59 protein-coding genes and 1 tRNA gene (1 of these 60 running past the window's edge) are annotated in these 57671 nt (G+C 41.5%); 11 read left to right on the top strand and 49 right to left on the bottom strand.

Translation table 11 applies throughout. The features are described 5' to 3' along the window. From VB118_00300 to ruvC, 13 genes are all read right to left on the bottom strand, one after another. Positions 1-1241, bottom strand: partial view of a cation transporting ATPase C-terminal domain-containing protein gene (locus tag VB118_00300; GenBank protein ID MEA4831038.1) — the 5' portion only. The gene continues 1447 nt to the left of window position 1, outside the view; the window shows 1241 of its 2688 coding nt (coding positions 1-1241); its start codon is at positions 1239-1241; the stop codon falls past the left edge of the window. 12 nt (positions 1242-1253) lie between these two features. After that, a complete protein-coding gene (locus VB118_00295) occupies positions 1254-3617 on the bottom strand; it encodes an ATP-dependent Clp protease ATP-binding subunit (GenBank protein ID MEA4831037.1) in 2364 nt (787 codons plus the stop codon). A 228-nt stretch (positions 3618-3845) separates the two neighbouring features. After that, positions 3846-4427: a CDP-alcohol phosphatidyltransferase family protein gene (locus VB118_00290; GenBank protein ID MEA4831036.1), complete on the bottom strand. Its 582-nt coding sequence runs from the start codon at positions 4425-4427 to the stop codon at positions 3846-3848. 60 nt (positions 4428-4487) lie between these two features. Further along, complete coding sequence (locus VB118_00285; GenBank protein ID MEA4831035.1) at positions 4488-5222, bottom strand: CvpA family protein; 735 nt, start codon at positions 5220-5222, stop codon at positions 4488-4490. Positions 5223-5238: 16 nt separating this feature from the next. After that, positions 5239-6435, bottom strand: coding sequence for a DUF5711 family protein (locus tag VB118_00280; protein MEA4831034.1), 1197 nt, complete (start codon positions 6433-6435; stop codon positions 5239-5241). Continuing rightward, entirely contained in the window at positions 6413-7186 is a 774-nt protein-coding gene (truA, locus tag VB118_00275) for a tRNA pseudouridine(38-40) synthase TruA (protein ID MEA4831033.1), read from the bottom strand. The genes VB118_00280 and truA overlap by 23 nt, the downstream gene beginning before the upstream one ends. A 274-nt stretch (positions 7187-7460) precedes the next feature. Beyond that, a complete protein-coding gene (locus VB118_00270; GenBank protein ID MEA4831032.1) occupies positions 7461-8264 on the bottom strand; it encodes an energy-coupling factor transporter transmembrane component T in 804 nt (267 codons plus the stop codon). A gap of 12 nt (positions 8265-8276) precedes the next feature. After that, complete coding sequence (locus tag VB118_00265) at positions 8277-9158, bottom strand: energy-coupling factor transporter ATPase (GenBank protein MEA4831031.1); 882 nt, start codon at positions 9156-9158, stop codon at positions 8277-8279. Between the two features lie 102 nt (positions 9159-9260). Further along, positions 9261-10136 (bottom strand): energy-coupling factor transporter ATPase, encoded by an 876-nt coding sequence (locus VB118_00260; protein MEA4831030.1) that lies wholly within the window; start codon positions 10134-10136, stop codon positions 9261-9263. A gap of 13 nt (positions 10137-10149) precedes the next feature. Beyond that, the gene (locus VB118_00255; GenBank protein MEA4831029.1) at positions 10150-11043 is read right to left on the bottom strand and encodes a class I SAM-dependent methyltransferase; all 894 of its coding nucleotides are present in this window, start codon (positions 11041-11043) and stop codon (positions 10150-10152) included. 15 nt (positions 11044-11058) lie between these two features. Beyond that, on the bottom strand, positions 11059-12189 hold the full coding sequence (gene ruvB / locus VB118_00250) for a Holliday junction branch migration DNA helicase RuvB (GenBank protein ID MEA4831028.1): 1131 nt from the start codon (positions 12187-12189) through the stop codon (positions 11059-11061). Positions 12190-12247: 58 nt separating this feature from the next. Then, positions 12248-12859 (bottom strand): Holliday junction branch migration protein RuvA, encoded by a 612-nt coding sequence (gene ruvA, locus VB118_00245; protein ID MEA4831027.1) that lies wholly within the window; start codon positions 12857-12859, stop codon positions 12248-12250. Positions 12860-12870: 11 nt separating this feature from the next. Next, on the bottom strand, positions 12871-13395 hold the full coding sequence (ruvC, locus tag VB118_00240; protein ID MEA4831026.1) for a crossover junction endodeoxyribonuclease RuvC: 525 nt from the start codon (positions 13393-13395) through the stop codon (positions 12871-12873). Positions 13396-13842: 447 nt separating this feature from the next. On the opposite strand from ruvC, the gene VB118_00235 reads away from it, so the two are divergent. Next, a tRNA-Pro gene (locus VB118_00235) sits at positions 13843-13919 on the top strand. Positions 13920-14047: 128 nt separating this feature from the next. Here the strand turns inward: VB118_00235 and VB118_00230 are convergent. Continuing rightward, the gene (locus tag VB118_00230) at positions 14048-15256 is read right to left on the bottom strand and encodes a site-specific integrase (protein ID MEA4831025.1); all 1209 of its coding nucleotides are present in this window, start codon (positions 15254-15256) and stop codon (positions 14048-14050) included. 330 nt (positions 15257-15586) lie between these two features. Here VB118_00230 and VB118_00225 point away from each other — a divergent pair, with 330 nt between their 5' ends. Continuing rightward, positions 15587-15838: a DNA-binding protein gene (locus VB118_00225; protein MEA4831024.1), complete on the top strand. Its 252-nt coding sequence runs from the start codon at positions 15587-15589 to the stop codon at positions 15836-15838. An 81-nt stretch (positions 15839-15919) separates the two neighbouring features. On the opposite strand, the gene VB118_00220 is transcribed toward VB118_00225, so the two are convergent. Further along, positions 15920-16858, bottom strand: coding sequence for a DUF932 domain-containing protein (locus VB118_00220; protein ID MEA4831023.1), 939 nt, complete (start codon positions 16856-16858; stop codon positions 15920-15922). Between the two features lie 493 nt (positions 16859-17351). Between VB118_00220 and VB118_00215 the strand changes: the two genes are divergently transcribed. The 7 genes from VB118_00215 to VB118_00185 are packed head-to-tail and all read left to right on the top strand — an operon-like array spanning position 17352 to position 30543. Beyond that, positions 17352-19058, top strand: coding sequence for a hypothetical protein (locus tag VB118_00215; GenBank protein MEA4831022.1), 1707 nt, complete (start codon positions 17352-17354; stop codon positions 19056-19058). Beyond that, positions 19059-21431: a phosphoadenosine phosphosulfate reductase family protein gene (locus tag VB118_00210; GenBank protein ID MEA4831021.1), complete on the top strand. Its 2373-nt coding sequence runs from the start codon at positions 19059-19061 to the stop codon at positions 21429-21431. Between the two features lie 3 nt (positions 21432-21434). Beyond that, the gene (locus tag VB118_00205) at positions 21435-25643 is read left to right on the top strand and encodes a hypothetical protein (protein MEA4831020.1); all 4209 of its coding nucleotides are present in this window, start codon (positions 21435-21437) and stop codon (positions 25641-25643) included. Next, positions 25627-27696 (top strand): BREX-4 system phosphatase PglZ, encoded by a 2070-nt coding sequence (gene pglZ, locus VB118_00200; protein MEA4831019.1) that lies wholly within the window; start codon positions 25627-25629, stop codon positions 27694-27696. Before VB118_00205 ends, pglZ begins: the two co-directional genes overlap by 17 nt. A gap of 12 nt (positions 27697-27708) precedes the next feature. Next, positions 27709-29208, top strand: coding sequence for a BREX system Lon protease-like protein BrxL (locus tag VB118_00195; protein ID MEA4831018.1), 1500 nt, complete (start codon positions 27709-27711; stop codon positions 29206-29208). After that, complete coding sequence (locus VB118_00190) at positions 29208-29411, top strand: hypothetical protein (GenBank protein MEA4831017.1); 204 nt, start codon at positions 29208-29210, stop codon at positions 29409-29411. Before VB118_00195 ends, VB118_00190 begins: the two co-directional genes overlap by 1 nt. A 10-nt stretch (positions 29412-29421) precedes the next feature. Continuing rightward, complete coding sequence (locus VB118_00185; GenBank protein ID MEA4831016.1) at positions 29422-30543, top strand: cysteine desulfurase family protein; 1122 nt, start codon at positions 29422-29424, stop codon at positions 30541-30543. 88 nt (positions 30544-30631) lie between these two features. Here the strand turns inward: VB118_00185 and VB118_00180 are convergent, their stop codons facing one another. From VB118_00180 to VB118_00015, 34 genes are all read right to left on the bottom strand, one after another. Continuing rightward, complete coding sequence (locus VB118_00180) at positions 30632-30904, bottom strand: hypothetical protein (GenBank protein MEA4831015.1); 273 nt, start codon at positions 30902-30904, stop codon at positions 30632-30634. Between the two features lie 334 nt (positions 30905-31238). Beyond that, on the bottom strand, positions 31239-31571 hold the full coding sequence (locus VB118_00175) for a hypothetical protein (protein ID MEA4831014.1): 333 nt from the start codon (positions 31569-31571) through the stop codon (positions 31239-31241). Then, complete coding sequence (locus VB118_00170) at positions 31555-31830, bottom strand: hypothetical protein (GenBank protein MEA4831013.1); 276 nt, start codon at positions 31828-31830, stop codon at positions 31555-31557. Before VB118_00170 ends, VB118_00175 begins: the two co-directional genes overlap by 17 nt. Next, entirely contained in the window at positions 31827-32522 is a 696-nt protein-coding gene (locus tag VB118_00165) for an NlpC/P60 family protein (GenBank protein ID MEA4831012.1), read from the bottom strand. Before VB118_00165 ends, VB118_00170 begins: the two co-directional genes overlap by 4 nt. Before the next feature lie 4 nt (positions 32523-32526). After that, on the bottom strand, positions 32527-32901 hold the full coding sequence (locus tag VB118_00160) for a serine/threonine protein kinase (GenBank protein MEA4831011.1): 375 nt from the start codon (positions 32899-32901) through the stop codon (positions 32527-32529). 11 nt (positions 32902-32912) lie between these two features. Next, a complete protein-coding gene (locus VB118_00155; protein ID MEA4831010.1) occupies positions 32913-33065 on the bottom strand; it encodes a CD1375 family protein in 153 nt (50 codons plus the stop codon). Then, the gene (locus VB118_00150; GenBank protein ID MEA4831009.1) at positions 33065-33391 is read right to left on the bottom strand and encodes a hypothetical protein; all 327 of its coding nucleotides are present in this window, start codon (positions 33389-33391) and stop codon (positions 33065-33067) included. Before VB118_00150 ends, VB118_00155 begins: the two co-directional genes overlap by 1 nt. Positions 33392-33400: 9 nt before the next feature. Next, positions 33401-34600, bottom strand: coding sequence for a hypothetical protein (locus VB118_00145; GenBank protein ID MEA4831008.1), 1200 nt, complete (start codon positions 34598-34600; stop codon positions 33401-33403). Between the two features lie 33 nt (positions 34601-34633). Next, positions 34634-35677, bottom strand: coding sequence for a siphovirus ReqiPepy6 Gp37-like family protein (locus VB118_00140; protein ID MEA4831007.1), 1044 nt, complete (start codon positions 35675-35677; stop codon positions 34634-34636). A 1-nt stretch (position 35678) separates the two neighbouring features. Then, positions 35679-36509, bottom strand: coding sequence for a phage tail family protein (locus VB118_00135; GenBank protein MEA4831006.1), 831 nt, complete (start codon positions 36507-36509; stop codon positions 35679-35681). After that, on the bottom strand, positions 36506-39523 hold the full coding sequence (locus VB118_00130) for a phage tail tape measure protein (protein ID MEA4831005.1): 3018 nt from the start codon (positions 39521-39523) through the stop codon (positions 36506-36508). The genes VB118_00135 and VB118_00130 overlap by 4 nt, the downstream gene beginning before the upstream one ends. A gap of 223 nt (positions 39524-39746) precedes the next feature. Next, the gene (locus VB118_00125) at positions 39747-40340 is read right to left on the bottom strand and encodes a Gp15 family bacteriophage protein (protein MEA4831004.1); all 594 of its coding nucleotides are present in this window, start codon (positions 40338-40340) and stop codon (positions 39747-39749) included. Then, a complete protein-coding gene (locus tag VB118_00120; protein MEA4831003.1) occupies positions 40337-40666 on the bottom strand; it encodes a DUF6673 family protein in 330 nt (109 codons plus the stop codon). The genes VB118_00125 and VB118_00120 overlap by 4 nt, the downstream gene beginning before the upstream one ends. Before the next feature lie 17 nt (positions 40667-40683). Continuing rightward, positions 40684-41172 carry a hypothetical protein gene (locus VB118_00115; protein MEA4831002.1) on the bottom strand — a complete coding sequence of 163 codons (489 nt, stop codon included), beginning with the start codon at positions 41170-41172 and terminating at the stop codon, positions 40684-40686. A gap of 4 nt (positions 41173-41176) precedes the next feature. After that, entirely contained in the window at positions 41177-41611 is a 435-nt protein-coding gene (locus VB118_00110) for a hypothetical protein (protein MEA4831001.1), read from the bottom strand. After that, a complete protein-coding gene (locus VB118_00105) occupies positions 41608-41958 on the bottom strand; it encodes a minor capsid protein (protein MEA4831000.1) in 351 nt (116 codons plus the stop codon). Before VB118_00105 ends, VB118_00110 begins: the two co-directional genes overlap by 4 nt. Before the next feature lie 3 nt (positions 41959-41961). Beyond that, a complete protein-coding gene (locus VB118_00100) occupies positions 41962-42393 on the bottom strand; it encodes a hypothetical protein (GenBank protein ID MEA4830999.1) in 432 nt (143 codons plus the stop codon). Continuing rightward, positions 42383-42769, bottom strand: coding sequence for a hypothetical protein (locus VB118_00095; protein ID MEA4830998.1), 387 nt, complete (start codon positions 42767-42769; stop codon positions 42383-42385). The genes VB118_00100 and VB118_00095 overlap by 11 nt, the downstream gene beginning before the upstream one ends. A 17-nt stretch (positions 42770-42786) precedes the next feature. Next, complete coding sequence (locus VB118_00090; GenBank protein MEA4830997.1) at positions 42787-43899, bottom strand: hypothetical protein; 1113 nt, start codon at positions 43897-43899, stop codon at positions 42787-42789. Between the two features lie 14 nt (positions 43900-43913). Beyond that, positions 43914-44540 (bottom strand): phage scaffolding protein, encoded by a 627-nt coding sequence (locus VB118_00085; GenBank protein ID MEA4830996.1) that lies wholly within the window; start codon positions 44538-44540, stop codon positions 43914-43916. Between the two features lie 203 nt (positions 44541-44743). Further along, positions 44744-44980, bottom strand: a complete 237-nt coding sequence (locus VB118_00080; protein MEA4830995.1) for a hypothetical protein — start codon at positions 44978-44980, stop codon at positions 44744-44746. Further along, the gene (locus VB118_00075; GenBank protein MEA4830994.1) at positions 44949-46517 is read right to left on the bottom strand and encodes a phage minor capsid protein; all 1569 of its coding nucleotides are present in this window, start codon (positions 46515-46517) and stop codon (positions 44949-44951) included. The genes VB118_00080 and VB118_00075 overlap by 32 nt, the downstream gene beginning before the upstream one ends. Positions 46518-46541: 24 nt before the next feature. After that, positions 46542-47951, bottom strand: a complete 1410-nt coding sequence (locus tag VB118_00070; protein MEA4830993.1) for a phage portal protein — start codon at positions 47949-47951, stop codon at positions 46542-46544. A 4-nt stretch (positions 47952-47955) separates the two neighbouring features. Further along, the gene (locus VB118_00065; GenBank protein ID MEA4830992.1) at positions 47956-49134 is read right to left on the bottom strand and encodes a PBSX family phage terminase large subunit; all 1179 of its coding nucleotides are present in this window, start codon (positions 49132-49134) and stop codon (positions 47956-47958) included. A gap of 22 nt (positions 49135-49156) precedes the next feature. Further along, positions 49157-49654, bottom strand: coding sequence for a phage terminase small subunit-related protein (locus tag VB118_00060; GenBank protein ID MEA4830991.1), 498 nt, complete (start codon positions 49652-49654; stop codon positions 49157-49159). A 67-nt stretch (positions 49655-49721) separates the two neighbouring features. Continuing rightward, complete coding sequence (locus VB118_00055; protein ID MEA4830990.1) at positions 49722-50744, bottom strand: radical SAM protein; 1023 nt, start codon at positions 50742-50744, stop codon at positions 49722-49724. 1 nt (position 50745) lies between these two features. Then, the gene (locus VB118_00050; protein MEA4830989.1) at positions 50746-51312 is read right to left on the bottom strand and encodes a ParB N-terminal domain-containing protein; all 567 of its coding nucleotides are present in this window, start codon (positions 51310-51312) and stop codon (positions 50746-50748) included. Continuing rightward, a complete protein-coding gene (locus VB118_00045; GenBank protein MEA4830988.1) occupies positions 51312-51902 on the bottom strand; it encodes a ParB N-terminal domain-containing protein in 591 nt (196 codons plus the stop codon). The genes VB118_00050 and VB118_00045 overlap by 1 nt, the downstream gene beginning before the upstream one ends. 74 nt (positions 51903-51976) lie before the next feature. Then, positions 51977-52369 carry a hypothetical protein gene (locus tag VB118_00040; GenBank protein MEA4830987.1) on the bottom strand — a complete coding sequence of 131 codons (393 nt, stop codon included), beginning with the start codon at positions 52367-52369 and terminating at the stop codon, positions 51977-51979. 249 nt (positions 52370-52618) lie between these two features. Then, positions 52619-53341, bottom strand: coding sequence for a BRO family protein (locus VB118_00035; GenBank protein MEA4830986.1), 723 nt, complete (start codon positions 53339-53341; stop codon positions 52619-52621). Continuing rightward, positions 53342-53704: a hypothetical protein gene (locus VB118_00030; protein MEA4830985.1), complete on the bottom strand. Its 363-nt coding sequence runs from the start codon at positions 53702-53704 to the stop codon at positions 53342-53344. Between the two features lie 145 nt (positions 53705-53849). Then, positions 53850-54032 (bottom strand): hypothetical protein, encoded by a 183-nt coding sequence (locus VB118_00025; GenBank protein MEA4830984.1) that lies wholly within the window; start codon positions 54030-54032, stop codon positions 53850-53852. Between the two features lie 584 nt (positions 54033-54616). Continuing rightward, positions 54617-54790 carry a hypothetical protein gene (locus VB118_00020; protein ID MEA4830983.1) on the bottom strand — a complete coding sequence of 58 codons (174 nt, stop codon included), beginning with the start codon at positions 54788-54790 and terminating at the stop codon, positions 54617-54619. 166 nt (positions 54791-54956) lie between these two features. Further along, a complete protein-coding gene (locus VB118_00015; protein MEA4830982.1) occupies positions 54957-55229 on the bottom strand; it encodes a hypothetical protein in 273 nt (90 codons plus the stop codon). A gap of 361 nt (positions 55230-55590) precedes the next feature. On the opposite strand from VB118_00015, the gene VB118_00010 reads away from it, so the two are divergent. Together VB118_00010 and VB118_00005 are read left to right on the top strand one after the other, a co-directional pair. After that, complete coding sequence (locus tag VB118_00010; GenBank protein ID MEA4830981.1) at positions 55591-56430, top strand: NgoPII family restriction endonuclease; 840 nt, start codon at positions 55591-55593, stop codon at positions 56428-56430. An 11-nt stretch (positions 56431-56441) separates the two neighbouring features. After that, entirely contained in the window at positions 56442-57446 is a 1005-nt protein-coding gene (locus VB118_00005; GenBank protein ID MEA4830980.1) for a DNA cytosine methyltransferase, read from the top strand. Positions 57447-57671: the final 225 nt, after the last annotated feature.

Here is a 57671-nt window from a genome sequence, read left to right as displayed (position 1 = left end):
GATATTCCGAGGCGTGCGGCAACAACCGATAAAGCTCTGTCCACGCTTTTTCCGTTTACAAACAGGCTGTTTTCCGGACGTTTTGAAAGTGTAAGAGCCGCGCCGAGAATAAGCTCATATGAAAGGTGAGCATTGTCCTTAAACGAATACGGGCAGTCGTTAACGAAAAAAGAACGAACATAAAAATCTTTCTTAAGGAAAAACTTGGGAGAATTTACTATTATACAGTTGACATCACACATCAGGTCCAGCGCCGCAAAATTCTTGATTACGCAATGCTTATTATATAAACTAAGTATTCGTACAGCCGTAACAGCTTCGGAAATCTGCGTTATATAATCGGATCCGGCGGCCACGGCAACAGCGCACGCGTACCAAAATATATTAAAAAGCTCGATTTTCACAAAAACGCCGAGAGCGCAAATAAGTAATGATATTAAAATCCAGATCAATGAAAGCTGGCTTCCGATAAAAGCAGCCCGAGAGTGAATTGTGGAAGTATTCTTATCGGATATCATATCGACGGAATTTTCACTGTCATTCGCTTTTGATACCAACTCAGAACCGTAATATATATCAATCCCGGTATTGCAGACAAAAATCTCCGCTTCACCGCTTGTAATGAGAGTGTCGGCAAATAAAAGGCAGTCATTATAAGGTCTTCCTAATTCTGTCTCTATAGGAGAGGTTACTATATTGTATGAATATTTAAGCTTTTCAACTGTCGCTCCTCCGGCTCCAAATTCTGTAACACGCAGACCATCTGTATTCGTATCCGCTATTATTCCGTCACATGGCAGTATTTCACCGTATCCTACTATAAGCATATCTCCGGGAACAAGCTCATCAATTCCTATGACGATTGCCTTTCCATTTCGACGGACTCTGCATTTATCGCCGCGGTATTTTGATGTCTTTTTGTCACAAACGCGTAAAACCGCTGAAGTCACTGTCTGAAACACGATAAGTCCTACGGTAAATATCGCGAGAACTGTGAGCGCGGCGGAGTTATTATCCGCAAAATATGAAATAAATGAAAGCACGATGAAGAGAGCGCGCATAACATCGTCAAAAAGATGCCCCAGCGGCAGACTGCGCGAATGCTTTCTTTTTTTTTCTTCTGTCGATTCCGTACAGAATTCGTGGCGGTTGATCTCGACCTGCTTTGAATTCAGACCGTTTTCAAGATTCGCATTCAGAATCCTGACAAGCTTTTTAAAATCATAATCAAGCAGATTCATTTGTAACTGCGTTTATATTGCGGTCACAGAGATTGCACTGTCCTGAATTGTGACGGCAACTCTTGTGATCTTGTGTCCGTAGGAGGATATTATCGCTTCGGCTATTTTGTCTTCAATGTCTGTCTGTATAAAGCGTTTCAGATTACGGGCACCATACAGCTCACTGAATGAATGATCTGCAATATAGCTGTAAAGCTCTTCATTGATATCGAGAGTTATGCCTTTTTCTCCAAGAGCTTTTTCAAGCTCGCTTATCCTGAGCCGAGCTATTTCGCGGAAGTTTTCTTTCGTGAGCCGGTTGAAAGTGATTATTTCGTCAACCCGGTTTATGAATTCCGGACGCAGAAATTCGTTAAGTCCCTTTTTCGTCTTTTCCTCATCGTCTGAAGCAGCACTCCTGGTGAATCCCGATACATTTGCTTTAATATTCGTACCCGCGTTCGTCGTCATCACTATTACTGTATTTTCAAAATTAACTTCTTTGCCATGGGCATCGGATATCCTGCCGTCGTCAAGAATCTGAAGCAGAATATTCATAACGTCGGGATGTGCCTTTTCAATTTCGTCAAACAGAACAACTGAATATGGTTTCCGGCGTATTTTTTCCGTGAGCTGTCCGGCTTCGTCATATCCCACATATCCGGGAGGCGACCCTATAATTCTGGAAATGGCATGCTTTTCCATAAATTCGGACATGTCAAGACGTATGAGCGATTCAACAGAATCAAAAAGCGCATCCGCAAGACATTTTACAAGCTCTGTTTTTCCTACGCCGGTCGGCCCGGCAAATATGAACGACACGGGTTTTCTCTTATACGAGACACCGCTGCGAGCGCGCTTTATGGCACGGCACACAGCATCTATGGCTTTATCCTGACCTATTATTCTTTTATAAAGCGTTTCGGAAAGGTGGACTATCTTTTCGAATTCGTGTTCGGTTATATTTGCGGCGGGAATACTCGTCCATGCCTCTATAACCTCGGCAAGGTTATTTTCAGTCAGCACGATCGAATCGCGTTCCTTTGAAAGGCGGCTGAATTCGTCCGTAAGCCTTAATTCCTTTGTTTTCAGCGTTGCTATAAGCTCGTATGTCGCATTGTCGGGATTCGTGCGCGCTTCGGCCTCACTCCTACTTTTTATACAAGCCGATATTTCATCCTTTAATTCGTCGATGCGGTTAATAACCGGATTGGAAACGGCAAGCTTGCTGCATGCCTCATCCAGCAGGTCGATAGCTTTGTCGGGAAGATATCTGTCCGTTATATAACGCTCCGATAATTCTACGGCACGCCGTAATATGTCTTCCGGAACCTTTACTCCGTGATAAGTTTCATAATATTTTTTTATTCCGCGCAGAATTTCCAAAGTTTGTTCTATGGTAGGCTCTTTTACAATTACTGATTGGAATCTTCTTTCAAGCGCCTGGTCTTTTTCTATATATTTACGGTATTCATCAAGTGTCGTTGCGCCGATTACCTGTATTTCGCCGCGGGAAAGCGCAGGCTTTAATATATTCGCGGCATTCATGCCGCCTTCTGCATTTCCGGCTGATACAAGAGTGTGAATCTCATCGATCATAAGAATGATGTTTCCTGCCCGTTTGACCTCATCCACAAGACCTTTTACGCGTGTTTCAAACTGTCCGCGGAATTGTGTACCTGCCACAAGAGCGGTAAGATCAAGAATAAATACCTCTTTACAGCGTAGACGGTATGGAACGCTTCCTTCGACGATTTTTTGCGCAAGCGCTTCGGCGACAGCTGTCTTGCCAACGCCGGGTTCGCCTATCAGGCAAGGGTTGTTTTTGGTCCTTCGGCTTAAAATCTGAATTACTCTGTCAAGTTCTTTTTCTCGCCCGATTATGCGGTCGAGCTTTCCGTCCCGCGCTTTTTGAGTCAGATCGATGCAATATGCGTTAAGCATTCTTCTGTCACGTTTTTGAGTTGTTTGCTTATCAGATGAAGACTGCTGTGTGTTTTCTTTGGGCTTTTCCGCAGTATCAGGAGCCTGTGACTGATTGTCCGAATTGCGGGGCTGCATCGCTTCTCCGATAGGCACTATTCCCGCTTTTCCGGTCAAAAATTTTTTAAAGTCAAAGGCCGGCGTATTAGTTTCATTTTCTTCTCCGACAGTATCATCGTTATCGTTATCGATATTGTCAGAATTCTGATTCAATAATTCCTGAGCCTGATCTTCAAGTTGTTCTATATCCTCATCGGTCATTCCCAGCTGACGTATATAATCGTCTATAGGTTTGATTCCGAGTTCTCTGGCGCATTTAATGCAATAGCCTTCGGTAGTCATTTTGCTTCCGTCGACGCGGTTTACGAAAATAATAGCGGGACGTACTTTACATTTAATACAGATTTTTAGCATTTGGTTACCATTTTCCGGAAAGCATGAATTTAACCTGCTCCGGCGGCTTTCCGACGGCGGGCGGTTTTATTATTTTACGAATCCCGAATTTTATAATAATGCAATACTTGATTTTTATTTATTAGTTTGACTGTCTCGCAAATAGTAAAATTTAAGAAAAATTAGCTTCGGATTTACTGAGCTGCCGATTCAAGCGGCTATGTCAACAATCGATATTATTTTTATCCGTTATTTTTTACAGATTTTTGCTCGCAGCCTGTCTTCTTTGATAAAATCGGTAAGATATATAGTAAAAGCAAGAAGCATTAGCCCGATAACTATTCCGCTGAATATATCTATGATTCTTTGAGGTGTTGATGTAAAAAACATTGTCATTATGACAAGTAAAAAAAGCGAAAATGTTGCGGCTTTTCCAAAAGCATTGCTTTTAACATAAATCTTTCTTTTTTTCAATATCAGAGCAGAACCCAGAATCATGACAATTTCTTTTATTATAACTATGATAACGATCATGGAATAAATCTTTTCTTTTATAGCAAGACACGCAAGCGCCGTCATGGACATCAGTTTGTCCGCAAGCGGATCAATCAGCTTGCCCACATCAGTTATCCATCCGTTTTTTCTCGCAAGAAAGCCGTCGACTACATCGGTCGCTCCCGCAAGTACGAACACCACTCCTGCATGGGTAATATATTTCGGATAATCGGTCAGGAAAAGCGCCGCAAACAACGGAACGAGAAATATCCTGAATACGGACAGAATATTGGGTATGTTTTTTTTCTGGAAAATTGACCGGACTGAATATCGCATATGTATTTTTACTTTCCCCGGCGCGGCGCACCGGATTTTAACTATTCTATATTACAATATTTAAGATGTGTGTACAACAGATATCATTCTTTCTATCGGATTGTTTTGGCTAAATATTTTAAAAATGAGCGTTTTATCTTCATTGAACGCGGCAAAAAACGGATTGTCGATACCGATTATATACGGCATAATTGCGTTGACAAGTATACAAAACACATAAACTCCGATAAGACCTATTAAAACTCCCGTTATCATACCAAGCAATGTATCTGCGGCATGAAGCACAGGCAGCTTTACGATCAAATCGCAGAACCATATGATAAGCTTCAACAACAGAAGCGAGACAATTATTATCGCAATAAAGGCAATTACATACGCTACTGCTTTTGAACAGGGATCAGCTATGTTTCCCGTGACAAAATCCGTCGCACTCTTTCCAGCGGTTTCCTTGTATGCGGCAAGCTTTGAATTCAGCTCATCAAAGTTTATGTTGAAAGTCTTGAGCAGATTCATGAATTCCGTGGGCTTGTCGGTAAACAATTTATTCACATCAATATTTGACGCGGCCGTATTCAGAATCTGCGCAAGCCTGTCGGAAATTTTATTCCGGAAAAAATCGCCGATAAACTGAACGCGAATAAATTCGCCCAAAACCGGAGCATAAACGAAAGCAAGTACAATACAGGCTATGTTGCCGAAAAAGCGCAGTATCGTTTTTACAAATCCGTTATGATACCCCTCAAAAACGGCGATCGCCAGTATTGCCGCCGTTAAAATATCGAGTACAATGTTCATTTGCTCCGTCACCTTTCTATTGAATCATTATTAATTTAACTGAACTTTCGCCTTGCAGAGCGAGGCGGCTTCCGCCTGGTAAAAGAAGTTTTCTGAAGCTCTGAGATACGGTCATATCATCAAATCTTTTGGCTTCGGGATATACCGTATACAGATGCTCTGAAGCGAGAATATATATCTTCCCTCCATCAGAGTCTATCGCTATGTCATACAGCTGACTTTTTATATCAAATTCATACAGTAAAGTGCCCGCGGCGTCGTATATAAGAGCGGTTCGCTCCTGACCGATGGAGGATTTGCCGACAGCAATGCAGGTATATTTTCCCTTAGTACGGTAAATATCTATCGTATTAGATGTGAGATCATACTCATTGACTGTTCCCGCGTTGTTATCATATACTCTGAAATGCGACGACGTTAAAACACGGTATGAACCGTCGCCTGAAAATGAAATTTGAAGAGGGAGCTCGCCTTCAATAGCAGTCGAGGATTTAACGGTATCATTCTTTGTTGAAAGCTCGATTAGCTCTCCCGAAAAATCACCGCCTGATGCGCGTGCGCATGAGACCAGTATGCGGCTGTCATCGCTTTCACATATTGCCGCGTCTATTGCGAACTTTTCGGCGGTAAGCCACCTGTATAAAATCCGGAATTCCGAATCATATACATAAATGGCGGCGTGATAGCCCTTTTCGCTCGTTACCACGCAATATGTACCGTTATCACTTATATCGGCACTGATAATCGGATATGAATATGTTTCCGTATGAATCAGAGAAAAAGAATTATATATTTTAAGCGTCTTTCCGCCTATATCATAACACAAGACATATCTGCCGCTGGTTTTCATCGCGGGATTTGTCATTGAAACGGTATCGGAAAATATAAGCTCGCCGTTAAAGCCGTAAAGTTTATATGTGCCTTTTTTTAAAACGGCAAAATCGCCGCGGAATATTCCGGTTACTGTCGTCCCTTCTCCCTCGAACGAAACAGAAGCATCTCCGTCGGTAAGCTCAGGAGCCGACGAATTCATATATTTAAATAAATACCGGATATCTTCCGAAAGCTCATCGCCTCCTACAACCGATAATCCGCCGAGAACAAACGCCACAAAAACGACGATCGTTAAGTATTTATAAAGTCTGAACAACTTTGCTGTTTCATAATACGGATTTGAACGTGCATAATCATCAGTTTTTTGTCTGAACATCATCGTAATACACCTTGTAAAGATATAGACCATATGGCGGTGCGGTTATTCCGGCAGCCGCGCGATTCTTCGCCGTGATTATCTCCGAAACATCCGGACTCAGCTTTCCTTCGGATATATATACGAGAGTACCGGCTATTATGCGTACCATATTATATAAAAATCCGTCGGCATTTATATAAAAAGATATTTTTTGTATTTCACCTGAATTTGTCTCTACTATGCTTGCGGAATTAACGGTGCGGACAGTACTTGAGACTTCGGAGCCGGAAGCCATGAATGATTTGAAATCATGTATACCGGTAAATCCTCCCGCGGCCTTGTTCATTTTTCCGGCGTCAAGACGAAAATTCAGCTGCCACGCGCGGTTGACATAAAACGGGCTCGGAACATGCGCTGTCACAAAATCGTATCTGTATGTTTTGGATCTGCAGCAAAAACGGGAGTTGAACTGTTCCGGCATACAGCTTGATTCATATGCTCTTATGGTTTCAGGCAGAAACGGATTTAGCGCACAGAAAAGCCGTTCGGCGGGAAACGACGCGGGAATATCGAAATGAGTCGCGAAATACTCGGCATGTACTCCGGCATCGGTGCGGGAGCATCCTCCGACACAGATTTCATAACCGAAGAGCGAACGAAGCGCATTTTCGAGCGTTTCCTGAACAGTAACCGCGTTTTCCTGCCGCTGAAAGCCGTGAAAAGGCGTTCCGTCATATGATATTATAAGTTTAACTCTTTGATATTCAATCATTATTTTGTTAATATTTATTATTTATGCGGCAACAAAGCCCATATGCTGCTAAAAGACAATAACTCGCAATGTGACTCATAACAAAGCCTTTTATATAATAAAACGTGCGATTTACTCGACGCGTTAATAATTGTTTAATGTGTGGAATGGGATATTTATTTACTGATTTATTAACCGGTAATTAAGTAATTATTATTTTGCGAGAGAGAAAAGTCCATCTACCATACTTTTTCTCTCTTTAAGCGGTAAATATTTAATGCCGAGTTAATAATAATTATAGCTTATTCAGAATTAATAATCCGGCGGAAAAAGTGATCATCATTGCCAGAGCGGTAAAATCACGTCCTGATAATTTTAACACCTTCATGCGTGTCCTTCCCTCTCCGCCGTGATAAAGCCTGCATTCCATTGCGACTGCCAGCTCGTCGGCGCGTCTGAATGCCGACACAAAAAGCGGTATCAAAATCGGTATCATTGCCTTTGCGCGATCAATCAGCTTGCCGGATTCAAAATCAGCTCCGCGAGCTTTTTGAGCATTCGTTATTTTTTCAGTCTCCTCAATCAACGTCGGTATAAATCTAAGGGCAATAGTCATCATCATAGCAAATTCATGCACCGGAACATGCAGCTTTTTCAGCGGAGACAACAGCCTTTCTATGGCGTCGGTTAGCGCCATAGGACTCGTCGTATAAGTAAGCAAAACTCCCGTCCCCAATATAAGGGTTATAATGCGAAGGACCATGAAAAGAGCCATTTTAAGGCCATCATCATAGATTCGAATAATCCAGAATTCAAAAATTAGGTTTTCACCCTTTGTCCAGAATATGTTTATGACGGCAGTAAATACGGCAATGAAAATTATCGGCTTCAACCCTTTTAACAGCATCATTACCGACAGCTGCGAAACGGCGGCTATAATCAACGCGCCCGCAACAAGCAATGCAAATGAATAGTAATTATTTGCGAAAAAAACAGAGGTTATGAACAATAGCATCAGTATTATCTTCATTCGCGGATCAATTTTATGCAGTACAGAATCGCCGGGGAAAAATTGACCGAGTGTTATATCATTAAGCATTATTTCGACCTATCATTGAATTTTATCCTTAAAACGCGCTTCAGGAGCGGTGAGCGCAGTCCGTATTGCTTTATACGCATCGGCAACGGTATATATTCCGGAGCTGACCGGCAGCCCGGACTGATTCAATACGTTCATGAGCTTTGCTATCTGAGGCAGCGACAGCCCGGAAGCTTCTATTTTATCAGAATTTTTAAAAACCTCGGCTACAGAACCGTTAAGCATAATGCTGCCTTTGTTCATTACAACCAGCTCATCGGCATAGCGCGCCATATCCTCCATGCTGTGAGAAATCAGAATGACCGTCTTTTTATTTTCATCGCAATAATGCCTGATGCCCCCGAGAATATCTTCTCTTCCAACAGGATCAAGCCCCGCGGCAGGCTCGTCAAGAACAATGACTTCCGGATCCATCGCCAGAACTCCTGCGATAGCAACACGGCGTTTTTGTCCTCCCGAAAGTTCAAACGGGCTTTTTCCAAGCATTTCTGACGTAATGCCAGTAAATAAAGCTGCTTTTTTTACCAAACCGGTAATTTCGGCTTCGCTTTTTTTCATATTATGAGGTCCGAAAGCAATATCTTTTTCAACAGTCTCCTCAAAAAGCTGATATTCGGGGTATTGGAAAACAAGCCCTACGCGGAAACGAATTTTTGAGATCTTCTTCGGATCTGACCATATATCCTCTCCGTCTATCAGCACACGTCCTGCTGAAGGCCTCAGCAGTCCGTTTAAAAGCTGGGCAAGCGTAGATTTTCCGCTTCCGGTATGACCCATCAGCCCGGTTATTATACCGGGTGTGAACTGCAGGTTTATATTATCAAGCGCTTTCTTTTCGAAAGGCGTATTTTCTCCGTAAACATACGATACATTTTCAAGCCTTATTGTTGCCACTTTGTCGTTCCTTATTGTTTTATTACTTATATTTAGGCAGTGATAGGATATACCTTGCGTAATATTTAAAACATTTTTTCGGACTTCAATCTATATGCATTTCTATTTCCGTTTATTAAACATTCCCTCTATTACTTCGGAGGCTTCTTTTACATCAATAACGCCCTTCGGGATATCGTAAAGCTTTGATATCTCCCTGTTGGTCGCGAGCAGATCCATCAGCTCTGTGACCTGAGGAACATCGAGTCCTATACGCGACAGCCCCCTCGGATCTGAAAAGACATTTTTGGGCGTGTCATCCTTTTCGATTTTCCCGTCATTCATCACTATCACTCTGTCTGCTGATGTAGCCTCATCCATATAGTGTGTGATTAAAATCACGGTAAGTCCGCTTGCGTTAAGCTTTTTTATCGTGTCTGTAATTTCTTTTCTGCCATATGGGTCGAGCATTGCCGTAGATTCGTCAAAAATAATACACTGCGGCATCATCGCTAGAATTCCCGCGATCGCAACACGCTGTTTTTGTCCTCCGGACAGCTTGTGAGGAGCGTTCTGCGCATATTCGCTCATCCCTACTGTTTTCAACGCTTCGTCAACGCGGCGTCTTATTTCCTCGGGAGGCAGCCCGAGGTTTTCCGGAGCGAATGCGACATCCTCCTCGACAACCGTTGCGACAAGCTGATTATCGGGATTCTGAAAAACCATTCCGACATCTTTTCTGATATCGAACAGCTTTTCCTCATCTGCGGTGTCATGACCGTTTACCGTCACCTTTCCCGAGGTGGGAATCAATATTCCGTTGAACAGCTTCGCAAGCGTAGATTTTCCGCTGCCGTTATGACCGAGGATGACGACAAAGCTGCCTTTTTCAATCGACAGTGTCACATCATTCACCGCGGCGTTTCGCGGTTCGCCGCTCTCAGTGGGATATTCGAAAAATACGTTCTCTGCTTTTATAATATAATCCATTTTATTCATTTCAATATTTATTTTAAGGGTTTAGCACGCGTAACGCACTTGATCCGCACGGCAAACTGAGACCGCTCCGAGACACGTGAAGACCAAGCTCGTATGCCTCTGTCTGTCCCGGGAAAGCTTTCAGCGCAGTAGATATCATATACGCCATTGTTCCCGCCGAAAGCCCCGTAGTATACGAATTTAATAAAAAGAAAAGCGGATTGTCAGATAAAAGCGACGCGGCGAGCTGTATAAACGGAAATATGCTTTCCTCGAGCTTCCAAAGCTCTCCTCCCGGTCCGCGTCCGTACGACGGAGGATCCATTATTATCGCGTCATATTTGTGTCCGCGTCTTATCTCTCGTTCGCAAAATTTAATGCAGTCGTCAACAATATACCTGATCGGAGCGCCGGAAAGATTGCATAAAGCGGCGTTTTCCTTTGCCTGCGCAACCATTCCCTTCGATGCGTCGACATGGCATACATCTGCGCCCGCGGCGGCGCACGCCATTGTCGCGCAGCCTGTATAAGCGAAAAGATTCAATACGCTCACATGACGTCCTGACGCGGATATAAGCCCGGAGCATCTGTCCCAGTTGTATGCCTGCTCAGGAAAGATCCCGGTATGCTTGAAGCCCATGGGCTTTACCATTAATTTTAAAGCTCCGTAAGCTATTGTCCATTTCTCTTTCATCCCGTGATCATCCCAATGACCGCCGCCGGTATCGGAACGTATATACCTTCCGTTATAGCTTTCCCACTTTGGGCTGTTCCTTATCCCGCTCCAAATTACCTGAGGATCCGGACGGACAAGAATAGCATCGCCCCATCTTTCAAGCCGCTCGCCGTCGGACACATCTATTAATTCATAATCGCGCCATTTATCTGATACATTCAATTCTTTATAATCCTTTTTAGCTGATTTCATGCTCCGTTATATAATTTAACTGTTTTCCGTGTCTTTAATATCACCATCTGACAGTGACATCTGCCCTGAGCTTTTAATGCGCGGTACTTTCAACCCGAGATGTTCATACGCAAGCCTGGTCACGCATCTTCCGCGCGGCGTGCGGTTTAAAAATCCGATCTGCATAAGATACGGCTCGTATACGTCTTCAATCGTTACGGTTTCTTCTCCGACTGTCGCGGACAATGTGTCGAGTCCGACAGGACCGCCGTCGAAGCTCTTGATTATCATTGTAAGCATTCTTCTGTCGAGGTTGTCAAGACCAAGCTCGTCGATTTCGAGCTTCCCGAGAGCCATATCCGCAATTCCCTGCGTGATCCTTCCGTCTCCTATTACCTGCGCGAAGTCGCGTACACGTTTTAACAGACGGTTGGCAATTCTCGGCGTGCCTCTCGAACGCTTCGCAATTTCAGCGGCGCCCTCTGGAGTTATCGGTATTTCTAATATTCCGGCGCTGCGGGTAACTATCTGTATCAGCTCTTCAGGGGTATATAGCTCAAGCCGCATCAAAACACCGAATCTGTCACGCAAAGGAGCGGAAAGCTGTCCGGCGCGGGTAGTGGCGCCGATGAGCGTAAAATGTTCAAGCGGTATGCGTATGCTTCGCGCGGAAGGTCCTGTGCCTATTATTATGTCAAGCGCATAATCCTCCATAGCGGGATATAAAATCTCCTCTACGGCGCGGTTAAGTCTGTGAATCTCATCGATAAACAGCACATCACGTGACGAGAGATTGGACAGCAATGCGGCAAGATCGCCCTGCTTCTCTATAGCGGGCCCGGAAGTGATCCTTATGTTTACTCCCATTTCTGAGGCAATAATATTAGACAGTGTCGTTTTTCCGAGACCGGGAGGACCGTAAAGCAGGATGTGATCCAACGGTTCGCCGCGCATTTTTGCGGCTTCGATGAATACACGCAGATTTTCCTTTGACTTTGTCTGTCCCACATATTCGTCGAGTGTTTTCGGTCTTAAGGTTATTTCGCTTTCTGAATCCTCTGCGTCGGCATTGTTGAGTTCGGCGTCGACTATTCTGTTTTCATAATCGGTTTCCCCTGAAGAATCCGTTTCGAACGATTTCGTTTCGAACGACTTTTTTATCGGCATACCGCACGCATCCTTTCACTATCAACATAAACCTTTTAAGTTTTTGACTAAATATACTTCACTGTGCAATAAGCTTCAGCGCATATTTTATTATTTCTTCGACGGATCTTCCGGCGCAGTCTGTTTTTGATATGGCATTAAGCGCCTGTGTCCGCGAATAACCGAGAACCACAAGGGCGTCGGCAGCTTCAGCCGCCGCTCCGCTGTCCGGAATCGACATTGTCGGAGCAAAATCACACGCGGTGATCTGTTTATATGTCTTGTCCTTTGATATTTTATCTTTAATTTCAAGTATTATTTTTTGCGCTGTTTTAAGCCCGACTCCCTGCGCTTCGGATATACCTTTCGCGTCTTCGGAAAGCACGCAAAGCGCCAGCCTCTCGGGAGTCATAACGGATAAAATCGCAAGCGCCGCCTTCGGTCCCACGCCGGAAACAGATATTAAAAGGCGAAAGCTCCGCTGTTCTTCCTCGGAGTAAAAGCCGTACAGCTCGAGCGCATCTTCTTTAACATTGAGATAAGTGAAAAGCTTTGCATCGCCGCTTGTGTCGGCATTGAGCCGGCCGGCTGTCCGGTCGCTGATAAAAAGTCTGTATCCGACGCCTCCGCAGTCAATGACGGCGAAACCTCCACCCACCAAAGCTTTTTTCCCCGAAATATAATAATACATACTATCTCCCGTTATTTTCCGCCCGTTCTCCTGGCCGTATTTATCGATTCATATTCGCTCAGCTTACTCATTCCGCAATGCGCGTGACATATCGCTATCGCAAGAGCGTCAGCCGCGTCATCCGGCTTGGGTATTTCCGGTAATGAAAGGATAAGCTTTGTCATCTCCATGACCTGATGCTTTTCCGCTCTGCCATATCCAACCACCGCTGTTTTTACCTGAAGCGGGGTATATTCGAAAAGCGGCACACCATGCTTTTCTGAAGCAAGCAGTATGACGCCGCGCGCCTGAGCCACATTTACAGCCGTTTTTTGGTTCGAATTAAAGAAAAGCTCTTCGACGGCAACAGCATTGGGATGATATTGCTCAATGAGCTCGCATATGCCGTCATATACCTGGTTCAGCCTGCTTTCGACACGCTCTCCGGCAGCCGTTTCGACTATGCCGCAATCATAAAAGCGGAATTTCGTATTGCAGTAATCTATTACTCCGAAGCCGACAGTCGCAATGCCGGGATCGATTCCTAAAATTATCATTCGATGACCTCCCGTTTCCGCGGGAGCCCCGCAAATTCAATAATACAAATAAATATTCAAAATATTTTATCATATATCCTCTTATAAGTCAACATTTCTTTCGCGGTTCTCACTCTTTTGTTTGTGAGTATTCACAAATCAAGTACCACAACGGAATTTTTGTGCAAGTAAAGCATAAAAGAAAAATGACATAATTAAATCCGAGAAACTCAGGCAGATATTAACTCGGTAAAGAGACAATATTATTTCATAAGAGAAAAGCTCATATATCAAAATCCTTTCTCTCTTTTAGCAATAATTATCTATATTAACGAGCTAATAATATATTTTCTAAGGTTTTTTAATGACAAGAAAAAATCCGTATAAACGAAAATAAAAATCATAATTTTAAATTTTATGGTTGACACCGTTTGTGTTGTATGCTATAATACGCCTTGCGCAGTAAATCTGGGTGTGGCGCAGTTTGGTAGCGCGCTACCTTGGGGTGGTAGAGGCCGGAAGTTCAAATCTTCTCACTCAGACCATTAAAAAGCATTGATTAGCAAGGGTTTTCTTGTGATTAATGCTTTTTTTGTTTTATCTGTATTTTGGATTTGGTCTTTATTTAGTCTTTATTTTCGATTTTGAATCAAAAAAATGGTCAAAAATCAGATCAAGCTTTTTCCTTCTCATTCCCTTGTTCCGGCTCAACTATGAGTTTTTCAAATATCATAGCAGCGTTTTCGTCTGCGTCTTTGAGAGCATGTACATAACGGTTCGTTGTTGATAGTTGCGTATGGCCAAGCCTTGACGCAACGTTTTTTATATTGGTTCCGGAAGATAAAAGGAGCGTCGCCGATGTATGTCTGAGCGCGTGAAACTTTCGATGAGGAATGTCATGACGTTTAAGAAACTCTGAAAACCATTTGGTCGGAGTCTGCGGGTTCATTGGCTTTCCGTCATCCTGAATGAATATCCATCCTTCGCCAGCCCACCGGTCGCCAAGACTCATTTGCCATACAGTCTGTTCTGTTCGATATTGTTTGAGAAGGCCAATCAAGTACGGCGGTATTGCGATCTCGCGTATGCTTTTCTTCGTTTTAGGCTTTTTTGAGCTGATCGGCTTTCCGGTCAATTTGTAATTACTGATCTTTACATATATATTATCTGTTGTGAAATCAATGCTGTTCCATTTAAGCGCAACAAGCTCACCGCGCCGGCAGCCCGTAACTATCGCCATATGTATGAGTATTTGAAACATGAGCGGTTCTGTGGAAAGACATGAGAGCATATGCTCAGCTTCCTCTCGTGTAAAGATTTGAATTTCAGGTTCCTCAATCTGTGGCAGTTCAAGTTTTTTAGTGCTTGCCGGGTTTTGCTCTATAAGATCGAGTTTATACGCTTTTGTCATTATAGATTGATATACAGTAAAATATCTGCGAACAGTTGCCGGTGAAAGCCGGTCGCCTTTTCCGTCGCTTCGCACCCCGATGCCGGAAAGCTGTTGGATAAGCTGCTGTGAATGTATCGGTCTGATATCCCTTATTTTCATATGTCCGAGCGCCGGTTTTATAATCGTTTTGATGATACTTTCATAAAATTGTTTTGTTGTTGGTGCAAGCTCAGTAATTTGCAAATACTGATCACAAAAATCACTGAATTTTGTGTTATCTGCAACGGAATATTCACCTTTGGTTACCTTTGTTTCAAATTCCGTAGCAATTCTATTTAATTCTTTTTCAGTTTGCTTTTGCGTCATTCCAATATCAGGCTTCCATGTCTTTGACTTAACGATCTGTTTTCCTTTTATATCATATCCGCAAGATACTTTTATACGGTATGAAATACCGTTTTTCCCTTCTCTACTCGATATTGTCGCCATATGAGACTGATACCTCCTTAATTTCACTTAATTGTTAACATATTATTAATTTTTGCCATATGTATTGCCCCGTTTTGGGTCTTGCGCTATAATAATAACAACAACAACAAGTTTATAGCAATTTCAAGGCTGAATAAAGGGGGAGTTAAACACGAAAAACGCTGACATAAGGTGCGAAATAAGCACTGCCGGGCTGCATTTATGGGAAATCGCTTATGCCTTAGGCAAAACAGACAGTAGTTTTTCACGAATGCTGCGAAAAGAATTATCCGAAGAAGAAAAAGGCAAGATAAGAAAAATAATAATTGAGTACAAAGGAGGAATTTCTTAATGCCGTTACCTAAAATGCGCGGGCCTGCTGAAGCCATTCATGAGCTTCATAATATTGATCCTAGTTCTGGTTTGACATTACATGCACTTAGACAGTTGGTAAATACCGGTGAGGTGCCATGTATTCGCTGCGGCCACAAAATCCTTATTAACATGGATAATCTCTATAACTATTTATATGGAGATAATACCAAACAGGAAGAAGAAATCGGCAAACGCAATATTACTCCGATAGCTATAAAACAAGCATAAAAGTAAAAGAGGTACATAAGTTATCAATATTTTCATATTGAGGCGCGAATGCGCCTCTTTTCTTTTTGAACGCATTACCGATTAAATAATTGCAAGTTTTGAAGCCATAGCATCTACAAGATAATGGCCGTCAATTATTCGTGCCCAGTTGTTTTCCTGATACTTTTCTGTCATTCGTTGCGGCGCGTTATGATCTACCATATCGCACATAGCGTTAAGTGCGCCCCATGAAGTTCCGCGAAATTTATTTAAATCCGGCATAAATAAGCAGACCATATATTCATCCTTAATTTTTCTCGTGGTTGCTTTCACGCGGTCGCTATCATCTTCCTTCGTGGGAAAAAGCTCATTGAGAATGTCACGGACTTTATCATCAGAGATTGTTGTATTGGCCATTTGATCAGCGTATTTATCGAGCGCGTACATATATTCACCGGCAAGTTCAAGCGCCATTTTCGCTTCCTGGAGTTTTATTTGCATATCGCCTATATGCTTTGTTGACCAAGCTCTTTTTGCCGTGTTAAGCGCTATGTTAAGTGTGTTATTACAAACTACACGGACCGGGGTCATACAGACACGGACAGCACCGCTGCCGTCGTGAGTATTTGTAAAACAAAGATATGGTTCCATATCATCACCTGCGACCGTTATATTCGGCATCTTTGCAAGCAGCCATATCCGCTTCCCTGCTGATAGGCTTCCTGCGGTCTCATAGTGAACATCACCGCCGACGATTGCATCTGTAAATTCAAATGCTTCGGTGTTTTGAACAACCTTATATCTATCAGTTACAATGCCAAGAACAGAGTTATCGGAGTCACGCGTGTTTGCCTTGTAGTTCGGTATCTCAACGCCCTCTGCAGTAAATACAGGCTTCCCTTCTACTCGCCAGTCAAGCCCGGCAAGATGAAGTGCTTCTGCGCTTGTAGGAGCTTCCTGCACCATAATGCCGAGGCCGTGCCACGGCTTCTCACGAGTGTAAAATAACGATTCGATATTATGCGACATCATATTCTCCATTTCTGCGGGAGTTATCCGCTCCCGCTCGGTTGTATTTTACATATTGTTTCTTTCTGGGTCTGTATAACTTGATCTTGAGTGAATTATAGCTCCGTTACGGGGCTTTGTCAAGTGATTTTAAGAAATATTTCAAATATTTTAATATATTTGGCTCCGCATTGAAGCTTTTATATAAAAATACCCCCGCTGTGATCATTCTATCAAAGCGGGGGGTAAGGCTAAAAATAAATAAAATCGACAAATTATAATTTAATATAGTTGATTTTAGGGACATTATGATATAAAATAAACATAATAGAGATTTTTGAAGCAAAGAAGTTTTACAAGATGTTTAATAACGAAAATTTATGATAAACTGTGGAAGTTTCTAATTGACAAAAAACTATATAGAACTGATAAAAGCAGTAAAAGAGCAGCTTTGCTTGCTAAGCTTGGTAGCACCATTTACGAACTACTATTCGCTTTTAACTACTGTAATATGGAGGTATAGAGTATGAATATAAATACAACTAATTTTTATACCGATGATAGAAACGCAGACGCATTTTCAGCATGGCTAAAAAAGAAGAAGTTTTCTGATGCACAAATTAATAGCTATTTAGTCGCTCTTTCGTTCATATCGGATTACTGCATTGACAGATACCAAAGTGTAAGTATTTTCGAGATAGATAGCGGAGATTTATTGGCTATACTAAAAAAACACATGGTAAAAGATGATAGTGCCCGAGCGCTAAATAAAGAACATAAAAATGAGTTGTTCATGGCATTTGACCAATACCACAGCTATATTTGTAAAAGCGTAAAAGAAAGCGCAAAACATGCGGTAAAACTGAGAAATAAAAGCTTAGAATTTGTAATCTCAGAAGAGCCATTTTGCCAGAGCAAAGGTGCTAATTTCCCAGAACATAGGAAAGATATTGTGGCCGAGGATATCGGCCAAATACTTGACTTTGCGCATCCTGAACGTTACATGGGGTGTGACCTTGTACAGTGTGTTGTTGAAGGTGAAATAATTGAGGGACGCACATGGCGCGATATTCTCATCAATTTGTTAGAAAAATTTTTAACAGACGAGCGTAGCAATATTCGTGAGCTCTATAAGTACAATCTCCAGCCAGGGAGCAAGCGCCCAACGTTATTGAAAGAAAAGCCGGAAGGAAGCTGCCGTCAGCTCTCGAACGGGTACTGGGTATATGTGAATTTCTCCATACCCGTGCTTGTTGAGCTTATTGGACGACTCTGTAAAAGATGTGGAGTTGCATTTTCCGATGTCCACATTACATATCAGTATAAAGCCGGAGAAAGATCTCCTATGGTAATTAAAGCAAGCGATAATATTCAAACATACAATGAAATCATGAAAGTAATAAAAAATGATTACGCAAACGGATTTGTTTTCAGCACTACATCACTTCGCCTATTATCAGAAAAAGCTAGGTGTGAAGTGACCGAAAAGATTCAGGAGCAAATGAAGCGACTTCTGTTTAAACGTAATGACGAGGTTTACTATATTATCGATGTAATTGCTACAAAAAGCGAACGCGATGCTCTTGTGAGTCGGGCGCAGTTTGCGCTTGAAAAAATCGGATACTTTGAGATAAACGAACTATATGAGGCAAACAGGGATAGTTTCAACAATGGTATTATCATAGACTTGGCAGACTTTGAAAACTTCTACTCTTTTCTTGACGGTGAGAATGTTCGTTGTGTTGGTAAACATGGTTTTCGTATTGCTCGGCTGCGGGACAAGAGCATCGATGAGTTATTCGGAGCCGCTGCAGACAAAGCATACGAAATTGCGCACAACAAATACGGAGGAGTAATAACAATAGATGATTTACTTGATGCGTTCCCGCTGTGTTCTACACAGTTAATTAATTACATACTAAAAACATACTCGGAGATGCTCATAAGGACTGAAATAAACGATGTAATGTGTTATCAGACAATTGACGCACTGGGTCTAACGGAGGAATTTTCGCAGCAATTGGCTGAAACACTCGACAATATGGGTACCCTAGAAATACCAGCATCTGATTCTATCTTACACGCTATATTGAGCACAAAAATGAACGTGAACTTTGAAAAAGAATATGGGATACCCGATGATAAAGTATTTAGGCGCTTAATCAGCCTTTACTACAAGGCGAGTCCCCCACGCGAATGGAAAGCTGGATTATTTACGGAGGTGACTGATTAAGTGTATTCCTATGAATGGGATTCCGTGACAGGTGGATATTTACTAACAACGCATACTGGTAGATATGTGGCAAATGAAATTCGGCCTGTGTTTGTTGAGGAACTCAACATCACAGGGTTAAGCTCTTATTTTGATTATGAGCCGAGCGAAAAGCGCCCTCTCCTTTGGGCAAGAAAAAACACATACCTTGTTGACGGCAAAAAAGTCGCACAGCTGAACAATACGCAATACGGCAAGGAACCTGACATTGAAGTTTCCTTTTCGAATAAACTCAAGTTACACCCTGTTGATATAGAATTAATGGTAGAAAAGAACTCTGAAATCATGAGTCTCGTTGTTGCAGACGCAAAGCGCAGGATGAAGGAGCTTTTCGATAAAGATATAGGCCGCTGTGACATTGCTTATATTGCCTTCTCCGGAGGAAAAGACTCTGTCGTTCTTCTTGATTTGTGCAGTAGCGTACTTCCGCTTTCTGTGCCGGTAATTTTCAGCGATACAGATATGGAGTTACCTGACACATATCAAATGTGGGAAGAAGTGCAAAAACGGTATTCTGAGCGAGAGTTTATTAAGGCAGATGCCGACACCACTGCACTGGAAAACTGGAGGAGGTTTGGACCGCCGTCTCGAACTATACGGTGGTGTTGCTCCGTGAATAAAAGCACTCCAGCTCTTATGGTACTTAAGCAGAAGCTCAAGAAACCAGCGATCAAAGTGATGGCTTTTGTGGGCGTTCGCGGAGATGAAAGCATCAGCCGGTCATTTTATGAGGACAGTAGCGATGGGGTAAAAAACGCCTCACAGCTCAATCGTATGCCAATATTGGAATGGGGTTCTCATGAGCTGTGGCTATATACTTTCGCGAACAACCTACCAATAAACAAAGCCTATCGTTATGGCCTGCCCAGAGTGGGCTGCATTATGTGCCCTGAATCATCAGACAAATATGAATGGTACATAGAGAAAGTATACCCGAATCTAATAGGTCCTTACATCGACATTATCATTAAGTCAAGTGCAAAAGAGTTTAGAAACAAGGGCGACAAAACTGACTTTATTGGTAGCTCCGGCTGGCAGGCGCGGAAAAGTGGTGTTGTACTACGGAAAACTATTAGTAGCCCTACGGAACGAAGTGATGGGTTAATTTCAAGTTTTCAAAGCACATATTTTACGAAAACACTGTTTTTTGAATGGATAAAAACATTGGGCAATGTAGTTGTTGAACGTGATTCCGGACAAACTGCGCTGGAGTTGCCTAAGAAGCCGGGTGACGGAATACCATTTGTTTATTCGGAAACTGTCAATGGTGGGGCACGCGTAACGTTTCACTTTAGAAGTAGAGATGAGCAATTGGCAATGCTATCGCTGATTAGAGCTATGCTCCGTAAAGTTAGCGCTTGCATTAACTGCCATGCTTGTGAAGCAGAATGCAATACAGGTGCGATTTCTTCGGAAGACGGTCATATAAAGATTGATGGAGTAAAATGTGTTAAGTGCCATAAATGCTATCATATTGATGTTTCGTGTTGGAGGTACAAATCAATGTATAAATCAGATAGCGAATCCGGAAAAATGAGCGGGATCAATCGATATAACAACTTTGGTCTGCGGGAAAGAGACCGTTATTTATGGATTTCCGCCTTGGTTGAAAAGCGTGATGAATTTTTCCCTTGGAATAGTGAGCATCCACTCGGAAAAAAGATGGTAGAATCAGCGAGTGCTTGGTTCCAGCAAGCGAGACTGGTTGAACCTAAAAGTAAAAAGTCAACAGTACTGGTTGATCTTTTTGAAAAACATGGTGGTAGCTGTGCCATCGGATGGGAGTTCATCTGGATAGCCCTTGTAAATAATGCAATTTTGTTGAAATGGTTTGTCTCTGCTACAAACATTGATATTTCATATACGACCGATGACCTTGCAAACAAGCTGGCAGAGACGTATCCCAATCTTGGTAAATCGATTGACGGTGGACTTGCAGCATTAAAAGATATGCTCACGAAATCTCCGCTCGGCGGAGATAATGCAGTAACATATATTGATTATAAGGGAAAAAATGTAAATGCCATCACTCGCAAATCAAAGAATGTGGATTCGTTAACCATTCTTTACAGTCTCTACTTAATCGCAGAGATGACCGGACGCAGCGGATTTTCAATCCGAGAGATGTTTGATGCGGATGTAAATTCTTCCTACGTTTCACCTCTTGTGGCCTTTGGTATTCCGATTGAAACTTTTAAGCGACAGTGCAATGGGCTTTATACCAAATATCCTGACTACATTTCCACGACCTTTGCACACGGGAACGATGGATTTAGCGTGTTTCCAGACAAGCACAGTGCGGACGACATCATTTCATTAGCTTTGGAGGGATAAACCATGGAACTGAAGCATTACGCCGATTATATCAGCATACCTGAAGGATACCGGGCCAATATGACACGGGAAGCTATAAATGAGACTCCCGATACATGGCTGGATTTCTATCCCCACAAACGTTATATTGAGTTTCTTCAGACATTGCTTGATGGCATTAAAACCGGCGGAAAATCCGTATGGCTTACGGGTAATTATGGCACCGGAAAAAGCAATGCGTCTCTTGTTACGCAAAAACTGTTTATGGATGAAGAAGAGCGCGTAAGACGCTGGTTTGAAGAAAAGAAAAAGTCGATGTCAGACCGCGACTCATTGGAGGCGGCGGTTTTTGCTTGTCGTAAGGAAGGAACGCTCGTTATCTATGATTACAACGCTTCTGGCGTCGGGCCCAACGAAGAGTTTCTGGTCAGGTTGGAAAAAGGGATTATCGCTACGCTCAAAGAGCGTGGAATGGTTGTTCCCTCAAAGGGAAACCTTGATATTGTAATTTCGCGACTAGAACGCGAGGGTCAGCATTTCTTTGATACTCGTGATAGGATTCAGAGTAGCCTTGCTTATCTGCATTCCGGCATAACGATTACTGACCAGCTCATTGCTACATTGAAGCAGGCGGATTCTGCTTCAGATGCGCAGACACATTTACTTGATGACGTGCAGACAGTGCTTCATGAGGACAATATCTTTCTAAACATGGATGTCAACACATTCAGGCAATGGATTACAGCCATACGAAAAGAAAACCACATAGAGCGTGTTATCTATATCTTCGACGAATTTTCTGAGTTCGTCGAAGAAAACATTGCGCATTTGAAGACCTTCGAGGAAGTAACAGAAGCGCCCGGCATTAACCGCTTCTATTTAGTGCCAGTAACGCATTTGAAACTTGATGCCTTTTGGTCGGAAACTTCGGCTACCGCAGGCAGAGCAGAAGAACGCTTTTATACAAGAAATCTGCAGATGCCAAACGATACTGCGTTCAGGCTTGCGCACAATGCTATTCATGAGAATCCTGACCCAAAGGCGGCGGACAAGTGGAAAGAGGAAAAGGATATTCTTTGGCAGAGCGTATCTGCCGTCGCTGGGCAGTTCTCCAATGAGGTTGTGAGTAACCAGTCATTTTACGATATTCTGCCGATTCACCCAATGGCTGCCTTTTTATTGAAACATCTTTCTGAGTCTGCACGTTCTAACCAGCGCAGCATATTTGAATATCTAAAAGGTAGCGCAGACGGAAGAGAATTTCAGGATTTTATTCGTAGTGGTGGCCCAGGAATCCCGAACAAACAGTTCTTAACCGTAGACTATCTTTGGAAATACTTTATCGAGCGCGATGACCTAAGTATTAACAAAGAGATTGTAAGTATTCGCTCTGAATATGAACGTATCAAGATGCGCGATTTTCAAAATCGTAGTGATGATGATGAAGAAATCCGCGTTCTAAAAGCTGTGCTTCTTTTCTGCCTTCTTTCAAGGCTCAATCCTGATGGCGATGAGAAACTGAGACCTACAGTACGAAATGTTGAGCTGTCATTTCAAGGTGATGGCGCAATGATTAATATCCGAGGTATTATTTACTTTCTTAGAGACAAACATTGTTTTTCTGTCGTTAACGATAACATAGAGCTCTATGCCTCTTCTGTACAGGGCGTCGACTTGCAAAATAAAATAAAAGAATTAGAGCCAAAGTTTGACGAGTTGATTTCTACAAAGGTGAACGAGGCTCTTACTAAGCATACCCAAAGCGCAAGGATAAAGCATTCCGCTAACCGTTTTGATATTCGAGTCAGCGATGTCAACCATACCACGCTGACATATATTCAAGCGTCAACACGAGCAAAATACAGCGAAGGTCAAACTCAGAACAGAGATAACGGGTCTATTTGCCTCTGGTATGTTATTGCAAAGAACAAGGCAGAGCAACTCCTGATACCAGAAAAAATCGAAACAATACTAAAACAACTGCGCGACCACAGAATCATGTTCTTCACCTTCCCTGAAAGCACATTCTGCGGAAAAAATTCAGAGATGTGGAGCGAATATGTGACCCAATATGCACAATATCTTCTTGAAAATAATGATCAGGCAAAAAGACAAATAAAGACAGCATATGAGCGCATCGAATGTGAATGGTGCGCAGAACTAAAAAACGCAGCAAGAAAATTACGATGCTATACCGTTGTGAACGGCGCTGTTATTTCACAAGACCTCTCATGGTCGGAATTTTCTACTTTGATCTCCGATTATGAAAAGTGTAAACTCCCCGGCTGTGTTGATTGCCTTACCGTCTGGGTAAGCGCATACTCGGAAAAAGGCTTAAAGAGCTGGGCGAACGCAGGAATACAATACAATGCTGCGTCCGATCAGTTTAAACAACTTGTAGATGTATTTAAAAAGCAAGGCATCACACTGGAAGATACTTGGTATACGCAAAATCCGAACCATCCATTAGCTCGTATCAAAGCACTGTTTGACAAGAAAATCGCTAATACTCTGAGCAAAGGAAGTTCCTTGTCTGTTCGGAAAGTATATATTGAACTTCAATGTGCTCCTTTTGGCATGAAAAACAATGTACTATCAGCTTTCGTCCTTGGCTGCGTTCTAAGAGGGTTACTCGATAAAAACTATCAGTGGGAAAATGGACAGATGAATCACCCACTGGATGCCGATACGCTTTCAGAGATTATAGAAACCGTAGTTAAAGATGATGGGCAGGATAATATCAAACTTGAAAAATTGATTTGCCGCTTGTCAAAAGAACAACGAGCGTTTATTGAGTATGCACCAAAAATGTTTGGATGCATACCAATTCAGGATACAACATTATCCAACACCTTATTGCAGATTCAGAGTAAAGTAGAAGAGGTTTCACATCGTGTTCCTCTATGGATTCTTCCTGCATACATACGTAGCAATGGTGCAGATAACGCAGACAAAATAGACAGCATTCTGAGATCTGTATGTGACGCTTGTGTTATCAGTTCGAAAGGGAAAGCCGAAGAAAAAACTGCAGCAATTGAAAGCATTGGACAAGCAATCCTTGCAAATACTGAAATAGTTTATGAGATTTCGCAATACATTCAAGAGCACTATTTTGTGCTTGCCTTCCAACAATATGTCGATCAGAATGCGCCCTCTTTAAAGGCTTTAGCTGAATCGCTTGGTGATAATTCTCATGCTTATTGCGATTCTATCCTTGATAAGGCCAGAATAAGCGCGGGGATACTTTGGAATCAGACGGATATTGGTCGTGAGATTGATGAAACTGCATCAGAGTATCACGTGATTCAGATGGCACAATTGCTGTATGATATGAATGGCTTTTCAACTTATAAAGAAGTACGTAATGTGCTAAGCAATGCGGTGCAGGTCATTAACAAAGTTCCTGCGACTATGTTGCAGTCGGCATTCCCTTCTATAGGCGCCTTTATTAAGGTGTTTCAAAAGGGAGAACCTGCTGCGGAACTGGCTGCGGCTATGGAAAACATCATAGATACAATTAAAGCCTTGTTCTTTGACACTAAAAAAACTGCCAGCATTAAGATTATCAGAGATTGCCTCAGTGTGCCGGGCGTTGAAGATAGGGTCGTAATGGAAATACTTAACAATACCAACGATGGCTTCTCCTCAAGCGAAGGGGCTTTTATCACAAGTGCCATGCAGAAGCTGACGGCTCTGCAGAAGGCTTCTGTGGAGCACAATCTCATAGAAGAATGGAAAAGGCTGTCACAGGTTAGTTCACCTGATATATGGGCTCAAAACAACAATGTACCAGCATATTACCTTCTTGGTCACACAGTTGATGCCACTTCAATAATCAGTGCTGTTCAAAACCCAGGGACTTTCTCAACTGATAAACTGAGCGAGTATCTAGACTTTTTACATACCTGTCAACCACTGAGCATAGCAGATTGCCAAATTGCATTTAAAAAGGAAGCGGTACCGAGCCGTTATGCGAAATTTGAAATAGGCCTCGCTTCTCTACTTGCTTTTATGCATAGCCGGTATGGTGACCAGCCTAACAGATGGCCCAGAAAGCCAGATCTAAACGACTTTATTAGTGACCAATATAAGTGTGCTATTGCTCCACAGATAGTTGAAAAAATACAAGGTAAATCTCCGGAATCACTTAAGGATATATTGCTAAAAATGGCAAGAAACAATCCCGAAGTTGGTCTTCTGTTCTGGGAGGATGATGATGGAATACACCGTTAATTCGTATCAAAAACTGGATGAGAAGCCGCAAGCGAGAATCGAACTATACCCGAATAATAATGAGGCGGCAAAACTGCTTGCTATGCATATTACATCCGGTTGCAAGCAGATTTACATTTGGGAATTGCTTGATGAGAACTCATCAACGCTCCCATTGCCTACGAAAATCATAAAGCTCATAGGAGAAAAAGCCATTGGTGTTCCAGCAGCCTCAGTGGTACTGGGTGTTGATGCTTATTTATCTCTATTAGATGAGCAAAACAAGCAGCAATTTCATCTTGCCATACGGCAAATACTGGATGAGCAGAAACTGAACGTTGTTTTCCTAATGAGTAGCTCTATGTTTAGTGCACACTCATTTTTAAATCCGAAATACGAAAACTCACTGCAACTGATTCGTATTTCAGGAACAATTTCTGAACAGCCTGCGCCACAGATTTTCGTTTACCCAGAACGATTTGTACCGCAAGATACAAATTTCTGTAACTACAAGGATTTGATGAAGCATTTGGGGCAGGATGTAGATTCCAGCAAATATATCGTTGTTCTTCCTTCTGTTGCAATCATGCAAGCAGGACTAAGCAGCGATGTGCATTTTGTTTTTGAAGCACACGAAATCGCATTCTCTTATTATTCAGTTGAGCTTCCTTTTAACGATAAGACAATCGACGATTTATTGATCGAATGTAGAACGCAAAATCTCTCGCCAGAGGAGACTGCTGAGAGTTTGTTTGGTTCAATACATATTTCAACAAATCGCGCGCTCAAAAGATTGCTTCAGCTTAAGACGGATAAATTCTGGGTTGCGTTTATATGGCTTCTCAAACAGCGCATCGATAATACTTCATACCTATCAAAGGTTTTGTGTGATTCAATTAAGCCTGATGACTTGCTCCGCAAATATATTGTGGATACGGCAGTCAATTGTGTAATAAATGATGATAGCAAAATCAAGCAATATGCTGCTGAACGTGCTGAAGCACTCAGTTCGCTTGGTATTCCCTTTGAACCATTGATTGTTGACTTTATTAACAAAGTCAAAATATATAAAAGTGCTTTACCTTTTTTAAATTGTGGTACAGTCACAGAACGCTGTGAACTGATACGCCGTGCGGGAGAATTAGACTTGGTGGCCAGGCTTCCTGCAGAATTTAATACGCTTTGCCCAGTATTAGGAGATTACCTATCTTCAGTTTCATGCGGAAATAGCACACTCGACACCTATTTCAAAGAGTATAGAAGGAACAGCATTAAGAACGAAGTATCAAGTAGCTTTGTTGATTTAGCATTTAAAAACAGTGCGCCTATTGCATCAATAAAAATGCGCGATTCAATCTTAACAGATTTGTCCACTCAAAATGATACTGCATTACTAATTGTAGATGGCATGGGCGTGGAATATTTGCCATTCCTTATTTCTACTGCAGCACGACAAGGCTTAACTGTTTCCTATTATGAGGTTGCAGCAGCGCGTCTCCCTTCATCCACGACATATAATAAAATACAATGGAATCCGGAACTTGTTCTTGATGGTGTTAACAGTGTTGACAATATCGCTCACTATGGAGCCTCAAAGCACGAAAAATGTACATCAGAGAGAAATCTTCTTGCGGCTTTAGACGAATTGGGAATTGAAGTGTTTAAACGTGTTGTGGCTGGATTGTCGGCGCACGCTCAGGTAATAGTTACATCAGACCATGGAACATCGAAGCTTGCTGTAACTGCTCATAATTTTGGTTTTAGCGAAACTCTACCGTGGAGTGGCGACCCAGACGATTGGCGATTTTCTGTCGCACCAGAAAACTCTCCGGTGCCTGATGGTATGGAATCTTTTTATAATCCATCCAGCGGTAAAACCTACTGGATGGTTCGAGGATATAACAGGTTGCCCAAAAAAGGGCCAAAACTATATGCGCTGCATGGAGGCGCTACTCTTGAGGAACGTTTAGTACCAATTATAATTTTCACAGCATCAAAAGACGGAACTTCTATGCCGATTCAAAAGAAGAAGATAGATGAGCAACTAATCGAAAAAAAAGATTTCGATATTTAGGGAGACAAATAGATGTACGACGTAGATAAATTGAGGGAGCATTTCCCTGCTACTACGGTTTATAAAGACCAGTCTGTAATGGCCATGTTTAAATCAGCGAAAATTGAAGCATTTTTACGTGACTGGATTTTTAAACGTAAAGCTGGTCCTAATGGGAAAATTGAAAACGTTGACCAGTTAAGCCAATACATTGCGGAAATCATCCCCCACAGAAGTGATAAAGAACGATTAGAGGACGAGGCTCGCTCCATTGGGGAAACACGCCCTTTTCTTGCAAAGGTAAACATATCATTCAACGCCAGCGCCAATTACTATAGCTTTGAAATACCCGATTTGGGCTTCTCATATGCTCATACAATTATTGAAGACTATGTCTGGGATAGAATAAAGGATGAGTTGATTGGTGAAGCCGGCGGTTGGGGGTTAGTTAAGCTCGGTTATATGCCACCAGAGGGGAACAAGAAAAACGGACGTTTTACTCTCCTGGATTATAAAAACTTCTGCCCTTATGAAGTAAGTGTTGATGCTTATAGAGAAGCGCGGTCACATTATGAGGATACGGAAGAATGGATGGACATCCTTTTGGGTGCCATCGATTATAATGCTGACGGTTTTAGCAAAAAAGGATGGATAGAGCAGGACGTGTGGTTGGCTAAGCACACAATGCTAACTCGATTGTTACCGTTTATTCAGCCACGTATTAATCTTATTGAACTTGCGCCACAGCAAACTGGTAAGTCTTATATTTTTGGGAAAACTGGTAAGTATGGATGGCTATCAGGCGGTGGTAGTTTAAGCCGCGCTAAACTATTTCTAGATATGCGTCCTGGTTCACACTCTAAAGGGCTTGTAACATTTAGTGATTTCGTTGCCATAGATGAAATAAAATCAATTAAATTTACAAACGACAAAGAGATGGCTGGTATTCTTAAAGGATATATGGAGGATGGATTTGTTAACGTAGGCGGCACCAGAGTTGAGGGAGAAGCGGGAATTATTTTTCTCGGAAATATTGATGTTAATAACATGGATGGAACAAAGGATATGTTTAGCGAGTTACCAGATATTTTTCGAGATAGTGCACTTCTTCAGCGTGTTCATGGTTTTATTCCCGGATACCACATCCCTTCTTTATCGCCGAATATGTATGTCAGCGGATGGGCACTCAACACAGAATATTTTACTGAAATTATACATAAACTGCGCAGTCCAGCAGAAACCATGCGCTATAGAAGTCTTGTTGAATCATTGGTCGAAGTAAGCAACAAATCGGGAGACACATCAGGACGTGAACAGGAAGCTATTATGCGTCTTTGCACTGCGTATATGAAATTGTTCTTTCCTCATGCTGACTCTGTTCTTATTGAGGACGAAAAATTCAAACATGATTTTAACAAGTATTGTTTACAACCGGCTAAACGAATGCAGGAAACAGTGCTTCAGCAGATGAAAATAATAAATCCTAATGAGTTTGTTAGCAAAGGCTTTTCTACATACAGTGTGAGGTATTAATGGCAAAGATAATAATTCGGTGTTGTTGTTGCGAAGAATCCCCTGATAAAACATCAATAGCTCTATGTAAAAAATTTTTAGGAAAAAATACAAAACGGTTTTACTGTATTTCGTGTTTAGCAATCTACCTTGATACATCAATAGATGAACTACTTGTAAAAGCACAGGAGTTTAAAGAAGAAGGCTGTACACTGTTCATGTGAGGTGATACCTATGATCTACGCCGACAATGCGGCAACAACAAAACTTGATATTAATGTGTTTGAAGCGATGAAACCATATCTGCTTGAAGAGTACGGAAATGCTTCTCAGCCATATTCATTCTCGCGATCTGCTAAGGCAGCAATTAAAAATGCCAGACAGACGGTAGCTTTGTGTATAAATGCCAAACCAGACGAAATTTATTTTACATCAGGTGGTACCGAAAGCGATAACTGGGCGATTAAAGGATCGGCTTTTTCAGATGCTGATTACAAAACAACGATTACTTCTCAAATCGAACACCATGCTGTGCTCAATGCTTGCGTTACTATTAAACGGTTGCGTTATCCTGTAGTATATCTTCGAGCAATAAAAGACGGTGTGATCACACCAACTGAGCTGGAAAGTGTAATAAATAATAGAACTCGATTAGTGTCCGTTATGCTCGTTAATAACGAAATCGGTACCATCCAGCCCGTGAAAGAGCTTTGTTCTATTGCCCATGCTCACGGCGCGGTATTCCACACTGACGCAGTACAAGCATTAGGTCATATACCGGTTGATGTGCACGAGCTCGGAGTAGATATGTTATCTGCGTCTGCGCACAAATTTAACGGTCCTAAGGGCATTGGTTTCTTGTATATTCGTAAAGGAACCATAATTGTTCCATATGCTGATGGTGGTGCTCAGGAGTTTGGGTTCCGGGCTGGAACCGAAAATGTCGCGTCCATCGTTGGAATGGCGACAGCCTTGAAAGCGAATTGCGAAAAGCTTGACAAGAACACAGCACAGATAAAAGGCCTTGAGCGACTTCTCATAGAAAAGTTGAATGATGCTAGCATTCAGTTTGTGCGTAATGGAGGCAACAATACGCTGCCAGGTTTGTTGAGCCTGTCTTTTACTGGCGCTGAAGGAGAAGCGATTCTCCATCGTATGGACCTGCTAGGGATAAGCATATCTACAGGGTCTGCTTGCGACAGCATGCATACAGAAATTTCCCACGTGCTGCAAGCTATCCGACTAGATAAAACACTTGCTAATAGAACCATACGGATTTCACTTGGAAAGAACAATACGGTTGAGGATGTCGAGGCAATTGCTACGGCACTGAAGAAAATTGAATGTGATAGATAGTATGGAAGCTATATGTATCGTGAGAGTCTTCGCTTACTTCATGATTCTACAATAAGAAACGGCAGCTGAGTTTTTCAGCTGCCGTTTCTTATTTTTCATAGCTTTGAAGCAATTTTGGCAGCTTTACTGCATGCAGCGCTTCATCTTTCGCATATTCGCAAAAATCTCCGACAATAAGCTTAGTCCATTTAGCGGCAATGCCCAAAGTGCGAAGATAGAGTATTTTCAGAATTGCAGCTTCATATGGAAACGCCCCCGGTATTATTTTTGACGCTTGATCAGGTCCGCGAGGATAAATATAGGCAAGAGCAAAATACCCAAAATGTAAATCATATGGTACCTTTCTGCCCGTGCCGGGCATTAAAAATTTATTTTGGTTTCCCGTGACGCTTCACAGCGTTTCGGCAGTTAACCACGCCGCCATCATCAAACGGGATAGTTTATTATATCATGTTTAGCGAGGAAGTGTCAATCAGCGGATTCGGATTTTCGTATATCTTTTCCATCACCTGCTATACAACTTGAGATATCTGCAAGTATTCCTTGGATGCTTAATAAAGAAAATACTTACTCGAGATGACATAATGAGTAAACTCTACATTCGAAAATATAAGTAATTTTCGAAGTTTGTTTATTAATAAGCAATTAAAAAACCGGGTAAGCGTTTCGCCTACCCGGTTTTTCATCCATAACTTTTATTTAATCTCCACTGCTGCCGGAGAGGGTTCTTTCCCTAAATCCTTACACAGAGCAACATACCCCGCTTGAATTGACTCCATTATTTTTGCTTCATCGAAGTATTTACCATAACGATCAACAAGAATTCCATAAACATAGTTAAATTTTTGTTTGCCTTGATTCGTTTCGAAAGTAGTAAGCGCAACTGCGCAAAGAGATTTAGCTGTATCGAAAAGTCGCCGGTCTTTAAGCCACGGAACCGCGACCTTTGCAACCCAGGTCGATACCAGCGTAACGATAATACCCATAATCGCAAGGATTATTTGGGTAATATCAATCGTATAAGTCATTGTTTTGTTCTTCTCCCTTTTCCTTTTTGGAATTTTTGTTATGGTCAGCATATCCTTTCAGATATGGTTCTTTGTTATTGTATTTTCGCTTGTTGCCGTGAAGGTATCCGAGTATGCTAAGCTCTCCGACGCAAGCTCCAAAGACACATGAAATGAGCGTTGACGGTTCGCTTCCGACAATGATGAATATAATCAGGCATACTATCGTAAACACGGCTAAAAACGAGAATATGCTATATACAACTTTATCGACATTCATATCTTTTTCAAATACTGGAGCGCGATCCGGCTGAAGAGCTGAAGGATAAGAGCGTTTGCTCCGTCCTTTGACACGCTCATTACATTCATTGTTTTACCGATGAACCTCTCCGGAATGCTTTTGCCGTTTGTGTACTTCGCTCCGGGAAGAATCGCCACGCGGTCGCCGGCTTTGAGTTGAGAGCTATTTGCTGCCGATGAAACGCTGTAATCAATCCACGGGCATTTACCCCACCACTTCCACGGACGATTAGCGAGCTGAGTTTTTACAACGCCGTACTGGAAGCCGCGAGCTTCGATTACTTCGCCGTTACCTATGTACACGCCGACATGGCCGGACATGAATACAAGCGTACCAGGTATTTCAGGAATTGTGCTTATGTCGCCTTTTTCTGTGCATTTTGTGCGCATACCGTTTGCGGAAACGTCCTGATCTTCGCGGTACTTTGCCGGGCTGTTTGCGTCCGCGCTCCACAGATAGCCCTTTATGAGCCCTACACAATCGTGAACCTTTTGACCGATATGCTTTTCCCTCGCAAGTGTGACACGGGAATCAGACCAGTACACTGGGTATGTCTTCGCATACCAGTCGAGATCGCTTGTGTTTGCAAACTGCCCAAAGGAACCGTACCAATACGGCTTTCCGAGCTGTGCCTTGCAATAATCGACAAGACCTTTTGCTGCTTTTGCCATGGTTTCAACCTCCTATAGTTTCAAATATTGATTTAACACCCATCGATGTTAAAAAATCCTTGTTTTCATGCTTGACCTGCTGAGCATATTCCAGTGCTTTATGTGTTTCGCCATTACATTTACCGCTCTGAAGAGCTATGGAATTTGCTTCACCCAAAGCCAACGATGCACCGCCCATTTTTACAAGCAAAACCATAAATTCTTCCTGCCGTTTTTCGCGTTCCTCGGCGGCTTTTTCCTTCGCTTCAAATTTCTTTTTAAGTTCAGCGGTTTGCTTTTCGTATTCCTTTTGCCGTTTCGAAGATACATAACTAAAAAAGGCGACACACGCCGCCACAATTATTGGAAATATAAGATTGGTTAAAATGTCATTATTCATTTTTTGTCCTCTCAAGTTGTAATTTCCTGATATTTCGCTGATGAAATCTTGCCTTCAGTAACATACTGGTTTAAGACTACATTCACAGAATCTTTTATTCGTAACGGTATATCGTTCCATGTTTTACGCCCGGCGATCAGTAAATCAGCATAGATTTTAGCCATTATACAGTTCCTCCGTTTAGTATCATTTCATACAGTTCAGCTAATGCAAGTTTATTGTCAATGTCTTTCTGTTCCAACTCCGCAATACGTTCTTCCGGCGTTTGAGGCGATACAGATACAGGTATTTCAGGAATTGCGCCTTGAGAAACAACTGTTATAACTCCGTTAGAAATTGAATCAATATTTATAAAAGGCAGATACTGTATAGCGGTGTTTTCTATGTTTGGAGTAACTACCGCCCAACCGTCTGGCGGCGTTATGTTATGGCTTGTTGTTTGATTTCTGTGCGCTCCGTTTGATTCGGCTTGTAATTTTATAATTAACATATAATCTCCTTATTTTATAGCCATATAGTGATAACGGAATCCGCTGTAGTTGTATTGAACGTTTGCCTCGGACGCATACCAATACACCGTGTTTTCTATACGTTTTATTTTGTTATAAGAATCCGCCTGCAGATATCCACTTGATACCGCCGATGGATTAAAAATAAAGGTTATCCCTGCAGCCGCACCATATCCCTTAAAATATACCGTCGCATATCGCGGTAAAAAGCTGAAAGTAATTGAGTTAGGATTATCAACGCCATATGTTCCCGTGCCTGTGTAATAGCCAAATTCAATTTGTGGCATGCCTATTGCATTCGCAAAACTCGATAATGTCATTTTCCCCGCCGTGACTCCGCTTGTGTCAACAAATGGCAACAAATCAGTTGATTCCGGCGTAATCGATGTTAATCCGTTGAGTAAAGAATATAAAGCTGCTGCATCTGCCGGAGATACGCCGCCAGAGCCATTACCTTTCAGAATTCCTGGAGCTGTTATTTTTGCTTGCTTACCGTCTAATGTAGTCTGTAGGTTTGTTACACCTGAGATTGTATGTGTATGATCACCTTCCGCGACCGTCCCGGCTGCCGTTCCGACATTCTTTACCGCAGCATTGCCAAGACCAAGATTTGTTCTTGCCGCAGCAGCAGTTACGGCACCGGTACCGCCTTTTGATACAGGGACGGTTTCAATAGTAAATATAGATTTAACTCCAGGGCAGAGAGTTACATCATACCGTTTATCTGTAATGTTCGAAGATATTAACACCGTTGCATTGGAAGGTATCGTTATTTCTGCAAGGCACAGTTCATAAATTGTGTCAGTTCGCGTAAGCGCCGGGGCAACTGGTGAAGCTGCCGCTGTACCTTTGAGGACCGCTAAATCGACTGATCTTACAGAAATATTGTTATTAAACCGTAAAATAATGCGGTCGATTCGCGCATATGTAGCATTTGCTGCATCAAGCGTCAGCGTACTTGCAATCTGCTGCCAGCCGAACGCACCTTTTATCCAACATTTCCCCGGAGCTATGCTTACTGTCAATCCTGATGAAACCGATACTGCAAATGTGCCTGCTACGTTATCAATCCCGGTACTGATAAAAGAACCGAAGGATTCACGTAAATCCGAAGCATTATTCGGACGGTCATATGTTGGATTTCCCTGACCGTCATATGTGATCTGACTATCAAAAAATATTGATTTCATATTTCAATTCTGTCTCTCCAACGGAGAGCTGCTTTATGCCTCCATTTTTATTTTTTTATATAATGTCGGTGTCTTGCTTCCGACAAGCAGTTCGACTGTGCTGTAATTTTCTTTTATGACTTCACGCGCTTCTACAATTCGTGCCGAATATGACAAGCCCAGTTTTGATATAACAATATCGCATTTATCTCCTAGATCATAATCAACGCGGTATTTATATCCGCTGTTTGCTATTACATCAAAATCAAGGCTCTCGACAATTTGGTAATCGTCGAGAGCTTCATTTCCGCGCTGTTTTAGATCGGATTCATATTCTGCTTGTGTTTGTGCGCTATCCATTTGTAAGTTCCGTGCATCAACGAAGATCATGCGTTTTAAGCCGCTGTCAGACTTATCAACAATTACATAAGTACGATTTGTTCCTTCGCCTTCCCCGCCTATAACGGCGTAATTTTTATGATTACTGATATCGTGTATATATTGAACATTGCTTACATTATGAAAGCCTTTAGAAAAGACTACAAAGTTATTTACAGACTGGCCTTGTGTTCGATCAAGCCCCTGATATGTTTCAAAATATATTTTATCGTCTGTAAAAACATAATTAAGCCTGAAAGACATCTCTTGCGTCTGATATAGTTTGTATATACGTTTTCCGAGCTCAGCTCCTGTTTCCTGCATAGAAATCGTTGTGCCATGCCCTGAGGCAGCGCCGAGAGTAAGCTTCGGTATATCGCTTCCGTATGAAGTAATGAGGCTACGTCCTATTGATTCTATATTACCTGATCCGCGATACCTGGGATAAATTATTCTGTCATCAAGTCTCTTTTCAAGAAAGAAGCCACTTAGCGTTATGTATTCGCCGGAGAGTTTATCATCATATTGAACTTTTTGAATAATGCCTGTTTCTAGTCTATCCGGGGTGTATATATACGCCATATCAATACTGTAATCAACGGCCGGCATATAAACAGAAAATTCTCCGCATTCATAATAACGGCGAATCCACATTATCACTATGGTATTTTTTATTTGGCATATCATATTTAAGCTGCTATCAAGCGCGAATAAATTCATATCACACCCCTGCATAAAGCTTATTATAATAAATAGTGCAGGACAGCAATGTTGTTCCGTCATCAGCGCTAAATGATATATTACATCCACCGGTATCAATCGCGAAAAATGTCGATGCCCGGTCAATATACCGATTCGCATTAACGCCGTTAAGCGTTACAGAAGCATTTATAAAATCCAAAACAAGCTCATCTCCGACAGAAAGCGCCTGATTGAATTTTACATATGTATTTACGTCTTTGGATAATTTGAAGCCGGTTACGGCTCCATATGCGACCACTACAGCACGGCAGAAGGTTTCTGTATCGCCATCATTTTCAATATATACAAATTCGGGATAGGTGAATAAACCTGTTATGAATCCCGATGTAAGCGACGATAACAAAGGAAATCCCATCATAGGCGTATTACCGGCGATATCTTTACCGAATTCATCTACTGATCTGAAATATGGATCAGAGCAAAACATTATTAATGTCATAACCTGACTGACATAAATATTCGATGTGGGTAAATCAATACTGTCAACAACGCAAGGAATCCATACAGGATTGTCTTTGTAGTTGATGTACATTTTATAAGTATAATTCGGGTTGAAAAATCTGCTTGCTGTTCTCCGTGAAATATCATTGAGCGCCGATGATACACAAGCCGCCGTTATGGTAATGATTCGTGACGGTATACGTTGCCCGGTTATGATATCACCGTTTCCGGCAGCCTTTTTTTCACTGAAAATATCGACTTCAAGATTACCCGCACCGGAAAGGGACAGTATTTTAAATACTGTCCCAAAAACAAATTCTGTATTATCTGACCGCTTTATTGAGATCATCTTGCACCAGCCAATCCATAAATAAATACCCTGTTTACAGCCCGTGCGACCGTATCAGGAGATTCGACCGGCTCATAAAACTGTATAACAGGTGCATTTGTTGTATAATTATGCGTTGCTCCGACGCTTCGTATAGCTCCTATCGAGGAAAGCATACCGCGAACCCCGTTATATGCTTCATTTACATTCTCTCTGAAAGAACTGCCTAAAGCAAAAAATTTATCAGGAAGCTCTGCGCCGAACTTTGCTTTGAATTTAGCTTCCGCATTAAGCCCGTTGTAAACGTCAAGGACATCATCAACTTGCTTATGAGCTTCATCGATAATTACCCTTGTGCTGCCTTTTATACCTTTTGCGAGGCCTTTATCAAGGTTCTCACCGATATCTGCAAATACTGTTGACGGGCTATGCTCGCCGAATATGTTTCTAACCCAATCCGTTACGCTGTTAAAAAATCCGCTAATTTGATCCATTAGCCAATCTTTAGCGTCTTTAATGCCTTTCCAAAAGCCCTCAATGAGGTTTTTGCCCGCCTCAGCGATTTTTCCCTTGCCTCCCAAGATTTTATCAACAATGCCAAGCACCAACCCCCATATGCTTTTATTAATCTCTATCATAATATCAGGTAAGTTTTTGAGGAGTGCAATTAAAATATCGAACCCGGCTTTTCCCATTCTTAACTGCGTTTCAGGGTTTAATAATGTTGAAATTATCCCGTTTATTATTTTAGGCAAAGCGGTGACGATTTGGTATATGATTTCCGGTAACGCGTCAATCAATGCCACAAATAACTTTATGCCCGCCTCAATGATTAATGGCAGCGCTTCCATAATTGCCGTTATAATACCGCTTATAATTTTTGGAATTGCCGCGACAATCCCCTCGATTATTTCCGGCAGAGCATCAACAAGCGCAGTCAATAATTCAATCCCGGCTTCGATCATGGTCGGAATTGCCGATATAAGAAAATCGACTATGCTATCTATTATCTTTGGCAGCTGATCGACAAGTTCGGGTAAAGAATCAATAAGACCTTTCGCAAAAGCAATTATTAATTCAAGAGCGCATTCGAGGATTTCATCGAGATGATCTATCAGCGCAGCGGTTATATTAAGAATAATTTTTACTGCAGCCGGAATTAATTTCGGTAACGCTGATACAAGACCGTCTGAAAGCGTTGTTATAATAAATATCGCGGCATCAATAATGTCGTCGATATTGTTTATGATAAAATCAGCAAGCGCGAATATTATCTCATTTGCAGCTTTAACCAGTACCGGAAGATTGTTAATTATCGCGCTTATGAGCATTTGGAGCATATCCTGGGCTGCGGGTATTATATTGTCGAGATTATCGGCAATACCTTTTACAATCGCCGTTATTATGTTTATAGCAGCGGTAAATAGTACCGCCTGATACATTATGAATCCTTCAGCGAATTTACCCGATAACTCTGCGATTATCGGCATGATATTCGGTATAAGCGTTACTATGCCGTTAAACAGAGAATTCATAATTTCGCTTGCCGCTGCTGAAATTTCCGGTAAATTATTCACGATTCCACCGACAAACGATGAAATCAAACTAAAGCCTGTATCAATTAACATAGGCGCATACTCAGCGACTTTTGATACTACCTGTACCAATATGTCGCCAAAAGCTGAAACTATGCCATCTATACCGCTTTCATCAAAACCTTGCTGAAGCTGCGCTAAAAGGTCGGCTCCGAACCCCGCAACAGAAGCAATTATACTGTCATTCTCGTTGTATATTGCAATACCAAGGTTCTTTAGGCCTTCCGTCATCCGTGCTGATTGCAGCGACAATGTATTTGCCATCTTGCCATATGCATCATCTACGAGGCCCGCAGTATTGCTCATCGCTTCAAGGTTTTCAGAATATTTGCCTGCGTTTTCACCTGTAATTGCAAGCGCAGCTTTAAGAGCTTCTGAAGACCCTAAAGCATTTGACATACCGTTAACAGATCCGTCTAAATTGCCGCTTAGTTCACTCAAAGCACCGGAGAGCCCTTTTGTCTGCAGAATTGTTGAACCGAATTCCGGAATTAAATCACTGATATTTGTTTGAGTCTCTTTTATTGCCTTTTCCAGTTCGGTGTATTTTTTCTTGCCTTCGGCTGTACTTGTATCGACTTCGCTTAGCGCTTTAGTCTGCTCCTGCAAGGTTTCTTTGAGCGATTTATACTGATCCGCGGTATTTCCGACTATTTCGCCGGATTCTATCATTGAATCAATGGTTTTTCCTAATCCCGCTGCCATTGCTTCATTCGGGCTTAGAAATGCCGATATAGCGGCATTCAGCTGAGTCGTAGCTTGTGCGGTCGGAGTACCTTGCGCAGTCATAGTAGCCAGAGCCGCGCCCACTTCCTCAAATGATACATTTGCAGCGGCCGCCGTAGGCGTTACCTGGGAAAGGACCTCTCCGAGCTCTCCGACTGTTGTAATACCTTTATTCTGGGTCTGTATGAGAATGCCTTGTATGCGTTCGGTGTCCTTGACGTTTAGTCCATAAGCATTTATTGTTTTCGCTGTAGCCGAAAGCGCGGTATCAATATCAGTAAATCCGGCAGTCGCGAGTTTAGCCGAAGCCGCAAGAAAATCTGTTGCATCGGTCATATCCTCAGTTGCGGGAATGCCAGCTGATAACGCCGAATATAACGCTTCGTTTAATCCTGTCGCCGCGACCCCGGTAGATGACGATATACCTAGCAGCTTTTTGTTAAGGTTGTCAGCATCAACAGATACATCGCCAAAAAGGGTTGAAGCCTTAGCAGCAGATCGTTCGAATTCAGAACCATAATTGATTACAGCGCCTGAAGCAGCCGTTACCGCTCCCATTGCAGCGGTAGCAGCTGTGCCTATGGCCTTCATCGCCGTCTCGCCAACGGACTTTATTCCCTCAAAGGCCTTTTCAGTGAGTTTTCCGATTTCTTTCAGCGACGACTCATAATCGCTCGTGTCGCCGTTTATTTTGATTTTTACGCCGTCAGCCAATGTCTAACACCCCTTAAGATAGGAAAGCACTGGCGCGTAATGGCACTCACTTTACATTATCGATTTTAATTTCGAATTGTTTTCGGCAATTCTTGTTTTTACAGATAACCCATAAATCATGAGCTACCGCATTTTTGCCCTTTTTTATCGGCATTTTATATCCGCAGTACGGGCATTTGATTTTTTCTGTTTGAATATCGGTTTCAAAGTTTTTTATACACTATCACCCGCCAAAATCATTTATTAGTTGCTGTATGGCCGCTTTTTCAGAGCGTGAATATTCAGGCGGTAAAGCTACGGAATCCCGCAGTTTGCATAGTTCCCTGTCGTTTCCGTCATAAGCCCTGCGACGCATAAGAGAACAAATATAATGCCGTTCCTCTAGTGATTGAAATTCCAAAAGGAATAACCACCAATGGAACGGCTCTTTGCGTCGGTATGATAAATCTATTCCGCTTTGATTGCGAATCGCGAGTATTATATACGCCATGTCATGCTTGAAGCTGTAAAGTTTTCTGCTATCGTCCTCCTGCTGTTTGTATCCGTTATCTTCATGCGGATAGCCACATAAAAATTTCACTATGGAATCGAATACATTTTGCCATGGTTCATTTATTATCCGGCCGAATGCGAGTTGCTCAATTTGGGCAATCAACTCAAAATTATTAAGCTGATCGCCCTCATCTGAGCTGTTATATGCAAATTCGCGGATAAGACCGGATATATCAGCCCACACCCGGAAGTCGTAATTTACAGCGTATTCGGTGCCGTTTACCGTAACATTCTCTGGCGGGGCAGTATCCGCGAAAGAAATCATATGCTATTTACGAATGATTTCAGATCGGAATTAAATTCTTCGGATTCTTTCTTTATAGCTTCAATTATCATTCGGTATACTTCGGTTGTTTTACGTATATTAACGCTATCTCCGAACAGTTTTATATGAGTTCCTTCACCGTACAAAACGTCTATAAAGCGGAATATATATCCGCAGTATTTTTCGATTATCTCTGCGGGGTCACTGATGCCGATTGCCGAGGCCTTCATACGCTCCATCTCTTTAAGCGCGTCATTATACTTGCGTAAATTTGCGGCCTCACAGATATCATATTCGAGCGTTAAGCCGTTATATGTGATTGTCATATACTCTTATACCCCCCTTATGCAGCAGCAGTAAATACAGGCGTGCCGTCTGTTACAGCGACAGTACCTCTTTTAATGTTGCCGTTAAATTTCAAGTCAAATTTAATCTTTTTATCGATAGCGTTGTAAGAATTCAAAACAAGAGCTACCGAGACATTCCATCCAAGATATGACGTTGTGGCTGTAGTGTCATGCTGCGGGAAAACAAACAGAGCGTTCACTGCCGCAGCGTTTCCTGTAGGAAGGCTATAAAGCTTCGAGAATACGAAATCAAACGCAGGATCGCCTTCAACAAGAACAAGCTCCTGCGACATAGACGGTTGATAATTCTCAACATCGTTTGTAGGAAGCTCATCATCTATGAAATTACGGGTAACGATATTCGGATTCATTGCGATCTCGTACAGCTCTGATTTGCCAATACGCGCCCATGTAGGCGTTCCGGTCGTGCTTTTGTCGAGAAAAATCATCGATTGATTCTTTTTCCAGTAAATAAGGTCAGGCATTATGTTACTCCTTTATATAAGTTATTTGCACCGGAAATGTTATTTTGATAATATGTTCATCCACTCCGGCTGTGAATGGTATATCGCGTAGGACTTTGGCTTCGAGCATTGTAACGCCTTGCCCGAAATCAGGATAATTTCCTATTTCTTCTTGCTGTTCAATCCAAGAAATCATCTGTTGTACATCAAAGAAGTTACCGGTATTTTCATTATCAACTCCGGGTATTATAGGGTTTTCGCCGAAAGACTTGTATATCTGTACCTCAAACGGATATACGCATTCCTCGCTGCCGTCAATAAATGGCCGCGATTCCGAGCCGTCCACCGGTACAATGCAGATTGTGTCATCTTCGGCTTTGGAAATGTTGAAATACCATTCTGCAAGCGGCTTGTATGACATTAGCCATGCCATAATAGCATCATGTATATTTACATTCATAACTTTAATCTCCCGGAATCTACATAATTCTGCATTGCATCAATCAGCTTCCCCTTTTGCGAAGGTTCAGCGGCTTTATCCCATTCTGCTGACGCAAGAGGATGTTTGTTTTTGCGGAAATGCATTCCGATACCATTATAGGTTTTATAAGCATATGGAACAGTATGCGAAATCTCACCTGGCGTTATCGTTGTTTGCTGTGACAATGTACCGGTACGATAAGGGACCCAAGGCGTATAAAGTCTTTTCCATTCATTGGCCGCGAATTTCCAAAACGCGTCGTTATGAATTCGTTTTAAATGAACGGGAATATCAATATTAGCTGTTACAGTAAATCCTTTACTCATATTTTAGTTCCCTTCCACACGAAAATGCGAGGATCCAAGCTCTGTATTTACTGATACTTTATTGATTTTTATCGCGCCCTGAGCCCTATATTTTGCTATCAGATCACTCGATCTGATACCGGCCGTATATTCGTCTATACTGTCCGATACGCTTCCTAAAACGACTATATCGCCATTTTTCAGCGTATATGATTGAATCTTGTTCGTATTCTCACAAACAAGCCACGCATTTGGTGAAAGATATCTGCTTCCAGCTCGTATTCTGCATACCGTGCTTTCGGTAGATATTCTCACATTGCCTATCAAAGCAGAAGAGGAAATATTTTTATAATACGCTCCGTCGATTACATAACGGTACCATGATACCCTCTTTGTTGTAGTATCTTCATACCTGCAATAGAGGGTAATTGTTTTACAGAACCATTTAGGGTACATCGGTATCAACTCCCCTGTACAATAACGGAATGCCGTTGTCGTCGCATTCGCCTTCAAGGTATGTTGTCATAAGCTTACAGCGGTATTTTGCCGCTGTATCTGCTGTCAACGGCTCTGCGTAGCTTTCAGACATACCGTCATTTGAGAATGATGCGGCAGCGGGTGAAGATATAAGAGCTTGCATACCCGCCGCCGCTTCAAGATTAACCAACTCGATCATAAGCAGCTTTACACATTCCGGGACCGTCTCCATTCTGGAAATACGCCGGGAAGTCTGACGGTCAAGCTCGCGTTGAGCACGATAATTTAAACTCACAAAGGCGGCGTTGTCTACTGTGCCGCCATTGCTTATATAATAGGCATAATCAATATACAACGCCGCTCACCTCGTTATTATGCTTTGGCTGCGACCGTCGCGCTTCCGGCCATCTTGCAAAGGCGTGATGTACTATCGACAATAGCAACGACAATCTGATTGCCGGTTGTCGCTGTTATTTCATCAGTACCGTTCCATGCCGTCCATGATGTAAGGTTTTCGCCTACCTTCGGCATTGTGACAGTTGCAGCTGTCTTATATACAAATGATCTTCCGGTACCTGCGGAGACCGGGTCAACAGTAAGAGCGGTCTTGCCGGTTGTAGTACCGGCAGCGGAAGAAACCGTCACGCCGGCCGCAGTAGCATAATACAGAATCAGGTCGTCCATTACGCACTTCGTGCCGTAGTGGAAGAACAAAGATACTGCATATGCTTCTGAAAGCGGTATTTTCTCTGCAGAATACGGATTTGCCATAACAGGCTGAGCGACGGAGCCGTCAACCATAACAATAAAATCAACGTTTGAAGGAAGCCTGTTAGACGACCATATACGGCATCCATGAAATTTATTGAATTCTTCGATATCGGTTGTTACGTTTGACTTTTCAATAGTATCGAGTAAATTTCTCATTTCGCTGTATATCGCAGGGCTGCATGTGACAGATATCATATCTCTCGGTATTCCGTCGATGTAATCGTTCTTTGTGGTTTCAAGCGCAAGAATCATTTCTTCGATTTTTGCGGCAATTGTAGAACCGGTAAGAACCTTGCCTGTTCCCTCTGATATTGCAACCGCAAAGAAAGTCTGATCGAGCTCTGCGGCGAGCCTTGCCTGATGGTTAGCAGCTCTTTTCGCGAGCAGCCCGGGAACGCCGAGAAGAGAAACGTCCTTTTCTTCGATTTCTTCGACAAACTCTCTGTCAGTGTCTATATTGATTGTAACAGGCTTACCTTTGATTTTGTCGCCAGAACCGCCGGAACGCGCAGTACCGTAGCTCTTCGAATTTGCGTTTTTGAAGCGTTTCGCTTCAACCGATCCTGCGTTCGGGTCTCCGGAAAGATCGGTATTTTTTATCCTTCCTGATACTGTGCTTTTCTGTATGTTCTCGATTACTCCGGCGAAAAGCTCGGAGAGCAGCATCTGACCGGAAGGGTCAAGAAGTACGCTGAGTGAATTTGTTTTTGCCATATCTTATTTACTCCTTAAAATATAATAGGCGGGACGAATTTCTTTTCTCCGCTCGCCCCCGGCTTAGCTGCCGGCAGTGTGAATTTAGGTGGATTATTTGTTTGGGTGTCAGGTTCTTTATCAACCTGGAACGCGCCGGGATCGGCTTCTTTCGACTTTGTGAGATAATCATCAAAGCCGAGTAGATTGTCACCGTCAACTTTGAATTCCTTCGCTATAGCATCAGCTATAAATGCCTTTTTCGCCGCTACGGAAGTAAAAGTAATACCTCCGGTCTTTTCTTTTACAAGGAATTCATACTGCTGTTGAGCGAGCTTCTTTTCAAAATCGCCTTTATCGGTGTCATACTTTGTTTTAAGCGTTGTAAACTGACCATTAAGCTCATCGAGCTTTGATTTGTCCTGCTGCGCGGCTGTGAGATCGTTTTGCAGCTTACCTAAGTCTGTGTCACGCTGTAAGATTTTTGCGTTGAGATCGTCGATTTGAGCCTTCTGCGTATTGATTTTGTCATTGTACTTATCAATACTCACATATTTACCATCGGCAAGATTGACGATGTTGAGCTTTGCTTCTGATGCCTTTTGCACAAGCTGGTCATAAGTCAAAGTACCGTCTGCAAATAATGATTTTAGAAATTCCATTGTTCTCCTGTTTACCGGTAGAGATTTAATTTATATATGCGCTGCCACTCAGCGCGGTACCGTTCCGGTATTTATATGCCTGCCGGAAAAGGCAAATTGTATAAAAAAAGAACGTATAAACGAATGATCCGTTTTACGCACTTTATTTATTGATATTTAATTTTTGCTTTTTCATAGAAATACCGCCGTTTTTATCGGCGGTATTAATACCATATTACTATTTTTTCGTTTGGTATACTGTCTTCGTGTAATAACATGAATAATGCTTTGCGAGCATGACTGAAATACATTTTTAAATCTCCGTCAAGCGTTGTCGCTTTTTCATATAGAACGTTACCGGATAAATCAACAGATATTGAACCGCGTTCATAGCTGTCTTCCGGAATATAATCTGCTGATATACAGCTATCATTTTTTATAATGTTTATTAATTTCAGCATAGTATTTTTCTTCTTCCTTTGCATAATTATACGCTTTCGAAGCCTGAATGTGCGCTTCACTTTGCGTAAATCCTTTTTCGACTAATTTCTTTTCGCTTAATTCATGCTTTAAAAGAGTAATATCATGTTGCTGTATATCAGTACCCTCTATGAGCCTTTGCCAAGATTGAGCCATCATATAATCGGGGTCAAATAAAGAAGATCCTTCCTCACCTAAGTCATGCTCATCGTAAAATATGTATTTTTTAATCTCTGTAATATCGCTTATGTCAATTCCGGTGTTCTTGGATATCTTCTGAATATCGGTGCTCATTTTTCTTACAGAGTTATAATACTTTATTGCATGATCTTCCGCTTCTTTGCTAAAAGGATTTCTAGCTCCTGATATCGCGCCTGAGTCAATTATAGGTTTTTTTCTTATTTTTGTCAATGATATCCTTCTATAATCGCTTACTGCCATACGTTCTTTTTGCGATGGCAGCCCTGATGCCTTACATACCTGTATATACTTTTTGTTGAGCATATTTATATTGCCCTGCGCATTACGCCGTAAATTATCGTCTCCGGCAGCTTTAGCTATATTGGCAATATCTTTTTGCCTTCTGACTTCGGTTTCAATACGTCTTTGAAGCTGCTCGGCCTCGTACATAGAATAATGCTTACCGTCAATCATACAGCCTTTATCATTCTTTGCAGTTATCTCATCAAGCTGATCTTGGCTGTATGTGGGCTGTGATATGCCCATAATAACCGGTGTTGCAAAATGCGTGCAATTCAGCGTGCCTATCGGACGTTCCAGCGTCTTTTGAAGCTGCTCGAATTGCTTATTGGTATACTGCCTCCCTTGATATTGAGCATGATCCGGAGCAGGATTTGCGTGTACTGATATTTCGACTCCGTCTGCCCCGAATTCTTTACCTGTCTGCTCTGCAACACCTTGATTTATCATGCGCACACCTTCAAGCGTATTCATACGGACCGCGGTATCAAGCCGCCTGCGGTTTCCGCTTTCATACTCTACCTGTATACCGCTACCTCCTGCTTTTTTTAATGCAGAACGTATAGCAGCCTGGTAATCGGTCATACCTGATTGAGTAATTGTTACGGCATTATCGATAATATCCTTGTATGTATCGGATATAACAGTCGTATTTGACAAGTTTTTATATGTATGTGCTGTCTGCTTCGCAACGGATTCTATATAGTTTTTCAGAGTATTATTCTTAGACAGCTTACTTTGTGTAATTCCTACCGCTTTATAGAAAACGTCTGTTAGACGGTAATCGTCTTGCGCAACTGTTTTATATAGGTTAAGCAAATCAGAGATATTTTTTTCGGTTATTGATACGAGTTCTTTTTGTATGGATTCAATATTTGCACCCATAATTTTCATCTGTTCAAGCCTATGTACATCGGTAGCGGTTAGAGAGCCGATTTTCTTTACATGCTCGCCCATCAGCTTTATATAATCGCTGTTTACCTTATTAAGCCGTTCGGTAATTATATCGATTGCGGCCTCAATTTCATTATCGGTCATGGCATTTTATAAAATCCTTTTATATTATTTTTCTTCACTGCCGAACATAGCGGAAACAGAGGGTGAATCAGCATCGATTTCGTCAAGCATTTTTTGAGCTTCTACATCAGTTATCCCATAATACCACATAAGATATGACTTCCTGGAAAGAAGATTATTACTCAACATTTCGAGTTTTTCTTCGCGCTGCTCTTTTTCATCGTTGATAATACTGTCATCCCATGAATAACTTGTTTCATAGCTGCCGGGAGGCGTTAGCTTATACAATTCGCAATATTTATCGTTTATATAGACAATATCGTCAATGACTCTTTGAAGCTCTTTTTGAATATCTGATACTGTGGCATATGTACGCTGGCGTAATATTTTCAATTCTGTCGCCGTCCGTGCTTCCGCGTTTACTTCACTAAGCGAACCGCGAGCCAGTCCCACGGTGTCCTCAATCTGCATTTTGATTTTATCCAGGCCGCGTATTATCGACTCGTCTCTCAATGCCGGATTGAATACATGGTAAGTAGAGTCTTCGCCGGTATCGAGTTTGCGGTATAATCTGTCGTTCAGATGAGATACTTCATATCCCCTTTTATCTTTCTTGGGCTTTACCGCATTTGCATCTACATCAACAGCAAGCTCACCGCCCTCATATTCCCATAAAAGCCTTGAATATTGCCTGTCAGCTTGTTCTATAAGTCCGGACGCCTGACTGTAAATTGACGCGCCGATGGGAGATAAGCAGTCTATCGTATTTGCGAGAGGGACGCGAAAATATGCGATAAGCAGTCTGTCAACGCCCTCTATGAGTGTTTCCGGCTGCAGCTCTGCCCATTGCGGAATTGCGGTGAGAGGGCAATCCATACCGAGATCATTCTTATTTACAGACTTATAAGCGTTATTTGTGATAACAACGCCTTTTTCGGTCAACTTATGATATTCGACTCGTGTATATGTCGTTTGACCGCTCACTATGCTTTCAACAAAGGCAGCGGCCGTTATACGCCTATTATCATCGAATTCGATAGGGAAAAATATAACAGGAGGTGTGTAATCAAAATAAATATTGCCGTCTTTAACATATGGTTTTATTGCCAAAGAGCCAAAGGCAAGACCATATTCAAGCTGAATCCTTATATCATCGCGGAATTTATCAAGCTGGCTATTTATATAATCCGCTCTCGGCGATCCGGAGACTGTAAAAGCCATTTCAAGCGTAACCATTCGCGCCATTTCTGAAGCTATGGTAGACGGTAGACTGAGCGATTTAACATTGTCTCCTAGCCACGGAGCTTTATTGTGGTACATATTATACCAAAGCTCAATAGCGTTTTCCATCTCCTGAGATATGACATTTGTATACGCATATATCTCTGATATGTTTTTGTATGCAACAAGACGCCTGAGCGCCTGCCGCAGCATATTCAGTAATTTATTAAACATTTCTTCATCCCTCTATTGCTGTTAATTGTCTCATGTATCGTTCAAAGCTGTATTCGTATGCGTCGAGTATATCAATATCGGTTGTACCGTCATCAAGCCTTATATCCTTCGTATTTTCGTTCTTCCAAAGCGCGTCTGACAATCCTTTGACCAGGTCATCATTTGCGCCTCTAAGCAGAAAAAAACGCCCGGTCGCCATAAGCAGCGCCGTGCAGCGAATTCGATCTATTATCGGATTTTTGATACTGTCCCGGACGGTATATCCCGTCCTGTTTTTTATTGTGTTTTTCAATACCTGTTCGGCACTGTCACAATAAACGGTATCAATCCCGTATTTAGCATTTATTTCATCGGAAAATATAATAAATTCATAGAGAAGCTTATCAACATCGCCGTCTTTTGCCGATACGCTTTTCGATTTCAACGCAATTATTTTACCGTCTGTAGTTAATCCGGTTGCGACAAAAGCGTGTTTAGATTTATTACCCCCGAAGTCAACTCCGATATTTACCGATTCGAAATATGGTAAATCTTCTTGATTTATATAAAACTTTTCGGGAGCATTTGCGAACATCTGATATATAACGCCTTCGGCAGCAACCCATCTGCCGTAAACGAATCTATCGTAATATACTGTGCCGGCAAGCTCTTTTTTGAGATTATCAACGAACTCTTTTGAATTAAACGGATTATCGTCAAGGCAATATGATTGATTGTAAATATCAGCATCAGAATCAATGAACTTTTTCAGCCAATGGCCTGGAGCTTCGGGATTGCAGGTTCCGTCAAATATACTGGTAGGTTTATCAAGACGGGATTTTAACATGGAGAACATCTCTTCATTCCATGTAGTAATCTCATCGCCATACGCATATTCAACTGCGGAACCCTGTAATTTCTTTACTGAGGCTTTATTGTCAGCGCCGAGCATATAACACTTCTTACCGAACAACTGTATAGTACCGGTATTGGTATTCGGCAGCCTGATAAGCTGATCGCCCCATATATTACGCATGGGGTCTACGACGTTTCTTATTAACGTGCCTTGCGTATTTCCTATCAGGACTATTAAACCGCGCCCCGTACAATTCCGTATGCGTTTTGGAATTACAAAATAATCCATATAGGTTTTACCGGATCGGGTCGCGCCGCTTTTAATATTCCAGCGGTGTGTTGCATTCATAAAATATTCCTGCTGCTTTATACTAAAAGGCACTTTTGATCTCCTTTAACACCTCATCCAATTTATCAAGATAGTCATCTGACCCGTCATCATACGTATTCAATTCCCCTTCGCGATTTATACGTTCAAGCCGTGTTGCTTCGGCGATGAATTTAATAATATCCTTGGGCTCCATTTCTTTTATCTTTTTATCAGTAAGAGCTGATAAAGCAGCATTTTGTAATTCAAGAGCGAGCTTCGTTTGACGCTTTCGCATGGCCGTAGCAGCGTCAGCAGCTTCTTTTTTTGCTTTCGCAGTCTGAGCACGGATTAGTTCGTTGTCATACTCTCTCGCTCGATCTTCCCAATTCCAGGCTGTTTTCCAACGTCTGATAAGGGTATAACTTTTATGTAACTGCTCGGCAACTGAAATCAGTGTCCGGTCATTTCCCATATCTCTGTATATTGAAAAAGCTTCATAAGCTTTGTTTGACTCGCCTTCCTGCCGTTCCCACGCCTTTATGTCCGCATCTCTTGCCATGTCCTCCTCTCCCATCTGTTTGTTTTGAGCTTATTTTTCTATCCTGCAGATAAGTAAATATAAATATTTATTCTTTGCTGAAACCGAATATTTTCTTATGATATTCTGCTTTGTTTATAAGCTCATTCTGCATCATGCCATAAAAAGACTGCTTTCTGATATGCCTGCTGCTGCCTGCGCTCTGGTAAAGCGTCTTGAAACAACCGGCTGTGCCAACCTCTTTCATTTTTGCAGTTGCCTCAGGCTTTTTACCGTTCATAATCATGCAAAGATTGTATTCATTCGGCTTAAACCCTTCAAGCCCTTCGGTGCCGCAACAGGTCATATCATCGCCCATTGTTCTTAACCGGTTCTCACCGCAGAAGAAGCGAAGGCCGTGACGGTGTGCAGTTAATTTTATAGCTTCAAAATCATGCCGCAATATATTAACCGGGTAGCAGTTATCACCGCCGATTTTAACCATGCCAGGCTTGCCTTTAAAGAATTTCATACCTTCAAGGATTATTCCATATGCTCCGGCTTCCGCTATTTTAGGTATATTCTCATATACCTCAGTGAAAACCTCGTGCATATACGGCTGTATGCGTACAATAACGCGCTTTACACGTTTTGAAAGCGTTTCAATCATTTTAAGGCGTTCCTCATATGTAGGACAGCCGCGTTCGAGTACATTGTATGAGCTGCATACCGCCGATATCTGAACGACACAATTACATTTTGATAAAAGATCAAGGTATTCAGGATCTGTCACAAGGCGGCCTTTTGTACTGACAACAAACGGGTATTGTGTTTCAGCGAATATTTTTAAACATTCATAACTCGCCCGGAATTTCTTTTCAATAGGCTGAAACGGATCGCTCATACCGCCCCAATGTATCGGTATTTTCCAGTCGCACCAGTCTGTTTCAACGCCGCGTTCACCCTCTATAAATTTTAAGAGGCTGTTCGGTGTTTCGTCGCACTCAATATCGGTGAGCTTTGTTTTCTTCTGAACGAAGCAGTATTTGCAACCGTGCGAACACCCCTTATATGTGTCAAACCGTATAGGTAAATTGCATAATATAATTTGACTCCCGCATCTGCAACCCATTTCATTCACCCTTTGCCGTGCTTATTATTAAATCCACAAGCCCGTCTTTTCCGTTTTCTTTTATATAATCGTTGATCTCATCGCGGTATGTAATATCGAAATGCAGTGTGAGATTAAAGGTCGATTCTATATTCTCCTGCTCGTTTACAAGGAATGGTTTATCAAGCATCTGATCGAGTTTATTCTGTAACGCATCGATCTCACCCTCTGTAAAGCCGGTTTCAATAGCTCTGTCGCCGAGCTTAACAATCAATCCGGTAAGTTTTTCATCATCCCATTTACCGCCTGATTTATTTAACACGATATTCAGCTCTTTTTCTTCAAGCAGTGGTAAATCAACGACTGATACATCGGTTTCTGTCTCTCCCATATCCTGAAGGACCGTGAGCCTCTGATGACCGCCAACGATATTGTTTGTCTGCTTGTTCCATATGATAGGTACAACAGGCCCGTACTGCTGTATGCTGTGCTTTAAGCTCTCATATTCATCATCGCCCTTTTGCAGCTGGACGCGGGGATTATATGCAGCGTGGTTCATATCGCTTATACGCTTTCTTATAATCTCCATTATTCGTCATACCCCCTTATATGGTTCAATACTGCCGTAGCGAGCTTTTCTTTGGCATCTTCCTCATTTACTAGATAAGCGTTTATTTCTACATGAGCAGCTTCCGGTAATGTGAAAGTGATAGCGAATTCATCGCACTCACGGGTTCCGGTATCGGAGAACGATTCATCTATAAGGTCTTGTATATGACTGTGATCATAATTCATAGAATCGAACTCAATATCTGAAAATCCGGTTGTTGAAAGCTCTCCGGCCTCACGTATCTCTTTTAAAAGAGGCAGCAGCTTATCATAATCCCAAAAGCCTTTGACGCGGTTAAGCAATATATTCAATATACGCTCGTCACTCTCATCAAGGTCTACAAGCGATACTTCAACCTCTGTAACTTCCATTTCACGCAGGACTTTTAATCTCTGATGCCCGCCAACGAGGGTATTATTGCGTTTATTTACAATAAGCGGCTCTACAAGAGTAAACCGCCTGATTGAATTCTTTATTACTTTATATTCCGGATCACCTGGCTGTAAATCCTTCCGGGGATTATATTCCGCTTCATTTATTGCGGCTATTTTCATTGTTACTGTATCCATATCAATTCCCTTTCTCTCACTAATAGCAACGCCGCCTCATTTCTGAGACGGCGTATGCTGATATATATAAAAGTTTAAATGATATTGTCTTTTTCGGAGCAGTTCGAGCAATTATCATTTAAACTCTCTGTTTCAGAGACTGAAAGCGGAAAGGCGTTTTCAACTTGATCAACAAGTGACGGCATAGGATTATCAGAACCGATCACAAAGCCGCGGATTTCATGCCTGGTTATTGCGGCGCCAATATGTATATCAAGTTCCGATCGCAGTTCTTTATCTTCGATTTTGTTTAAAGATTCATTTAATTCCGCTTCGGCTTGATCAACGTAAGAATCAATTTTAGGAAATTTTCCTTCTGATTCTATGCTTAATTCTAGGTATTTATTCGTTAATAATCTCATATCTTTATTATTTATTTCCTCCGGATTAATGTTCTTATTACCAAACATGGTGTTATTCCTACCCATTTTTATAACCTCCAAAAATGTGATAATAGATTTATGGTTAATTTTTCCGGCCGGTGCTAATATTATATCACTGCATAAAATGCTTGTACACTATAACTAAATAAAGTAACAAATAGCTTCGTTTTGGGTCTGCTTTTTGCAATATAATAGGAGCAACTACAAATCATGTAGTTGCCCCCATCGCTGCGTTTTTGATTGTCTTATTATAACATGAGTTTTCTTGTTTATCTTCCCGATTTTTTCCCATTTTCAAATACTGCTAAATAGATTATATTGCAAGCAGTAAATCATTGCTTTTAATGCTTTCCGGTTGTCGCAAACCGCATCAAGCATCGAGCAGTTGGCTATATCGTGCTTGATTTGGTATTCTGCTTTCAAATCGTCTGTGTTAAACCCATTTTCATCAAGGTATACATAACAACAATGAAGTATTGAGCTTTTTGACATGGAATAGTTCTTTTCAAGAAGATAAAGCGCGGCATTTATATATGTTTTAATCGGTGTCAGCTTACTAGTCTCCGCAATGGACGGTATCATAGGAACCTGCGGCCGGGGTTGTGTGAGCATTTCTTTGATTTCGCGTATCTGTTCAGATAGTGCCTTTATATCCGGATTTTCTTCCGCTCCCTGAACAGCTGCTTTCGTTGGAGCGTATGACCCGGTCTTCCGTATCTGCGGCAGGACGGTTTCGAACACCCACTTTTCAAATTCCTTTGCTTTCGGCAGCTTGCTGTTGATGATGAGGCGATAGAGATCACTTTCGGGAATTACATAGGTGTTTCTTGCCCGATTGAGTTTATCTGTTACCCCTTGTTTTAAGGGGTAATGACAATGTTGTCTTACAGCTTGATATGATTTTGTATAACCGAGAATATTTGTTACATCAACCGCTACCCAATACGGCTGCCCTTCAATTTCTATTGTGCGGATGCTCCCGAATTCAGGGTTTTCAAATACTTGAATTTCATTCATTTAAATCACCTGCCCGCATTTAAAACACAAGCCCATTTTAAAGCCCGAATATCCGTATGTAAGTATAAGCTTACCAATGGCATTATCTATATCCTGTTTTAAATCTAAATCGGTAATTTTGCTTATCAGAGTATTTACTACATTCTCCGCTGCGTCAATTTCGTCTGAATAACAATTTTCCGATAATTTAAGGTAATCATCCATTGATATTTTGCCGATGTTTCGGTTGCTGAGTTTTTCAAGCTGCAATTCGAGAAGTTTGATCTCACATTTTAAGCAAACAGGGTTTTCAACATTCAAAGTAGAATTGTTTTCGATTTCGGCTCCACAAAATACGCATTGAACTGTTTCTGATTTGTCCATGATAAATTTACTCCTTATCATATATTACATGCGTAGTCTTGACAAGAAGCTCGTTATCAGGTATAATGAATTTACCGTAACGGCTCTTAAAAGGCTGCGCGGCTCGGTAGGGAGAATCGTACTTTTTCAAGGGGAACGGTTCTCTCTATTTTTCGTTTTTATCTAGGAATTCCGATATAGCCTTTCTTATAATATTTGTTTTTTTCTCCTTGATATTTAAGCAAAAACGCTCAAGACGCTCAAATGTTTCTTTATCAAGTCTCACTTTAATATTATAATCAAGTGGATTATCTGAAATCGGTCTTCCTATCTTTTTCTTGGGTTGCACTTCTTCACCTCTCTTAATTTACCCTTATACTAATTATAATTGTTGTGTTCCAAGAAGTCAAGGGCTTTTTAAAATATTTTTATTATTTTTTAAAATGAGCGGTTCTCTATTCTTTTTATCATCCTCACTTTCTTATAATGCATTATAATATAACTATTGAGTTCGCAGTCTTGACAAAAGTTCGTTATCAGGTATAATGAATTTACCGTAACGGCTCTTAAAAGGCTACGCGGGTGGGTAACGGTAGCCATCACTTGCTAGGTGTAGGGGCTGCCGTTATTTTTGTAGTTGTTGGAAAACTTCTCGAATTCCTCTTCTTATTATCTCAGCTTTGGTGAGATTTGTTTTTTCGGAACAATATCTTAGCATTCGCTCATCGTCGTTTGAAAGGCGAATTCTAACGCTTAGTTCTTTAGGGTCATTCGTCGGTCTCCCCATTTTTTTCGGAGGCACCGCATCACCTTCTTTCGCTCCGTTAATATAATTATAACTTATGTATCTCCGTAAGTCAAGGGCTTTTTGAGAAATTTTGGACATTTTTCTATAAGGGTTTAGGCTTTAATTTACATGAAATGCCGTGACTCTTATTTTTTTATGTCGTCCTTTAACTTCATAATCCCGGCCCTTATCCCTTCTGTTATAGTTATTTTCTCTTGTTTACAAAATTCCGTTAGTATATTCTGGGTTTCGTCATCAAGCCTTGCGTGAATTGAATATTTTTTTGGATTAGAAGACAAGCGATTAATTTTTAGTGGCATTAAAAATCTCCTCTCTTTTTGTAGCCCCCAAGGTATATATGCTTTATTGTAGACAATAGTAAATGGTCTTATTTAGAATATTTCGGATATTTTTTAATATATTCTATTATGTTATATAACATTTTCAGTGAATTTTACGTATACTAGTATTGACTTCCGGTATTTGCTATGATATATTGAAGTCGTACCGAGGAGAATGCGGAGTATTAGCAATGGTTTCGTTAGAAACAAATTGCGCCGCAATAACTCGGTATTTAAAAGTGAAGCCGCCTGCATGAGGTATAGGCAATTGAAGCCCTTCACGGTTAAGAAGTGCAGCGGCTTTTATGTTTACAGTATCATATAAAACAATACTATCATGAATTGGTGAAAATCCTTTATCATAACTTGACAAGTGCGAATAAATTAAATATACTAATATAGGAGAATATTTCTCCATTATCGTCCATTGTGTAGGCAGGCTTGCAAACCTGAGATACCGCAATGGTCGATATTTTTTTCTCCGTTCCACTCACGCTGACTTATTTTCAGAAATATTACGCATACTAGTATTGACCTTCGGTGTTTACTGTGATATATTGGGTTAATGAAAGAAGCTTTTCCGATACTTGAGCGCTTCTTGTTCCGGAATTATTTCCGGAACAAGAAGAAGAGCCACTACTCGGGAAGCTTCTTTCTTTTTGCTGTATATTGGTTTTCGTTTTGTCGCTTTTGAAAAAACCACATTTAACCCATTGAAATAAACAGATTTTTACGGTATAATTTATTTTGATTTTTATGTCAAGAAACGGGGTCATACCATGAATGTATTAAATGCGATAATAAATTTAGTCAATAACCCGGTGACGCATCTTGTTACCTATTATCAAAACAGAAACCGTGCCAATAATGCAGGAGATGCCTTAGAAGAATACATAAAAGATCTATTTGCTAATACTTTTGATTATTCGGAAACAGAACGTCTAGAAAGAATTAGTGAAGTATTTTCATATTTAGGCAATAACACTAACCCTCCCGACGCAATGTTACGAGACGGTGATGCAATAGAAGTAAAAAAGATAGAAAAAGACAATGCCACACTTGCGCTGAATAGTAGTTATCCTAAACATACGGTTAAATCAACAAGTCATATGATTTCTGCAGCTTGTAAATGCGCTGAACAGTGGGCAGAAAAAGACATAATTTATACTGTTGGAGTAGTTAACGACAACAAACTGAAACATCTTTGCATGGTTTACGGTTTAGATTATTGCGCGTCAGATAAATGTTATAGCCGTATTTTGAAGACGATTAAAGATGGCGTTAAAACAATTCCCGATGTTGAATTTGCAAAAACCCACGAAATAGCGCATATAAATAAAGTTGACCCATTGGGCATAACATATTTTCGCGTTCGCGGAATGTGGGGCATTGAAAACCCATGGCGCGTTTTTCAATATGTTTATACACGCGACATGACAAAGAGCTTTAATTTCATGTGTATTATCAACAATACTAAATGGAACACGTTCACGAATACAAATGAATTATTGTCTTTGGCAATAAGTGATAACAAATTGAAAATAGATAACATCAGGATAAAGAACCCGGATAACCCCGCAAAATTAATTGATGCTAAATTGATTACATTCAGCATTTAATAGAGGTACATATGAAAGTAATTAGCTTGTTCAGCGGTTGCGGTGGTTTAGATTTGGGCTTTGAAAAAGCCGGATTCGAAATTCCTGTTGCGAATGAATTTGATAAAACCATTTGGGAAACATTCAAAGTCAATCACCCTAACACACGTTTAATTGAGGGTGATATTCGTAATATCAAAGAAACAGATTTCCCAAATGAAGTTGATGGCATTATAGGCGGCCCCCCTTGTCAATCGTGGTCAGAAGCAGGATCATTGCGTGGTATTGATGATGAACGCGGGCAGCTTTTCTATGATTACATCAGAATATTACGCGATAAGCAGCCAAAATTCTTTTTAGCTGAAAATGTTAGCGGAATGTTAGCAAATAGGCATTCGACAGCGGTTCAAAATATTTTAAAAATGTTTAAAGAATGCGGTTATGACGTTTCATTAACCCTTGTTAATGCTAAAGATTACGGCGTTGCACAAGAAAGAAAAAGAGTGTTTTATATCGGTTTTCGTAAAGATTTGAATATTTCGTTTGCTTTCCCGCATGGTTCGACAGAGGACGACAACAAGAAGCTAACTCTACGTGATATTATATGGGATTTGCAAGAAACCGCCGTCCCTGCCGGTGATAAAAACCAGCATAACCCCGACGCAATCAATAATAACGAATACTTCGTCGGTGCATATTCTCCAATTTTTATGAGCAGAAACAGAGTAAAATCATGGGATGAACAAGCATTTACCGTTCAAGCATCAGGCAGGCAATGTCAGTTACACCCGCAAGCCCCTAAAATGATAAAGTTCGATATAAACGATTGCCGCTTTGTAAGCGGTAAAGAACAGTTGTATAGACGTATGACAATTAGAGAAGTCGCCCGCATTCAGAGTTTCCCCGATACATTCCAGTTTATCTATTCATATACAGACAGCGCATATAAAATGATTGGCAACGCTGTTCCTGTCAATCTCGCTTTTGAAGTTGCAACGGCAATTAGAAAAGTATTAGAAGAAAGCGGCAACGCATAAACGCAGAACCCGTGATTTGCAATAAATCAATATTTAGCACCCGCCCTAAGAAACTATCTTTTAGGCGGGTGTTTTCCTTTTACGTTAATTAATGTCTACTGAACAAATACGAATTTCAAATTTCGCTGCGGTAGATGATGTGTTATTAGCAAACAATATAGGAACACAAAAAAGGCGCAAAGAACCTTTTTCAGGTTCAGGACAATAACAGACATAGCGATACAG

The sequence above is a fragment of the Oscillospiraceae bacterium genome, from assembly GCA_034925865.1.
In the GTDB taxonomy this organism is placed as follows: Bacteria; Bacillota; Clostridia; order Oscillospirales; family SIG627; genus SIG704.
The sequence above is the reverse complement of the archived record's forward strand: the minus strand, read 5'-3'. Positions and strand labels throughout refer to the sequence as shown.

Bases quoted from the DNA above. Each gene is read 5' to 3' on its own strand.
- VB118_00205 (MEA4831020.1), top strand. From the start codon at position 21,435: ATGGAACTGAAGCATTACGCCGATTATATCAGCATACCTGAAGGATAC.
- VB118_00150 (MEA4831009.1), bottom strand. From the start codon at position 33,391: ATGTTAATTATAAAATTACAAGCCGAATCAAACGGAGCGCACAGAAAT.
- VB118_00015 (MEA4830982.1), bottom strand. From the start codon at position 55,229: ATGGAGAAATATTCTCCTATATTAGTATATTTAATTTATTCGCACTTG.
- VB118_00135 (MEA4831006.1), bottom strand. From the start codon at position 36,509: ATGATCTCAATAAAGCGGTCAGATAATACAGAATTTGTTTTTGGGACA.
- VB118_00030 (MEA4830985.1), bottom strand. From the start codon at position 53,704: ATGGACAAATCAGAAACAGTTCAATGCGTATTTTGTGGAGCCGAAATC.
- VB118_00290 (MEA4831036.1), bottom strand. From the start codon at position 4,427: ATGCGATATTCAGTCCGGTCAATTTTCCAGAAAAAAAACATACCCAAT.
- VB118_00040 (MEA4830987.1), bottom strand. From the start codon at position 52,369: ATGGGTAGGAATAACACCATGTTTGGTAATAAGAACATTAATCCGGAG.
- VB118_00170 (MEA4831013.1), bottom strand. From the start codon at position 31,830: ATGAATGTCGATAAAGTTGTATATAGCATATTCTCGTTTTTAGCCGTG.
- VB118_00065 (MEA4830992.1), bottom strand. From the start codon at position 49,134: ATGAATGCAACACACCGCTGGAATATTAAAAGCGGCGCGACCCGATCC.
- VB118_00110 (MEA4831001.1), bottom strand. From the start codon at position 41,611: ATGAATGTAAATATACATGATGCTATTATGGCATGGCTAATGTCATAC.
- VB118_00175 (MEA4831014.1), bottom strand. From the start codon at position 31,571: ATGACTTATACGATTGATATTACCCAAATAATCCTTGCGATTATGGGT.
- VB118_00105 (MEA4831000.1), bottom strand. From the start codon at position 41,958: ATGAGTAAAGGATTTACTGTAACAGCTAATATTGATATTCCCGTTCAT.
- VB118_00215 (MEA4831022.1), top strand. From the start codon at position 17,352: ATGAATATAAATACAACTAATTTTTATACCGATGATAGAAACGCAGAC.
- VB118_00080 (MEA4830995.1), bottom strand. From the start codon at position 44,980: ATGCTGAAATTAATAAACATTATAAAAAATGATAGCTGTATATCAGCA.
- truA (MEA4831033.1), bottom strand. From the start codon at position 7,186: ATGATTGAATATCAAAGAGTTAAACTTATAATATCATATGACGGAACG.
- VB118_00255 (MEA4831029.1), bottom strand. From the start codon at position 11,043: ATGAAATCAGCTAAAAAGGATTATAAAGAATTGAATGTATCAGATAAA.
- VB118_00285 (MEA4831035.1), bottom strand. From the start codon at position 5,222: ATGAACATTGTACTCGATATTTTAACGGCGGCAATACTGGCGATCGCC.
- VB118_00035 (MEA4830986.1), bottom strand. From the start codon at position 53,341: ATGAATGAAATTCAAGTATTTGAAAACCCTGAATTCGGGAGCATCCGC.
- VB118_00260 (MEA4831030.1), bottom strand. From the start codon at position 10,136: ATGAATAAAATGGATTATATTATAAAAGCAGAGAACGTATTTTTCGAA.
- ruvA (MEA4831027.1), bottom strand. From the start codon at position 12,859: ATGTATTATTATATTTCGGGGAAAAAAGCTTTGGTGGGTGGAGGTTTC.
- VB118_00140 (MEA4831007.1), bottom strand. From the start codon at position 35,677: ATGAATTTATTCGCGCTTGATAGCAGCTTAAATATGATATGCCAAATA.
- VB118_00155 (MEA4831010.1), bottom strand. From the start codon at position 33,065: ATGGCTAAAATCTATGCTGATTTACTGATCGCCGGGCGTAAAACATGG.
- VB118_00120 (MEA4831003.1), bottom strand. From the start codon at position 40,666: ATGACAATCACATATAACGGCTTAACGCTCGAATATGATATCTGTGAG.
- VB118_00180 (MEA4831015.1), bottom strand. From the start codon at position 30,904: ATGCCCGGCACGGGCAGAAAGGTACCATATGATTTACATTTTGGGTAT.
- VB118_00230 (MEA4831025.1), bottom strand. From the start codon at position 15,256: ATGGCGACAATATCGAGTAGAGAAGGGAAAAACGGTATTTCATACCGT.
- VB118_00075 (MEA4830994.1), bottom strand. From the start codon at position 46,517: ATGACCGATAATGAAATTGAGGCCGCAATCGATATAATTACCGAACGG.
- VB118_00060 (MEA4830991.1), bottom strand. From the start codon at position 49,654: ATGGCAAGAGATGCGGACATAAAGGCGTGGGAACGGCAGGAAGGCGAG.
- VB118_00280 (MEA4831034.1), bottom strand. From the start codon at position 6,435: ATGATGTTCAGACAAAAAACTGATGATTATGCACGTTCAAATCCGTAT.
- VB118_00145 (MEA4831008.1), bottom strand. From the start codon at position 34,600: ATGAAATCAATATTTTTTGATAGTCAGATCACATATGACGGTCAGGGA.
- VB118_00115 (MEA4831002.1), bottom strand. From the start codon at position 41,172: ATGCCTGACCTTATTTACTGGAAAAAGAATCAATCGATGATTTTTCTC.
- VB118_00225 (MEA4831024.1), top strand. From the start codon at position 15,587: ATGCCGTTACCTAAAATGCGCGGGCCTGCTGAAGCCATTCATGAGCTT.
- VB118_00045 (MEA4830988.1), bottom strand. From the start codon at position 51,902: ATGGATACAGTAACAATGAAAATAGCCGCAATAAATGAAGCGGAATAT.
- VB118_00050 (MEA4830989.1), bottom strand. From the start codon at position 51,312: ATGGAGATTATAAGAAAGCGTATAAGCGATATGAACCACGCTGCATAT.
- VB118_00090 (MEA4830997.1), bottom strand. From the start codon at position 43,899: ATGGCAAAAACAAATTCACTCAGCGTACTTCTTGACCCTTCCGGTCAG.
- VB118_00085 (MEA4830996.1), bottom strand. From the start codon at position 44,540: ATGGAATTTCTAAAATCATTATTTGCAGACGGTACTTTGACTTATGAC.
- VB118_00270 (MEA4831032.1), bottom strand. From the start codon at position 8,264: ATGCTTAATGATATAACACTCGGTCAATTTTTCCCCGGCGATTCTGTA.
- VB118_00165 (MEA4831012.1), bottom strand. From the start codon at position 32,522: ATGGCAAAAGCAGCAAAAGGTCTTGTCGATTATTGCAAGGCACAGCTC.
- VB118_00005 (MEA4830980.1), top strand. From the start codon at position 56,442: ATGAAAGTAATTAGCTTGTTCAGCGGTTGCGGTGGTTTAGATTTGGGC.
- VB118_00125 (MEA4831004.1), bottom strand. From the start codon at position 40,340: ATGATTTCTTTCGCGGATACTGCCCCGCCAGAGAATGTTACGGTAAAC.
- VB118_00055 (MEA4830990.1), bottom strand. From the start codon at position 50,744: ATGGGTTGCAGATGCGGGAGTCAAATTATATTATGCAATTTACCTATA.
- ruvC (MEA4831026.1), bottom strand. From the start codon at position 13,395: ATGATAATTTTAGGAATCGATCCCGGCATTGCGACTGTCGGCTTCGGA.
- VB118_00070 (MEA4830993.1), bottom strand. From the start codon at position 47,951: ATGTTTAATAAATTACTGAATATGCTGCGGCAGGCGCTCAGGCGTCTT.
- VB118_00295 (MEA4831037.1), bottom strand. From the start codon at position 3,617: ATGCTAAAAATCTGTATTAAATGTAAAGTACGTCCCGCTATTATTTTC.
- VB118_00100 (MEA4830999.1), bottom strand. From the start codon at position 42,393: ATGTACCCTAAATGGTTCTGTAAAACAATTACCCTCTATTGCAGGTAT.
- VB118_00185 (MEA4831016.1), top strand. From the start codon at position 29,422: ATGATCTACGCCGACAATGCGGCAACAACAAAACTTGATATTAATGTG.
- VB118_00195 (MEA4831018.1), top strand. From the start codon at position 27,709: ATGTACGACGTAGATAAATTGAGGGAGCATTTCCCTGCTACTACGGTT.
- ruvB (MEA4831028.1), bottom strand. From the start codon at position 12,189: ATGCCGATAAAAAAGTCGTTCGAAACGAAATCGTTCGAAACGGATTCT.
- VB118_00220 (MEA4831023.1), bottom strand. From the start codon at position 16,858: ATGGAGAATATGATGTCGCATAATATCGAATCGTTATTTTACACTCGT.
- VB118_00160 (MEA4831011.1), bottom strand. From the start codon at position 32,901: ATGAATAATGACATTTTAACCAATCTTATATTTCCAATAATTGTGGCG.
- pglZ (MEA4831019.1), top strand. From the start codon at position 25,627: ATGGAATACACCGTTAATTCGTATCAAAAACTGGATGAGAAGCCGCAA.
- VB118_00020 (MEA4830983.1), bottom strand. From the start codon at position 54,790: ATGCCACTAAAAATTAATCGCTTGTCTTCTAATCCAAAAAAATATTCA.
- VB118_00190 (MEA4831017.1), top strand. From the start codon at position 29,208: ATGGCAAAGATAATAATTCGGTGTTGTTGTTGCGAAGAATCCCCTGAT.
- VB118_00010 (MEA4830981.1), top strand. From the start codon at position 55,591: ATGAATGTATTAAATGCGATAATAAATTTAGTCAATAACCCGGTGACG.